Origin of the sequence: Methylacidiphilum sp. Yel (genome assembly GCF_004421185.1) — a bacterium.
GTDB lineage: Bacteria > Verrucomicrobiota > Verrucomicrobiia > Methylacidiphilales > Methylacidiphilaceae > Methylacidiphilum.
Genome location: NZ_LXQB01000088.1, coordinates 1 through 57,671 on the forward strand (window position 1 = coordinate 1; position 57,671 = coordinate 57,671).

At 42.3% G+C, this 57,671-nt stretch carries 51 protein-coding genes, 1 tRNA gene, 1 other RNA gene and 2 pseudogenes (1 of these 55 running past the window's edge); 34 read left to right on the forward strand and 21 right to left on the reverse strand.

Annotated features, from left to right (window positions below):
• The first annotated feature begins 343 nt into the window (after positions 1-343).
• Positions 344-496 carry a hypothetical protein gene (locus tag A7Q09_RS10580; protein WP_166791984.1) on the forward strand — a complete coding sequence of 51 codons (153 nt, stop codon included), beginning with the start codon at positions 344-346 and terminating at the stop codon, positions 494-496.
• 8 nt (positions 497-504) lie between these two features.
• Here the strand turns inward: A7Q09_RS10580 and ribH are convergent, their stop codons facing one another.
• A complete protein-coding gene (gene ribH / locus A7Q09_RS10035; RefSeq protein ID WP_134391301.1) occupies positions 505-939 on the reverse strand; it encodes a 6,7-dimethyl-8-ribityllumazine synthase in 435 nt (144 codons plus the stop codon).
• A gap of 95 nt (positions 940-1,034) precedes the next feature.
• On the opposite strand from ribH, the gene A7Q09_RS10040 reads away from it, so the two are divergent.
• The 3 genes from A7Q09_RS10040 to A7Q09_RS10050 all read left to right on the forward strand — a co-directional run bounded on the left by A7Q09_RS10040 (position 1,035) and on the right by A7Q09_RS10050 (position 3,553).
• Positions 1,035-2,000, forward strand: coding sequence for an acetyl-CoA carboxylase carboxyltransferase subunit alpha (locus A7Q09_RS10040; RefSeq protein WP_134391302.1), 966 nt, complete (start codon positions 1,035-1,037; stop codon positions 1,998-2,000).
• A gap of 69 nt (positions 2,001-2,069) precedes the next feature.
• On the forward strand, positions 2,070-2,921 hold the full coding sequence (locus A7Q09_RS10045) for a type II CAAX prenyl endopeptidase Rce1 family protein (protein WP_134391303.1): 852 nt from the start codon (positions 2,070-2,072) through the stop codon (positions 2,919-2,921).
• Positions 2,858-3,553 carry a ComF family protein gene (locus tag A7Q09_RS10050; RefSeq protein ID WP_134391304.1) on the forward strand — a complete coding sequence of 232 codons (696 nt, stop codon included), beginning with the start codon at positions 2,858-2,860 and terminating at the stop codon, positions 3,551-3,553. Before A7Q09_RS10045 ends, A7Q09_RS10050 begins: the two co-directional genes overlap by 64 nt.
• 203 nt (positions 3,554-3,756) lie before the next feature.
• Here A7Q09_RS10050 and A7Q09_RS10055 read toward each other — a convergent pair whose 3' ends face one another.
• The 4 genes and pseudogenes from A7Q09_RS10055 to A7Q09_RS11565 form a co-directional block, all read right to left on the reverse strand.
• Complete coding sequence (locus tag A7Q09_RS10055) at positions 3,757-4,344, reverse strand: hypothetical protein (protein WP_134391305.1); 588 nt, start codon at positions 4,342-4,344, stop codon at positions 3,757-3,759.
• A 17-nt stretch (positions 4,345-4,361) separates the two neighbouring features.
• Positions 4,362-7,055 carry a TonB-dependent receptor plug domain-containing protein gene (locus A7Q09_RS10060; protein WP_244228649.1) on the reverse strand — a complete coding sequence of 898 codons (2,694 nt, stop codon included), beginning with the start codon at positions 7,053-7,055 and terminating at the stop codon, positions 4,362-4,364.
• Positions 7,056-8,901: 1,846 nt separating this feature from the next.
• On the reverse strand, positions 8,902-9,237 hold the full coding sequence (locus tag A7Q09_RS11560) for a helix-turn-helix domain-containing protein (protein ID WP_394346633.1): 336 nt from the start codon (positions 9,235-9,237) through the stop codon (positions 8,902-8,904).
• A gap of 24 nt (positions 9,238-9,261) precedes the next feature.
• A pseudogene (locus A7Q09_RS11565) lies at positions 9,262-9,865 on the reverse strand (IS607 family transposase); the annotation flags it as partial.
• A 366-nt stretch (positions 9,866-10,231) separates the two neighbouring features.
• Between A7Q09_RS11565 and accD the strand changes: the two are divergent.
• From accD to A7Q09_RS10115, 8 genes are all read left to right on the forward strand, one after another.
• The gene (accD, locus tag A7Q09_RS10080; protein WP_134391306.1) at positions 10,232-11,065 is read left to right on the forward strand and encodes an acetyl-CoA carboxylase, carboxyltransferase subunit beta; all 834 of its coding nucleotides are present in this window, start codon (positions 10,232-10,234) and stop codon (positions 11,063-11,065) included.
• Between the two features lie 396 nt (positions 11,066-11,461).
• Positions 11,462-13,672, forward strand: coding sequence for a serine hydroxymethyltransferase (locus A7Q09_RS11170; RefSeq protein WP_134391307.1), 2,211 nt, complete (start codon positions 11,462-11,464; stop codon positions 13,670-13,672).
• A 93-nt stretch (positions 13,673-13,765) separates the two neighbouring features.
• Positions 13,766-14,215 carry a hypothetical protein gene (locus A7Q09_RS10090; RefSeq protein WP_134391308.1) on the forward strand — a complete coding sequence of 150 codons (450 nt, stop codon included), beginning with the start codon at positions 13,766-13,768 and terminating at the stop codon, positions 14,213-14,215.
• A gap of 145 nt (positions 14,216-14,360) precedes the next feature.
• Positions 14,361-14,455, forward strand: an RNA gene (ffs, locus tag A7Q09_RS10095) — signal recognition particle sRNA small type.
• A 7-nt stretch (positions 14,456-14,462) separates the two neighbouring features.
• Positions 14,463-16,241, forward strand: coding sequence for a DNA polymerase III subunit gamma/tau (dnaX, locus tag A7Q09_RS10100; protein ID WP_134391309.1), 1,779 nt, complete (start codon positions 14,463-14,465; stop codon positions 16,239-16,241).
• Positions 16,238-16,546, forward strand: a complete 309-nt coding sequence (locus tag A7Q09_RS10105; protein ID WP_134391310.1) for a YbaB/EbfC family nucleoid-associated protein — start codon at positions 16,238-16,240, stop codon at positions 16,544-16,546. Before dnaX ends, A7Q09_RS10105 begins: the two co-directional genes overlap by 4 nt.
• An 18-nt stretch (positions 16,547-16,564) precedes the next feature.
• Positions 16,565-17,164: a recombination mediator RecR gene (gene recR, locus A7Q09_RS10110; protein ID WP_134391311.1), complete on the forward strand. Its 600-nt coding sequence runs from the start codon at positions 16,565-16,567 to the stop codon at positions 17,162-17,164.
• 91 nt (positions 17,165-17,255) lie between these two features.
• Complete coding sequence (locus A7Q09_RS10115) at positions 17,256-17,588, forward strand: hypothetical protein (RefSeq protein WP_134391312.1); 333 nt, start codon at positions 17,256-17,258, stop codon at positions 17,586-17,588.
• A 40-nt stretch (positions 17,589-17,628) separates the two neighbouring features.
• Here A7Q09_RS10115 and A7Q09_RS10120 read toward each other — a convergent pair whose 3' ends face one another.
• A complete protein-coding gene (locus A7Q09_RS10120) occupies positions 17,629-18,210 on the reverse strand; it encodes a thioredoxin family protein (RefSeq protein WP_134391313.1) in 582 nt (193 codons plus the stop codon).
• A gap of 78 nt (positions 18,211-18,288) precedes the next feature.
• On the opposite strand from A7Q09_RS10120, the gene A7Q09_RS10125 reads away from it, so the two are divergent.
• On the forward strand, positions 18,289-18,732 hold the full coding sequence (locus tag A7Q09_RS10125) for a universal stress protein (RefSeq protein ID WP_134391314.1): 444 nt from the start codon (positions 18,289-18,291) through the stop codon (positions 18,730-18,732).
• 5 nt (positions 18,733-18,737) lie between these two features.
• Here the strand turns inward: A7Q09_RS10125 and A7Q09_RS11175 are convergent, their stop codons facing one another.
• Complete coding sequence (locus A7Q09_RS11175; RefSeq protein ID WP_279636295.1) at positions 18,738-18,863, reverse strand: hypothetical protein; 126 nt, start codon at positions 18,861-18,863, stop codon at positions 18,738-18,740.
• Between the two features lie 366 nt (positions 18,864-19,229).
• Here A7Q09_RS11175 and A7Q09_RS10130 point away from each other — a divergent pair, with 366 nt between their 5' ends.
• Positions 19,230-20,957 carry an NADPH-dependent assimilatory sulfite reductase hemoprotein subunit gene (locus A7Q09_RS10130; protein ID WP_134391315.1) on the forward strand — a complete coding sequence of 576 codons (1,728 nt, stop codon included), beginning with the start codon at positions 19,230-19,232 and terminating at the stop codon, positions 20,955-20,957.
• Positions 20,958-21,023: 66 nt separating this feature from the next.
• Here the strand turns inward: A7Q09_RS10130 and A7Q09_RS10135 are convergent, their stop codons facing one another.
• Complete coding sequence (locus tag A7Q09_RS10135) at positions 21,024-21,854, reverse strand: GntR family transcriptional regulator (protein ID WP_134391316.1); 831 nt, start codon at positions 21,852-21,854, stop codon at positions 21,024-21,026.
• Between the two features lie 145 nt (positions 21,855-21,999).
• On the opposite strand from A7Q09_RS10135, the gene queA reads away from it, so the two are divergent.
• The 4 genes from queA to A7Q09_RS10155 all read left to right on the forward strand — a co-directional run bounded on the left by queA (position 22,000) and on the right by A7Q09_RS10155 (position 24,999).
• Positions 22,000-23,004, forward strand: a complete 1,005-nt coding sequence (gene queA / locus A7Q09_RS10140; protein WP_134391317.1) for a tRNA preQ1(34) S-adenosylmethionine ribosyltransferase-isomerase QueA — start codon at positions 22,000-22,002, stop codon at positions 23,002-23,004.
• 120 nt (positions 23,005-23,124) lie between these two features.
• A tRNA-Arg gene (locus tag A7Q09_RS10145) sits at positions 23,125-23,198 on the forward strand.
• 389 nt (positions 23,199-23,587) lie between these two features.
• On the forward strand, positions 23,588-24,613 hold the full coding sequence (locus A7Q09_RS10150; RefSeq protein ID WP_134391318.1) for a hypothetical protein: 1,026 nt from the start codon (positions 23,588-23,590) through the stop codon (positions 24,611-24,613).
• Between the two features lie 131 nt (positions 24,614-24,744).
• Positions 24,745-24,999, forward strand: a complete 255-nt coding sequence (locus A7Q09_RS10155) for a hypothetical protein (RefSeq protein WP_208526749.1) — start codon at positions 24,745-24,747, stop codon at positions 24,997-24,999.
• Between the two features lie 1,084 nt (positions 25,000-26,083).
• Here the strand turns inward: A7Q09_RS10155 and A7Q09_RS10165 are convergent.
• From A7Q09_RS10165 to A7Q09_RS10190, 6 genes are all read right to left on the reverse strand, one after another.
• Positions 26,084-26,809 (reverse strand): hypothetical protein, encoded by a 726-nt coding sequence (locus A7Q09_RS10165; protein ID WP_134391321.1) that lies wholly within the window; start codon positions 26,807-26,809, stop codon positions 26,084-26,086.
• On the reverse strand, positions 26,806-30,081 hold the full coding sequence (locus A7Q09_RS10170) for a DUF3854 domain-containing protein (RefSeq protein ID WP_134391322.1): 3,276 nt from the start codon (positions 30,079-30,081) through the stop codon (positions 26,806-26,808). Before A7Q09_RS10170 ends, A7Q09_RS10165 begins: the two co-directional genes overlap by 4 nt.
• 4 nt (positions 30,082-30,085) lie before the next feature.
• On the reverse strand, positions 30,086-30,391 hold the full coding sequence (locus A7Q09_RS10175; protein WP_134391323.1) for a helix-turn-helix domain-containing protein: 306 nt from the start codon (positions 30,389-30,391) through the stop codon (positions 30,086-30,088).
• On the reverse strand, positions 30,384-30,707 hold the full coding sequence (locus tag A7Q09_RS10180) for a hypothetical protein (RefSeq protein WP_134391324.1): 324 nt from the start codon (positions 30,705-30,707) through the stop codon (positions 30,384-30,386). Before A7Q09_RS10180 ends, A7Q09_RS10175 begins: the two co-directional genes overlap by 8 nt.
• Before the next feature lie 52 nt (positions 30,708-30,759).
• Positions 30,760-31,653 carry a hypothetical protein gene (locus A7Q09_RS10185; RefSeq protein ID WP_134391325.1) on the reverse strand — a complete coding sequence of 298 codons (894 nt, stop codon included), beginning with the start codon at positions 31,651-31,653 and terminating at the stop codon, positions 30,760-30,762.
• A gap of 80 nt (positions 31,654-31,733) precedes the next feature.
• Positions 31,734-32,879 carry a tyrosine-type recombinase/integrase gene (locus A7Q09_RS10190; RefSeq protein ID WP_134391326.1) on the reverse strand — a complete coding sequence of 382 codons (1,146 nt, stop codon included), beginning with the start codon at positions 32,877-32,879 and terminating at the stop codon, positions 31,734-31,736.
• 899 nt (positions 32,880-33,778) lie between these two features.
• On the opposite strand from A7Q09_RS10190, the gene A7Q09_RS11570 reads away from it, so the two are divergent.
• The 9 genes and pseudogenes from A7Q09_RS11570 (at position 33,779) to A7Q09_RS10225 (ending at position 39,473) form a co-directional block, all read left to right on the forward strand.
• Positions 33,779-34,000: a zinc ribbon domain-containing protein gene (locus tag A7Q09_RS11570; protein WP_394346634.1), complete on the forward strand. Its 222-nt coding sequence runs from the start codon at positions 33,779-33,781 to the stop codon at positions 33,998-34,000.
• Between the two features lie 815 nt (positions 34,001-34,815).
• The gene (gene dinB / locus A7Q09_RS10200) at positions 34,816-35,925 is read left to right on the forward strand and encodes a DNA polymerase IV (RefSeq protein WP_134391327.1); all 1,110 of its coding nucleotides are present in this window, start codon (positions 34,816-34,818) and stop codon (positions 35,923-35,925) included.
• Between the two features lie 97 nt (positions 35,926-36,022).
• Positions 36,023-36,343 (forward strand): hypothetical protein, encoded by a 321-nt coding sequence (locus tag A7Q09_RS10205; RefSeq protein WP_134391328.1) that lies wholly within the window; start codon positions 36,023-36,025, stop codon positions 36,341-36,343.
• 79 nt (positions 36,344-36,422) lie between these two features.
• Positions 36,423-37,832 carry an alkaline phosphatase gene (locus A7Q09_RS10210; protein WP_244228651.1) on the forward strand — a complete coding sequence of 470 codons (1,410 nt, stop codon included), beginning with the start codon at positions 36,423-36,425 and terminating at the stop codon, positions 37,830-37,832.
• Between the two features lie 82 nt (positions 37,833-37,914).
• A pseudogene (locus A7Q09_RS11575) lies at positions 37,915-38,110 on the forward strand (aquaporin); the annotation flags it as partial.
• 105 nt (positions 38,111-38,215) lie between these two features.
• Positions 38,216-38,551 (forward strand): hypothetical protein, encoded by a 336-nt coding sequence (locus A7Q09_RS10805; RefSeq protein ID WP_208526751.1) that lies wholly within the window; start codon positions 38,216-38,218, stop codon positions 38,549-38,551.
• Between the two features lie 92 nt (positions 38,552-38,643).
• Positions 38,644-38,934, forward strand: a complete 291-nt coding sequence (locus A7Q09_RS11105) for a hypothetical protein (protein WP_244228653.1) — start codon at positions 38,644-38,646, stop codon at positions 38,932-38,934.
• Positions 38,852-39,040 carry a zinc ribbon domain-containing protein gene (locus A7Q09_RS11370; RefSeq protein WP_347877507.1) on the forward strand — a complete coding sequence of 63 codons (189 nt, stop codon included), beginning with the start codon at positions 38,852-38,854 and terminating at the stop codon, positions 39,038-39,040. Before A7Q09_RS11105 ends, A7Q09_RS11370 begins: the two co-directional genes overlap by 83 nt.
• A 148-nt stretch (positions 39,041-39,188) precedes the next feature.
• A complete protein-coding gene (locus tag A7Q09_RS10225) occupies positions 39,189-39,473 on the forward strand; it encodes a hypothetical protein (protein ID WP_244228654.1) in 285 nt (94 codons plus the stop codon).
• 1,750 nt (positions 39,474-41,223) lie between these two features.
• Here A7Q09_RS10225 and A7Q09_RS10230 read toward each other — a convergent pair.
• From A7Q09_RS10230 to A7Q09_RS10255, 6 genes are all read right to left on the reverse strand, one after another.
• Positions 41,224-41,841: a hypothetical protein gene (locus tag A7Q09_RS10230; protein ID WP_134391330.1), complete on the reverse strand. Its 618-nt coding sequence runs from the start codon at positions 41,839-41,841 to the stop codon at positions 41,224-41,226.
• Positions 41,838-43,244 carry a selenium-binding protein SBP56-related protein gene (locus tag A7Q09_RS10235; RefSeq protein ID WP_166791989.1) on the reverse strand — a complete coding sequence of 469 codons (1,407 nt, stop codon included), beginning with the start codon at positions 43,242-43,244 and terminating at the stop codon, positions 41,838-41,840. The genes A7Q09_RS10230 and A7Q09_RS10235 overlap by 4 nt, the downstream gene beginning before the upstream one ends.
• A gap of 336 nt (positions 43,245-43,580) precedes the next feature.
• Positions 43,581-44,984 (reverse strand): bifunctional 2-methylcitrate dehydratase/aconitate hydratase, encoded by a 1,404-nt coding sequence (locus A7Q09_RS10240; RefSeq protein ID WP_134391332.1) that lies wholly within the window; start codon positions 44,982-44,984, stop codon positions 43,581-43,583.
• Between the two features lie 62 nt (positions 44,985-45,046).
• Positions 45,047-45,736, reverse strand: a complete 690-nt coding sequence (rpe, locus tag A7Q09_RS10245; RefSeq protein ID WP_134391333.1) for a ribulose-phosphate 3-epimerase — start codon at positions 45,734-45,736, stop codon at positions 45,047-45,049.
• Positions 45,737-45,803: 67 nt separating this feature from the next.
• Positions 45,804-46,868, reverse strand: coding sequence for an NADH:flavin oxidoreductase/NADH oxidase (locus tag A7Q09_RS10250; RefSeq protein WP_134391334.1), 1,065 nt, complete (start codon positions 46,866-46,868; stop codon positions 45,804-45,806).
• A 30-nt stretch (positions 46,869-46,898) separates the two neighbouring features.
• Positions 46,899-47,696 (reverse strand): hypothetical protein, encoded by a 798-nt coding sequence (locus A7Q09_RS10255; protein WP_134391335.1) that lies wholly within the window; start codon positions 47,694-47,696, stop codon positions 46,899-46,901.
• 20 nt (positions 47,697-47,716) lie between these two features.
• Between A7Q09_RS10255 and A7Q09_RS10260 the strand changes: the two genes are divergently transcribed.
• The 3 genes from A7Q09_RS10260 to A7Q09_RS10270 all read left to right on the forward strand — a co-directional run bounded on the left by A7Q09_RS10260 (position 47,717) and on the right by A7Q09_RS10270 (position 51,165).
• On the forward strand, positions 47,717-48,805 hold the full coding sequence (locus tag A7Q09_RS10260) for an alanine--glyoxylate aminotransferase family protein (RefSeq protein WP_134391336.1): 1,089 nt from the start codon (positions 47,717-47,719) through the stop codon (positions 48,803-48,805).
• A gap of 270 nt (positions 48,806-49,075) precedes the next feature.
• Positions 49,076-49,747 carry a response regulator transcription factor gene (locus A7Q09_RS10265; protein ID WP_134391337.1) on the forward strand — a complete coding sequence of 224 codons (672 nt, stop codon included), beginning with the start codon at positions 49,076-49,078 and terminating at the stop codon, positions 49,745-49,747.
• Between the two features lie 11 nt (positions 49,748-49,758).
• On the forward strand, positions 49,759-51,165 hold the full coding sequence (locus A7Q09_RS10270) for an ATP-binding protein (RefSeq protein WP_134391338.1): 1,407 nt from the start codon (positions 49,759-49,761) through the stop codon (positions 51,163-51,165).
• Positions 51,166-51,172: 7 nt separating this feature from the next.
• On the opposite strand, the gene gpmA is transcribed toward A7Q09_RS10270, so the two are convergent.
• Entirely contained in the window at positions 51,173-51,922 is a 750-nt protein-coding gene (gene gpmA, locus A7Q09_RS10275) for a 2,3-diphosphoglycerate-dependent phosphoglycerate mutase (RefSeq protein WP_134391339.1), read from the reverse strand.
• Between the two features lie 138 nt (positions 51,923-52,060).
• Here gpmA and A7Q09_RS10280 point away from each other — a divergent pair, with 138 nt between their 5' ends.
• The 4 genes from A7Q09_RS10280 to A7Q09_RS10295 all read left to right on the forward strand — a co-directional run.
• Entirely contained in the window at positions 52,061-53,404 is a 1,344-nt protein-coding gene (locus A7Q09_RS10280; protein WP_134391340.1) for a TolC family protein, read from the forward strand.
• A 1-nt stretch (position 53,405) separates the two neighbouring features.
• Positions 53,406-54,719, forward strand: a complete 1,314-nt coding sequence (locus A7Q09_RS10285; protein ID WP_134391341.1) for a TolC family protein — start codon at positions 53,406-53,408, stop codon at positions 54,717-54,719.
• Positions 54,720-54,877: 158 nt separating this feature from the next.
• On the forward strand, positions 54,878-55,615 hold the full coding sequence (locus A7Q09_RS10290; protein ID WP_244228656.1) for a hypothetical protein: 738 nt from the start codon (positions 54,878-54,880) through the stop codon (positions 55,613-55,615).
• 9 nt (positions 55,616-55,624) lie between these two features.
• Positions 55,625-57,671 carry the 5' portion of an efflux RND transporter permease subunit gene (locus A7Q09_RS10295; protein WP_134391343.1) on the forward strand. The gene runs 1,133 nt beyond the window's last position, so the window shows 2,047 of its 3,180 coding nt (coding positions 1-2,047); it begins with the start codon at positions 55,625-55,627; its stop codon lies beyond the right edge, outside the window.

The following is a 57,671-nucleotide window of genomic DNA, read 5'->3' on the forward strand; positions in this document are numbered from 1 at the left end:
TATTTTTATTGGATTTCAATTGTTCTTTTCTGTTCATACATAATTATACTACACATAGCTATAATTTATCGCCTTATATCCCCATGCCTGAAGGCAGGGGCATTACGGCGATGGATGGTAAAAAAGATAGCAGAAGCTTGCCAGAAGAGGGATCATAATATGCTATTTAATTCCAATAAAAACAATATAATCCTCCTTCGGCCGACATAAAAAAACATGGGAGAATAAAATGGAAATGTTAGAATGCTTCTAAAAGAAGAAAAGTAAAACTGAAAAAGAAAGAAAAAAAATAAACAGAAAATGGAAGCAAAAATAAAGGAGATAAAAAAGGAAGTTGAGGGCAATGAGGAGGCTATCTCTTCAAGAAAAAAGAAAAGGGTTGGTATTAGACAACCCTTCTATCCATTGGTTATGCCATCCTCATGTAGAAATGAGTAAGTCTGACAGAACAGTTGGTTATTTAAGCAGACCCGATCGTGACTTTCAATATCTTTAAACCTCTAACTAGGCTTCAGTGTTGTCAAACCTCAGTGACAACAGTTCCAAGGCCGTTTTTGCTCCTTCTATTCCTCGGTTGAGTTTGCCCATTGTCCGTGCTTTAGCCTGGGATTGAGTACGTATCGAAAGCACTTCGTGAATGACTGGAAGATCGTTTTCAAGCCCTATCCTCATCAACGCATCAGTACAAGCTCGCAGGATTTCAGCCGCATGTGCCGTCTTTCCTTGCCAGACGATCCCAAAACAGAGAATGCAGTCATAAATTTTTTTGCGGGCAAGTCTTTGGGTCTGCAGGGGAATTTCGAATGCCCCCGGCACCCAAAAGACATCGACTTTGTGTCCTTGAAGTATATCCAAGGCTGACTCGACAAGCCGACTGGTATATTCCTTGTGATAAGAACTAACCACTATAGCAAAACGAAACAGTGCCTTCTGTTCCATATATTGTTCTAGATTCTCTGAAAAGACATGATAAAATATACATACATTTGAAATTTTTTAACTGTTTGCTTCCAACAATATAAATCTATCCTTCTATGCATTCTAACGGCTATTTGGATTTCGAAAAGCCCATTGTTGAAGTAATAGAACAAATAGAACGGTTAAAGACCAACAATGGTTTATCCGCTGAAGAACTAGAAAAACAAAGAAACATGCTAAAGAGCAAACTCGAAGAACTAAAAAAAACGATTTATTCTAGTCTTAGCCCATGGCAAAGGGTTCAAATTGCTCGCCATCCTAAAAGACCCTATTTTCTAGATTACATCAAAAGGTTATCCTCCGATTTTTTTGATCTCAATGGAGACAGACTCTTTGGTAACGATTTGTCTATCGTCGGGGGCTTATTGACCATTGATGGCATAAAAGCAATGGCAATAGGGCAGATGAAGGGAAGAACCCTCAAAGAAAACCTAGCCAGGAATTTCGGTTGTCCTCTTCCCGAAGGCTATAGAAAGGCCTTAAGACTGATGAAACTAGCCAATAAATTTCATCTTCCTATTATTACATTCATTGACACGGCTGGAGCTTACCCTGGAATTGGATCAGAAGAAAGGCATGTTGGAGCGGCCATAGCTACCAATCTTATGGAGATGTCAGGCTTCACTGTGCCAATTGTTTCAGTTGTCATTGGCGAGGGAGGAAGCGGTGGGGCTTTAGGAATAGGGGTTGCTGACAGAATTTTGATGATGGAAAATGCCTATTATTCGGTGATCTCCCCTGAAGGCTGTGCAGCTATTCTATGGAAAGATAAAAAGCATGCGCCACAAGCCGCAAAATTACTTAAACTGACTGCTCAAGAGCTTCTTGAACTTGGGATTATAGACCAGATCATTCCTGAGCCTCAAGGAGCTGCTCATTGGGACTGGGATCAAGCCACCGAAATCCTTAAGGAGTATATTCTTTCAAATATAAAAGCTTTAAAAGCCCTAAGCCCAAAGGAACTCTTAGAAAAAAGATACCTCCGTTATAGGAAAATAGGCCAGTGGATAGAAAAGCCTTAGAAAAAAGGGGAAACGTTTCCTATCTCTTTTTTCTTTAAAGTCCTTTCGTTTTTCTTTTACCTTATCGAAGTGGTTTTTTTATTGGTTCTTATTTTTTTTTCTTTTCTCTTAGCATCGGCCATAAGTCCTTTTGCCTATCATCTTTTTTTGTCGATAAGCGGCCCTCTTTCTTTTATCCGTTTTTATCACAGACTCCTTGAAATCATTTTGCTGGCAGTGGTTTTTCTTTTTCGAAAGCATCTTGGCCTTTACCACTGGGCAGATATAGGTTTTAAAAGACCAGTTTTTAGGCCCCTTTTGTATGGCATAGGATGGGCCATAGGGATAGTAGGCTTTTCTTTTGTTATAGAACCAGAAATCCTTGGCAAAATCATTCGGTTTCCACAAGCCACAGGCTCAATAGAAGATAGTCTAAAAATTTTCTCCAAAGCGGCTGCAGTAGCCATTATCGAAGAGGTAATGATGAGAGGAATACTGCTTGGAGTTTTTCTAAGATCCATTGGAGAGCTGCCTGCTCTTGTTGCTAGTGCTGGAGTTTTTTCCCTTTCCCATTTTTTGAATAATCAACCGCAAAATTATTCTGATTTCCATCCTACCCTAGGGAGTGGTTTCCGAGTCCTCCTAGAGATGTTTCAACCAGTCCTACGCCTAGAATGGATTTCTATCCAAGGACTCATTTTATTTTTGCTCGGCATCCTTTTGGGAGTAGCCTATATAAACGGGAAAAACATATGGCAGCCAATTGGTATCCATGGGGGTATTGTTTTTTTGGTACATTCCCAAAGCTGGATAGAACCTGAAAGGCTACTTTCTAATAGTAAAGAAAGTGTCATACTGTCAATTTTTTCTGCTGTCTTATGGATCTTTTACAGAAAATACTATGGGAAATCCAAAGGGAAGCTCAATGTTTTCTTTCTTTAATTTATCCGCCTCCCAAGCTTCCCAACCTGCCTATCTACCCTCTGGATCCTCCTTTTTGTTATCGCTGCTGCCAACCCTTTCCTAAAGAATTACCCTATTTTAAAAACTGCAAAATTTGCTCAGTCCAGCCTAGGTCTTTTCTTTTTGCAAGAGCAGGATTTGTCTTCAGTGGACTTGTCCAAGAAGTGATTCAGCGGGTAAAATACCGCAACGAATACCACCTTATTGGTATCCTTGAAGAATGGCTAGAAAAAGGCTACAAAAAGTACATTGGTGGCTGGCGTTGTCATGGGGTTGTTCCAGTTCCTTTGCATCCGAAGAAATTCAGAAAAAGAGGCTTTAATTTGGCTGAAGAACTTGCACTGTCTCTTTGCCGCCGTCAACAATTAGAGTACTTACCAGCTTTGAAAAGAGTCAAGTTTAGTCAACAAAGGGGCCTTTCTTTACTAGAAAAAAGCACTAACATAAGAGATAGCTTTAGACTGAAAAGAGGCTTTGACCTATCGGCTAAGAACTTATTGATTGTTGACGATATAATGTTTACAGGGGCAACGGTGGAAGCATGCGCGGAAGTCTTGAAAAAAGAGGGAAGAGCTAAGGAAATAGCAGTTTTGACCCTCGCTAGAAACTAAGGAGCTTGAAAAACTGTGATCAACAAAGACAAACCATAAATTCCGTCGGGTGAGAAAGTGCTTGATATACCAGAAGGGCTATGGCCAAAGGGCCTTTTTTGTTGTCATTTTCTTTTACAGATCCAGCTGTTGGCATTCAGTAGATTCAGAAGGAAGAAGAGCCACCCATAGGCATTTCCGATACAGTTAGAATCTGAATGAAACTAGCGATCGGAAGCTGGAAGCGGTAAGTCAGGATCGAGCTTATGTGCCTGATGCTCTAGAGATATTGCCTCAGCTATTTTTCCTTCCATCCGAAATGTAGCAGCATTATTCATAAGACAGAGAGCAAGTAATTTCTTTTGCACCACAACCCCTTTGCCTCCACCGGCTCCCGCTTGGCGGTAAGTAGAACCCACGCTATATCCACTGGACATCTCCCCCTGGCTTACCGCAGCACGACCAAGACCAATAGCCCGAGCAAACATCTTATGAGCTTCGGAGTATTTGCCTTCGGTCGCATAGACCACTCCAAGATTATTATAGGGAAGGAGAAGACTGAATGAGCCAAAGCTAGCTTTGGCCATCATCGTATGAAGATCAGCTTCAGCTTGTTTCTCGGCATCTGCTGCATGGCCAGAATTCAAAAGAACCTGGGCCTGTTTACCTTCTCCATTAGCTCCAAGGATGAATTGTAGCTGCCATCCAATGGAAGTGGGCTTCGTTGCTTGCCTGGGGAATAATACACCAAGAGGCATAGCAAAGAGAAAAAATTGAACCAACCATCGAATTAGGAATCTGTATGAAAGCATTGTACACCTTTTTCAGACTAAAATTGGTAACTCACTTGACCTTGGATCCAAAATGGCCAAGAAACCATGAGCTCGTCATAATTGGCAAAGGAAGTAGCAAATCCACTTCCGAGTGTTATCCAGTTGTGCTGATCAGTGACGTTCCAAAACCATACACGGGCTGTCCAATGTTTATCCGGACTCGTGTAATTAATGCCAAGGTTAAGCGTATACTGCCAAGGAATCCTAACTTGGTAATCATAGGCGAGATATTGGGGGCTTGTTGCGTTAAATGATGCAAAAAAACCGATACCACAATCCAATGTATAGGTCGCCATGAACGAGGTTTGGAAATTAGGCCAGCCAACATAGTTATATGTCCCAAATGGAAAATATCCAAAACGGTCGAATGGATATTTCTCTGGATTGAGCAGAACATAATTGCTTGGATAAGGCTGATCCATGCTCGGACCTGTGGTAAGGGGTGGACCGTAGTCGAAGGTTCCCAGAATGTACGAAGCATTGGCTACAAGCCATAAATGACGATCCGGCTGATAGACAACTTGCATTGTTGCCCCAACCACATCAATTGGTACCGGAACAAGAAGGACCTTCTTGAAAGATTCTAATTCCTGAAATACCTGATCGAAGGCTGCGGTCAAAATGTTCAGCTTGCCGTTGAGCAGGCTAAAGTTAATTCCTCCGCTGTAGAGCCGCTGATGGAGATGAAGATCGAAGTTGCTTGTCAAGGGTGAAAGGCCGTAAAAGGCTCCAGTTTCAGCTAAATAGGCCTGTTGAAAATCAAAATAGACAGTTGTCCACTCATTAGGCTTCCAACGAGGGCTGAAGTCAAAATTAGGGATAACAGTAGAAAAGTAGTTTCCGGTAGGATGAAGCGCCTGGCCGAAGTCATAGTAGGTGCTGGGTGTCCCCACTGGATTCTGAGCCGTGCCCATAAGGCTCAAAACACTTGCTCCCATGAAAATAGAAAAGTGTTCACCGAAGTCTATCTGATGCTGCCAATAAGGTCGCAAGTACCAGGTCTCGGAATCAGTCGAACTAAAATTGCCTGGATTAAACACTTGCCCGGGACGTCCAGGAATAGGAACGTCCTGATAGAGGTATTTGGAAAACCAAGGCCTACCAGGCAAATTATACTGAAAATAGGAAGGGTAGACCGCATCCGCCAATGGACCCATATTCCATGGATTAAAAGTCTGTTCGAAGTCACCCTCGTAGACAATCATATTGGCATAATCGACTTCAAATCCTGTATTAACGGTATGATGGATCCGGAACGGTTGCTTCTTCTTTAGGGGAAGATTTTTTGGGTCGCTCTGATCCCCTTTTTCTTCTGCTAGTGTTTCTCTGTCTCCTCCAATAGGAGTGTCGAAGTTAAAGAGGAATGACGTGTTGTTTTGTCCTACCCAAGAGCCAGGGGTATAAATATTATAAGGGGTAAAATTTTGGTAGTTATAGGTGAACCACTCAAAGTTGCTATTGTTGATGATCTGAAATCCATCGTCGACGTTAATTCTCTGGATAATCTGGCCTCTCTCACTGACTACAAATCCTCCAGAGCCAGGATTTAAAAGATTTGCCCGATAGCCACCAATTGCTGATAAAGGAACATAGTGAATTGTGTTATAATACTTTGGTAGGACAGAAACCCCATAGTTATACAATTCCGGTCCGATATTATAGTTGACCTTATGGTGATCAACCAATACTGGTGGGCCTAAAAATACGTTCGGTATAAAAGCAGAAAGATATTCATGGTTGGAAATAAGCTGCTGAGTAGGTCGGTTAATTCCACCAATCTCGTTATAGCCCTCTGTGTAGAACGAATTATTGAAGAAGATCTCGTAGTTGTCGTAAGGACGGAAGCTTAATGCCCCATAAAAGGCCTGATTGTGAAGATAATCATTATAATAGTAGTTACCTGAGTAATTACCCAGATAGCTGAACCGAAAGGCGAGCTTGTCATTGATGGGGCCTCCCACATCGGCCTGCCAAAGATTTTGATCATACATGCCCTCCATAACGGTCGCATAACCGTGGAATCCATCCCAGTAGGGCCGTTTGGTCTGAATATCGAGATAGCCTCCAGCAGCTCTGATAGAGAGAAGGCTCGGCATGGTCGGTCCCTGAACGATGTTGATCTGATCAAAGTCGTTCATATTCATAGGGCCTCCTTCATATCCGGTTCCAGGCAAGAAGGAGAGCATACCGTTGATATATTTGTTGGCTGGCATTCCTCGGATGTTGGGAACAGAGAACTCTCCAAAGGTTGTTCCCATATAGAGTCCAGGAGCCATATACATGAGAGACATGACATTTTGGGAAATGAAAGCTGATTGCTGGATTTCCTGCTGAGTAATCACCTGAACACTTCTCGGAGTGTCGATAATGTTCAGTGGCATACCATATACTGAGTTGATCTCGTAGTTGGACGGCAGAACCGAATTGTTCGTCGTCGATACAATAGTTTCGGGCATAGTGACGCTTTGACCTGCGGAGGAGGATGTTGGGGAAGAAGATGGAGGTGTAGTTGATGAAGGTGCAGTTGATTGGTTTTGCGCAAGTAGTGGTTGGAGATTTCCTAAATCCCCTCCCCTCCGATTCATGTCTCCATAGGGTGAAGATGTCAACAGTGGATCTTCTGGAACACTATCCCAACTCCCAGGACCACCACCTAGCATCGAAGTAGGATTCGGAACTTCCTCGTTCAATAATGAAGATTATCTGCTTTTCTCTGTCTCAGGGGCAACGACACAATAAGTAGTACTGTCAAGTAGGATAATAAGGATAATAGTAAGATACATCTTATATATGTGCATGAAATGCTAATACTACTGCATAATACGATATTTCAAGTTCTCTTATGTTAAATTTATATGTCATTATTATTACATATATGTGTCAGTGGTATGGCATATATATTACATAAATATTAATACTTTGTTGCGTATATGTCATAATCGGATACAGTACTATCTATCTAACATAGAAATGTCCTATGTAAGGAAAATGGAATATCCTAAAAGACTAGGAAGGGTTGAATAGTCAGATTTGAGCTATGGAAAGCCAATGGCTCCCAAAAGTCAATGCCCTATTCGGTCATAAATCTAAAAGATAGATATTTTATGAAAAAGCTTGAAAGTGTCTAACGATCTAACCAGACTTATCGAAGCCATTCGGCTTCTAAGTATGCTTTCTTATTCTTTTCAAAAAGCATCATACTGGATTATCTTACGAAAGTTATCACCTTTGCCTTCTGAAAATGATTCATAACACCATTTGGAATAGTAATTGGATTAGATACAAAAAAATCTTTCATTTTCTCTTTGACTTCTATTTCTCATATAAGTATAAGTCATCGCAAAGATTATTCCTTTACCTCAGTCTCATACGCTCTTCTTCTGTTTATTTAAGATAATCTGTCCTTTGATTCTCTTCTCTATACAAGAAAGTGTAATCCGCATTCCTTTTAAAACGATAATAAATCGATCATACTCGTCCGAAAATGATTGTCTATTACAGTAATTAATTAAAATACAATTCTCATTTCTAAACTCTACCTCATCATCTGCTTTGTAATCAGATTTGCATACATTAGCCTTATTGAATAAACAACACTGCTTACGTGGTACGTTATTTATATTTTCGTAATATTATTCAATTGTTCCGTCAGCCTTACTCATTTCTACTAACATAGGTTCGAAGTTGACTTCCTGCTTCACCGAGGATGGTTTCACTCGGGCCAGAGCCTTCCTCTCCACAGGCTTCACATCCTGTCGGTCCTCGCCGTAAGACCGCTTAGGACGGCCAATCCATACGCCAGGAGATTCATGGCCGCTTTCATATCCTGGTCCTGAAGGGTGCCACAGTCCGGACATCGCCACTCGCAAACTGCCAGCGGCATTTTTTTCCTGCACCGTCCTGCCAGTCGAACAGCTCTTGCTGGACAGAAATCAGCGGTCGGGCATCACCACAAACCCACCACACCCCTTTGCCTTGTATTTCAGTTACAGCCGAAATTCGAAGAATCCCATGTCGGATAGGGAACAGGCAAGATTACCGGTTCTTCTCCATGCCGCCCACTTTCAGCTCTTCGACAACCACGCGGTGAAATCATCGCCTGAGCCGTGAGGTGAGCTTGTGTAAGCCCTCCTGCCGGATATTGGCAATCCTGGCATGCAGCCTTGCAAATCCAAGCCTTGGCTTTGGTCGATCCCTTTTTCTTGCGCAAGAGATTTCTAGAGAGTCTCCGCAATCGCGTGAGCAAGTTCTTGTGCGGCTTGGGACCGATGAGCTTTTCTCCGGTGGAGACGTTGCCATGGCAGATACCCCTAAATCTACCCCAGTTGGGCCTTGGTTTTCTGCAGGATACAGGGGGATAGCGTCGGCAGTGACGGTGATGCTGACAAACCCCACCGGTCCGCCACCCGGGAGACGGTAGCGGAGATGAGCTTGCCTGTAAAACGCAACGCCTCCCGCATCCGTACCTAACTCAGTTTTGGAATGCGAATGCGTCGGCCATCGTGGGAAAACTGGTCGTTGGTCAGAGTAAAACGATCAGGCACGCCTTTCTCTCTGAACTTTGGATACTTGGCATGCCCCGCCAAGAAGTTCTTGAAGGCCTCTCCCAGCTGGATGATGGCCATCTGTGGCGCGTTCTTGCTGCCTTTGAGCATCCACGGGAAATGCTTGCCTTTCATGGCGTTGAACTGACGGCGCAAAGAGCACCGCGAGGGCTTGTGTAGACAGGCGTCGGCATCCCATGGCCTTATATGGCCTCTGCCACTGGGCCAGCGACCAGTTGTAGGCAAACCACGCGGTCCTCGCCGTTTTGGCAAAGTAGGTGGCCTGCTTATGGTTTGGGTCAAGCGCGATTTTGTGGGCAACGATCATAGCTAGGATTCCTCCATGGTTTTTTTCTACGCCAGTAAGCAGCTTCTGGGTCTTGCCTGAGCGGCTGTACTTCAGCCGGGCGCTGAACACAAAGATGCTCTCCAGCACCACCTTGGCCAAATCTTCCTCGAAGGTCGTCTCCTCATCCTGGGTGAGGATCACAACCTCGACACCCTTGGCCTCGCAAATAACAAACTCCAGTTCCGCGCCAAAGTCCTTCAGCTGGTCTTTGTGGGGAATGACCAAGCGGCCGACCTGCCTGTTGATGATCACATCCAGCAGCCGCTTTAAGCCTTTCTTGTGGTAGTTCTTCCTAGAGCCCAGGTCGGCAATGACTTCGAACATACAACCTTGTCGGGCGCAGTAGAGTGCAAGAAGCTGCTTTTGCAGCTCCAGCTCATCTTTCTACTCGATGCTGAACACACTGACGTAGGCGATGGTGCGAGGTGCTGCCTCCGGCGCGTAAAATTGATCTAACCGAAGTTGCGCAAGGGCGTAGCGACACTGTCTCCCCCAGCTGTGCGTTCATCAGAACAAACTTGCCCTCGCGCTCGCATCACCGCAGCACTTGAGGCGCAACCTCCAGGAACTCGGCGGCCTCTTGAATGCTGACAAGCTTGCAAGACATGCTCAAAATATATATCTTTGCCTAAGAAAGTGCGACTTAAATTGAAACTGTTCAAGCACCTAGTCAATAAGAACAAATAAAATCCTATTCACTTACATCGATATTTAAGAGAGAGTAGGTTGATTGAGCATAAGAAAGAAGAAGAAACAAGAAAGAAAAAAAGTAGAGAAAAGTGCCAACACAAGGGATAGCTTTAGACTGAAAAGGGGCTTTGACTTATCGGCTAAGAACTTGTTAATTTAGACGTAATAATGCCCACAGGAGCAACCGTTGAAATATGTGCTGAAGTCTTGATAAAAGAGGCAGAGCTAAGGAAATAGCAGTTTTGACCCTCTCGCTAGAAACTAAGAAGGAGCTTGAAAAACTGTGATCAACAAAGACAAACCACAAATTCCGTCGGGAGACAAAGTGCTTGATATACCAGAAGGGCTATGGACAAAGTGCCCTTCTTGTTCCCGTTTCCTTTATAATAAGGAACTTCAGTTGAACCAATCAGTCTGTCAGTATTGTCAGCATCATTTTCCTCTTCAAGCCATGGAACGTATCTCCTTCCTTGCTGATCCACAAAGCTTTGTTGAATATGATCACAATCTCCTTTCTGTTGATGTCCTTGGATTCAGCGGTGAAAAAAGCTACGAAGAAAGACTCCGTTACTATCAGGAAAAAACGGGTCTTAACGAAGCGGTGGTTTGCGGAAAGTGCACCATCGGCTCTATTCCAGTTTTTATAAGTGTGATGGATTTTAACTTCCTTGGTGGAAGTATGGGCAGTGTGGTAGGGGAAAAAATAACCCGAACGATTGAAAGATCCCTGTCAGAAAGAATACCTCTTATTATCATATCCGCATCAGGTGGGGCCCGAATGTATGAGGGAATGATAAGCCTTATGCAGATGGCTAAGACCTCTGCGGCTCTTCAAAGGCTTTCTCAGGCGGGCATTCCCTACATCTCCATATTGACCAATCCTACAATGGCCGGAGTTACTGCTAGTTTCGCTTCCCTAGGAGATATTATTATTGCTGAACCCAAAGCAATGATCGGTTTTGCAGGCAGTAGAGTGATCAAAGAGACAACGCAGCAGGAGCTGCCGCAGGGTTTTCAAACATCTGAATTCCTGTTGGAAAAAGGCCTCATCGATAAAATAATCCACAGAAAAGATCTTAGATCTTCTCTAAAAGAGCTGCTTTATTTTTTGGTCTGATTGCCATGGTTCCTTTTCAAAAGAAGAAGATATTATTAAATGGACTAGACTACTGAACCTGGTGCAATCCATAGCAAACTTCTTCGCTCATAATGGAAAAGGAACATAAATTTCATTCTTTCCAAGAATTGTTCTTTTGAAGCTTATTTTTCATTTTTCTCAAAAGAAAGTTTCTTGAAATTTTTAATTATCAGTGTTTCTTTGATTGAAAGTGAAATTTTCGTTTCATCAAAGAGTAAGGGAGATTCTTCTATACATTGTCTATTTCTGAAAAATACTCTCCGCTTTTCCATTCCGCTTTTTCCATGTTGTCAAAGCGATGAAAATTTTTTTTGGCTAAAAAATCTAAACATGTAAAAAAGATATTAAAGAAAGAGGCTTAGAAAAGATCGTGGGATGAAAAATATTTTGTTTGTTTGTACTGGTAATATTTGCAGAAGCCCAATGGCTAAAGGCCTTTTTGAATCTTTGATCCGTGGAAATAAGGACATTCAAGTGGATTCCGCAGGCATAGGAGCCATTAGCGGACTGCCGCCAAGTGCTCATGCTATAGAGGTCATGGCCGAAATAGGCATCGACATTTCTCATATTCGAAGTAAGCCAGTCAACTCAGAATTAATTAGAAAGGCAGATTTTATTTTCTGCATGAGCTATTCTCATCTAGACTCTCTACTACTTCTCTATCCAGAGGCTGGGGAAAAAACATTTCTTCTTTTGGAATTTGCAAACGATCTCCCCATAATGGCCAGGGAAATTCCTGATCCTATAGGTGGTTCCATTGAACTATATAAACTCTGTCGGGACCAAATGAGGCAGGTTATGCCAAAAATTCTGTCTTTTGTTTTGAGCGAAGCTTCTTCCTCCAATGCCTCTGGTTCCGCCACCGAAACCAAAGATAAAAGCAGGCTTCGTGTCCTTCTCGGCTCCAATTTTTATGGGGTTGAACTCAAAAATGCTGCCAAGGAAATTCTTGAAAAGTGGCAGATCCCCTTTGAAGAGATTGTCCCTACTGATCCTCTCGACATAGTAGAAATGGTTGAGAGGATAGCTGTGGAGCTCTTAGAAGGAAACTTTGATACCAGCATTCTTTTTTCAAAAAATGGAATTGATGTAGAGATTGCAGCCAACAAATTTCCTCAGCTCCGAGCTGTCCGAGCCACTGCCCTTTCGGATATTCTGGTGGCAAAAAAAGAATTAAATTGTAACGTATTGTGTCTGGGAAGTCAGTATGTCAAAATAGCCGATCTTCCCCAAATTTTAAAAACTTGGATAGATGGCTTTATTGAAAAGCCAGCTAACCATGAACGTTATGAACCTTTAGAATCTTCCCTACAACAGCCTATGCATAGTCAACATCCCCATTTCGAATCAGCCTTAGCTCAAAATGATCCAAAAATTTACTTCCTTATAAAAAAGGAAGCACAAAGACAAAAGCAAAACCTCGAACTCATTGCTTCTGAAAACTTTACAAGTCCTGCCGTCATGGAAGCTCAAGGCAGCTGCCTCACGAACAAGTATGCCGAAGGCTATCCAGGAAGAAGATGGTATGGCGGCTGTGAAAATGTTGATGAAATTGAATCCCTTGCTATAGAAAGAGCTAAGGAGCTTTTCAAAGCCGAATACGTCAATGTTCAGCCCCATTCAGGGTCTCAAGCAAACATGGCTGTCTATTTTGCTATGCTTAAACCCTTTGATACCATCATGAGCATGGATCTTAGCCACGGTGGACATTTGACACATGGGTTTAAGATGAATTTTTCAGGGAAATTTTTCCACGTTTTCCATTACGGTGTTAGTCCAAAAGATGAAAGAATCGATTATGATAGCCTGGAAGCTGCCGTTAGAGAACACAAGCCAAAGATGCTCATCGCTGGAGCTTCCGCTTATCCGGTGATAATAGATTTTCTAAGGCTTAAAAGTATTGCAGACAGCGTTGGAGCTTACCTCATGGTTGATATGGCGCATATAGCAGGGCTTGTGGCCACTGGACTACATCCTTCCCCGATACCTTATGCAGACTTTGTCACTACGACCACGCATAAAACTTTGCGAGGGCCACGAGGTGGAGTTATCTTTGCCAAAGCCCAGTATGGGAAAGAAATTGACAGCCAAGTCTTTCCAGGTATTCAAGGTGGTCCTTTAGTTCATGTGATCGCTGCAAAAGCCGTTTGCTTTCATGAAGCTTTGCAAGAGTCTTTTATCGAATATCAAAAACAGGTGATCAAAAATGCAAAAGCCTTAGCCGAGGGGTTGAAAAAAAATGGATACCGGCTTGTCTCTGGCGGAACAGAAAACCATCTTATTCTTGTAGATCTTAGACCTGTTGGTATCACTGGAAAAGAGGCTCAGGATATTCTAGATTCCGTCGGGATTACAGTGAACAAAAACACAATTCCTTTTGATACGGTTCCTCCCTACCAGGGAGGAGGGATCCGCATAGGTTCGCCCGCGGTCACTACACGTGGAATGAAGGAAAATGAGATGTTTGATATTGCTGAATGGATTCATCAGGCGCTAACGTATAGAAAAGATCCTAAGAGGCTAGAAAAAATAAGACAATCGGTCTTAGAACTAACCAGTAGGTTCCCATTGCCATTTGATAAATAACATTTTTTTTCCAATGCATTCCTCTTGAGTTGACATCTTAATAACAAGTTTTGTTTAATGTATGCCAAATTTAACCCGAAAATAGGTTTTCACATGCATAAATTGAAAAATTATTCGAAATGTTATGGTTATATTTCAAACTGGAAAAAACTCTTCTTTCCCTTCCTATTGTTTTCTTTTTTAATCGGCTGCAACCCTTCTCCTAAAAGCGGAGATGCAAACCCCGAGAAAAAAAAGGAAGAAGCCACCGCCTCACAAGAATCCTCTTCTCAGGAGCCAGCACTGCCTTCTCCAGAGTTTTCTGCACCAAAGCAGAAGGAAGAAAGTAGTCCAGCAGCTTCTTCTAAGCCTGGAGAACAAGAACAAACAAAAGCTCCTGCTCCCGAACAGGCTATACAGCAGGAAGTAAAAAAAGAGGCAGACGCTATTGAAAAAGAAGCAAAACAGAAAGCTGAAAGTCTAGAAAATAATCTAGAACAACAAGCTCAGCCTCAGGCTCCAGCCAGTCAGCCTCAAACTCCAGCTCCTGAAAAAGAGCCATAAAGGTAGAGGAGAGAAGAATTGAAAAAACGAGTTCTTTAGACTCCCTCATTCTTTTAACGGAGTCTTGGATTGTCCTTATAGCTACTATTTTTTTTATTTGTATTTTGTTCTTTTACACGAAGAGAAAGTTCGATTACTATTTATTTACCAAGGACAGTAAAGATACAGGCAGGCTAACCCCGCCAGGTCCGAAAGGAAGCAACGGTAACTTGACCTTATCTGTTACTGTCCTTGGCCTTTTGGATGCATGTACCAAGTTTTTAGTAGAAAATACCGGCCTAAAGTTTTTTCAGAAGTCGTTGGCCAGGATCATGTGGTTAGGACATTGAAAAATGCGATTCGACTACAACGAGTCGCTCATGCTTATCTTTTTTCTGGGCCGAGAGGCACTGGGAAAACCACCCTTGCAAGAATCCTTGCTAAATCACTGAATTGTACAGATGGACCAAACGCTGATTTCGATCCCAATGACCCGATTTGCCTCGACATTGATGCGGGTAGATCCTTTGATTGCATTGAAATTGATGGGGCTTCCAATAACGGGGTTGAGCAGGTAAGAGATCTGCGGGAAGCGGCTAAAACACTGCCTGTTCAATCACGCTATAAAATATATATCATAGACGAAGTGCATATGCTGACTCAAGCGGCCTTCAATGCCCTTTTAAAGATTCTAGAAGAGCCACCACAGCATGTAAAATTTATTTTCGCAACAACCGAACCCCATAAAATCCCCACAACGGTTATTTCTCGATGCCAGCGCTTTCATTTTAAACGTATTCCCCGAAAGCTTATAGCCGATCATCTCCAAAAAATCTGTTCCTATGAACATATCGATGCCGATCGCAAAGCTCTTGAAATCATTGCTGATATCAGCGAAGGAGCACTACGCGATGCAGAAGTAGCTTTAGATCAGCTTATAAGTTTTTATGGAGAACGAATTGACCTCGCTTCTGTTCAGGAAATGTTTGGCATCGTTGGATTGGAGCCATTGTGTGGAATACTTAGGGATATAGCTAGTGGGCAGTCTCTAGAAGCATTGAAAAAAGTGCATATGCTTTTGGAATCTGGCAAAGATCCAATATTGTTGGCTCGTGAATTCCGTAATCTTTTACATCACGTCGCTCTTTTTAAGGCTTCGATTACGACTCTTAAAGGCCAGCTTGACGCTGAGGAGTTAGAATTGATTAGAGAAGCATCAAACCATCTTTCTCTTTCCTTGGTAATCGATCTTCTTGAAGCGATGGACAGTTGGGAAAACAAGCTGCGTTATGCACTCCATAAAGAAGTCCTTTTTGAAATTGCCATCCTCGAACTCTCCCAGCTAAAAGAAAAAGTAGAGCTAGAAGAACTCTTAGCCAGATTGTCTCGAAGCGAAGGGAACCTCTCCGAAGAAAAGATCTTCCCCTTGCCTTCTGCCAAAAAAGAAGACAAACCGATTGAAGAGACCTCCTTCGAAGCTATCTCCTCTTTACCTAAAGAAAAGGCTTCAGAAAGTGCAAAAAGCCAAGCCGATAATACCTCTTTAATTTCTGTAGCGGATAAAAAAGAAGATCCTAGAGAACCCCTTCCATCTAGTGATTCATTCGCCCAAAAATGGGCTTTTGTTGTCGAATCATTCTCCACATCTAATCCGGCATTCAAGGAGATTGCAAAGCATCTTCACTTTTACGAACTTGGCGCCGAAGAGCTCAGGATCAACCATTCTATGGAACCAACTGAATTCGTAAAGCGGATTGCTCCTTTTTACCCATCACTTAATCTGGAAGTCAAAAAAGTGTTTGATAAAAAACTTGTTTTTCTCCCACTTCATATCAAAGCTACAACAGCACTGACCAAATCTGAATCATCTTCCAAAAACAAAAATAAGGGCTATGCCAATAATACCCATGAAGAAAAAAAACAGACAGATAATTTCTCGATTGACGAATCAAGTCTCAAAAATGATCCTTTAATAAAAGAAGCCTTAGAGCTTTTTAAAGGGAAGATCCTGAGAATAGAAAAACGAAATAAAGAAGAGGGACCGTGAATATTAATAAGATAGTGAAACAAGCCCAAAAGCTGCAGGAAGAAGCAAAAAAAATTCAGGAACAATTGGCCTCTCTGAGTTTTGAAGGAGAAAGTGGAGGGTCCAAAGTCAAAGCAACCGTCAATGGCGAAGGGGTTCTGGTCAAAATTGCCATCGATCCTAGCCTGTTAGAAACGAAAGATAGTGAAATGATCGAAGATCTCATCGTTGTCGCTGTTCAGGCTGCTCAAGAAAAGGCCAAAGAAGCTTCTCAAGCACAATTTCAAAAGTTAGGGAGTGGCTTGGGCATTCCTGGGATGTTCTAAGACCAAGAACTAAAAGAGATGATCGACTTTCCTCCTGTAATTCGAAACCTTATTGAAGCCTTAAAGGAGTTGCCTGCTGTTGGTCCACGCTCAGCTGAAAGAATTATCCTTTATCTTCTAGAAGAAAATAAAGGAACAAAACAAAGGCTTGTTGCTTCTTTAAAGGAGCTCGAAACAAAAATCACACTCTGTTCTCGATGCGGTTTTTATAGTGAAGAGCCTCTTTGCCAAATCTGCCAGGATCCATCCAGGGATCTTCTATATTATTGCGTTGTCATTCATCCTGTCGATGTTTTAAAAATAGAAAGAACAGGAGCCTTTCGCGGAGTTTACCATGTGTTAGGCAAAAAAATCTCCCCCTTAGAAGGGCATACCCCTGAAGACCTTCCTATCGCCCATCTCATTCAGAGGATAGACAAAGAAAAACCTAGAGAAGTCATTCTAGCTTTTGGAACAGATGCGGAAGCCGAAGCAACAGCTTTATTCGTTAGTCAGATTTTGAAGAAGAGAGCCATTAAGGTCTCCTCCCTGGCTATGGGACTTCCTGCTGGTAGCGGACTTGAATACGCAGACAGCGTTACCTTAAGTTATGCCTTATCAGGAAGAAGAGAACTTTAAATCCTTCTCAAAAAATATTTTATTAGTGGAGATTGCCTACTATTTGTTGCTTTCCAAAATTTTTTTTCTCTATTAAGATTTTCCTTATAGGATGAAATTTGTAACATTCTTTTTTTTGAGCTTTCTTCTTCTTCCTCATCTATCCTATGCCCTTATGATGGGGACATCCAAAGGAGTGCGAATTACTATTCTCAATCCTCACGGTGCAGAGAACATGGAAAAAAACAAAATAGTGAGAATTCCCAAAGGAAAAGTGTACATTCAGTCTCTCAAAACTGTTGATTCAAAAAAGAAAGATCCTGTGGTTCAGACCCAATCAGTCAATAAAAAGCCAAAAATTTCTTTTGCAGAAATAAAAGGAAAAGCACTGCAGGAAAAGAAAAAAAATCGAAACAACCTCACACATAAAGGAAAGACCCTTTAAATAAAAGAAGCTTGAGTGGAAGTATGCGTACTAGAAAGTATTAGAAATTCCACCACGGAGGTTCATTTCCAATTTTCCATTTAAGACTGCAGCCAATACTGGGTTTTTGATCAGGATCGACTGGTTCTCCTTTAAGGGTAGCTTCAATGGCTTTTGAGAGATCTGCACCAGTAACAGCCACTCCACTATTTGGTCTACTATCGTCGTAGCGCCCCCTATAAACTAATTTCCTCTCCTTATCGAAAAGGAAAAAATCTGGTGTACAGACTGCTTTATACGCTTTTGCCGTTTTCTGAGTTTCATCGAAAAGATAAGGAAAAGTGTAGCCTACTTGAAGAGCTACTTCTTTCATCTTCTCTGGACTATCATCGGGATACCTTGACACATCGTTAGAATTAATTGCCACCGCTGCCAATCCCTCTTTTTGATATTTAGCAATCGTTTGCGCCAAATGATGCTGGATATGTTTTACATAAGGGCAGTGGTTACATATAAACATCACTAATAAGGCTGGGAAACTATCAAAATCAGATAAAGAAAAGATTTTTCCGCTTACTGCATCTGGTAAAGAAAATTCAGGAGCCTTTGTTCCCAAAGGCAGCATAAGAGAGCTAACAGCCATAACAAAATTTTTTTCCCAATTTTCTTTTTTAACCAATAAAAGTCAAATAAAAATAAAAAGGAGAAAAGAAAAAAGGATATGTATACAAAAATACTACTTGCCTACGACAGGTCCAAAGGTGGGAAAATGGCTATCGATGAAGGTTTTTGTTTAGCCAAAACTTTGGGATGTCAATTAGGTGTTATTTGGGTTGTTCCTCCAATTCCTTACTATGCCATTAGTCTTGTGATTGAACACGAAGAAGAAGAAAAAGGAGAGAAGTCATTTTTTTCGGAAATAAGAAAAGACATCCAAGAAGCGGAAAATAAATGGGGAATAAAAGTAAGGGAATTTTACAAAAAATATGGTCATCCTGCATTAGAAATTGTTAACTGCGCAAATGAAAATGGCTATGATCTGATTGTCCTTGGACATAGTGGTTATTCAGGTGCTTTGGGCAGGGCCTTAGGAAGTACAGCGGCACGTGTTAGCGAGGAGGCAAGATGTTCTGTCTTGATCGCGCGCCATCCTCCTGCTGAATAATAAGATTAAACTCCAGATCCTTCATCCTTACAAGCTACATCGAAAGCCCTCTCAACCATTCCCTCAAACTTACTCATTTCTACTAACACAGGCTCAAAGCGGACTTCCTGCTTCATAGATGCTGGTTTCACTCGGTTCTTACGGCTCGAGCCAGAGCCCTCCTCTCCACAGGCTTCACATCCGGTCGGCTCTCGCCGTAGAGCGCTTATAGCGGCCAATCCATCTGCCAGAAGATTGCTAGCCGCATTCACCAGTCCTGAGGGGTTCCACAGTCCGGACAGGTCCAATGCTGACTAACTTGCGATACATCCTCAAAATATATATCTTTGTGAAAAAAAGCCACTTAAATTGAAACTGTTCAAGCCCTTTTTCTTCTCATTGGAATCCCCAAAAGGCGTTAGACAAAAAATTAGTTTTATAAAGTAAAATATCTTTTTTTTCTTTCATTTTTTAAAAAACAGTATATTTTCCTATTATATCTATAGAGATATATAATTATGCCATCACCCGTAGAGTCCATTAAGGAAAAGAGTCGGAATCTTCGTGGGGCGATTTTAGAAACACTAAAAAAGGCTTCAGCAACGCATTTTTCCGAAGAAGATTACCAGATTCTTAAATTTCACGGTTGCTACCAACAAGATGACAGGGATCTAAGGAATGAACGAAAAAAGCTTGGACTAGATAAAGCCTGGATTTTTATGGTTCGAACCAAATGTCCTGGAGGAGCTTTGACAGCCTCTCAATACCTTTCTTTAGACAAACTGAGCGATTCGGTTGGTAATGGAACCCTTCGGATTACGACTAGGCAAGGCATTCAACTCCATGGGGTTGTTTTTGGAGGGCTCCATCGCTGCATTTCTTCCATCATTGCCTCTGGCATCCATACCTGGGGTGCCTGCGGGGATATCGTCAGGAATGTAGTGGCTCCGCCTTCTCCTATAAAAGATGGCCCGCATGATGAACTTCAAAAACTTGCCCTTTCTATCAGCAATACTTTTCTTTCGAAAAGCAAAGCCTATGCTGAAATTTGGATTAATAACATTCCAGTGGAATATGTATCGGCGCAAGAAAGTTCAGTGGAGGAAGAACCGATCTATGGGAAGGTGTATCTGCCTCGGAAATTTAAAATCGGCTTTGCTATTCCTCCAAGAAATGATGTCGATATTTATTCACAGGACCTTGGCTTCGTTGCCCATGTTTCAGGCACTACAATAGAGGGGTTTACCGTTTTGGTTGGTGGCAGTCATGGGATGACTCATGGCGTTGTTAAGACTTACCCTAAACTAGCTGTTCCTTTGTTTTATATTCCAAAAGAAAAGCTTACGGAAACAGCCATTGCTATTGTTACAATGCATCGAGATTTTGGTAATAGGGAAGATCGCAAAAGAGCAAGACTGAAATATCTCATTGATGAAAAAGGCATCGATTGGTTCCGTTTAGAGGTAGTCCAGCGGCTTTCTTTTTCTCCAGAAGCCCCAAAACATTTTTCATTTACCACCGTATCGGATAACCTAGGATGGCATCCTCAAGGCGATGGGAAGTACTTTCTTGGAATCAGAATAGAAAATGGACGAATAGCTGATTTTCCTTCCCTTCCCTTACGAAGTATCCTCCGCTCTATTATAGAAGATTATCAACCCTCTATCCGTCTGACACCTAATGCCAATATTCTTCTATGCGATATTGACGAGGAGAAAAAAGAAAAAATAGGAAAGATTCTTTTAGAAAATCGTATTTTCCCCCTCTCTACTAAGACTGCAGCTAGGAATCTGGCACATGCCTGCGTTGCTCTTCCAACATGCGGGCTAGCCCTTGCAGAAAGTGAAAGAGTCTTTTCCAAAATCATGGATCAGCTAGAAGATATTCTAAAAGAACTAGGATTAGAAAAAGAAGAAATTCTTTTCCGGATGAGTGGTTGTCCCAACGGTTGTTCTCGGCCCTATAATGCTGATATATCTTTTGTGGGAAGGGCTCCCAACCGCTATGCCCTTTTTGTAGGTGGATCTACCGCAGGGGATAGACTAGCCAGTCTACAGAAAAGAGTGGTTGATATCAACGACATCCCAGCGGTAGTCCGTGAATATCTGGAGGATTTCGTTCGTAACAGAAGACACGAAGAATCATTCAGTCAATACTGGCAGAGGATTAACCCTAATTGCGAGCAATCTTTTCCCCAAAACTTCCACATGGAAATGTCTTCTTTACAAACAAAAAATATTTCCTAAAAAAACTTCTTAGGATTTACTTCCTGCAAGGAAGCTGACTCTCACATAGAGATCAGCATCACTCACTTAGCTATGGCTCTGCCCATTTTTAATTGGTTGTACGAACAACGGAGAAAATTGGCGTAGAGGCAATGCCGAAGGAATATGAAAATTTTTAAAAGGATCTCTTTCTAACTCCAGTTCGTAAATCACGCGATCACACCGGTAAAATCGTTTCTGGAAATAAATGGGTTGATCTGAAACGGTAAAGGAAGTCCGATGAATCGCTAGAACAGCCTGGTTTTCTTTTATTTCTAAATAGCTTGCCAGTTCGCTATCCGCATTCACAGCTTCAATCAAATATCGACCACGGATTACAGGAATCTTGTATTCACGTTGTAATATCTGATATATAGTTTCTCTTTCTAAATCCCGACCATCCAAAAGCCGGGCATAATAAAGAGGAAGCCAGGTTCTATCAAAAGCGATAGGTTTTCCATTACCAAGCCGTAACCGATCAAGCCGAACGCAAACACTCCGTTCTTCAATACCTAACTCTTTGGCAACATCCTTTGAAGCATTTTCTTGGGCATAAAATAACACTTTGGATGAAGGCTCAATACCAGCGCTCGAAATATCCTCAGAAAAATCAGTCAGTCTGACCAATCCATGACGTAACCTAAAATCTGCAACAAAAGACCCAAGCCCTTGTTTTCGATAAATCAACCCCTCTGATTCCAAAGTTTGAAGCGCCCTTCTGACCGTAATACGGCTTATGTTAAAGGTCTTTTGAAGCTCTTTCTCCGAAGGTAGCTGCGCCCCAATCCCCAGACGACCAGAATCAATTTCGTTTCTAATCCACTGGCTAACTACCTCATGTCGTGGTAACCGTTGATAGCGAGAAATACTTGATTGCATTTATTTCTCTATAGATATACTATATTTGAAAACTATACAAGAATAATCTCCTAAACTTGATCAATTGAAATATCAACTAATAACATTATATAAAAACACCTTTTTTTCAACCTTTTTCATTTTGTCTCACTGATATACTAAAGCAATGGAAGAGTATTCATTTTCATTACCCAAGGAACTGATTGCCCTTGATCCAACGCCTCAAAGGGATCATTGCAAACTAATGGTAGTCGACAGAAAAACTGGTCGTTTTTATCACTGCCAATTTTCTGATCTTCCCCAATTTCTTTCAAAAGAAGACCTCCTGGTCTTGAATAATTCGAAGGTATTGCCCGCTTTTTTCAAATCAATGGATGAAAAGACAACCTTTCTTTTTGTAGAGGCTCTAACCCCCTACCAATGGAAAGTCATGGCCTCCCCCTCCAAACATCTAAAGAATGGTTTAATCGTTTGGCTAAAAAAGTCGCAAAAAGATGGCTATTGTGAGCTTGAGGCAAAAATCGTTTCTAAACTTTCCGGTGGCTATTATATTCTGGAATTTGATAAAGAACCCAATCTTGAAAGCCTTGGACTTCCTCCCCTTCCTCCTTATATCCGAAAGTTGAGAAGAAAGAATAACAGACCCGAAATAGAACAGCAGGATATGGAATACTATCAGACCGTCTTTGCCCAATGCCCTGGATCGATTGCGGCGCCCACAGCTGGACTCCATTTTTCAAAGGGGTTACTGAGCAAGTTTAAAACCGCTTTTATTACTCTTCATATTGGTCCTGGCACTTTTCGTCCCCTTACCTCTGAACAGCTAAAGACAGCGAAATTAGAACCAGAATATTTTATCATCAATGCCAACCTAAAAAAAATGTATAAAGAGGGGCAACGAATTGTTGCCATTGGCACCACTGTAGTGCGTGTTTTAGAAACGATAAAAAACCTAGAACCTCAAGAGGGATGGACTGATCTTTTTATTTTTCCACCCTTCCAATTCCAACGGACAGGGGCTTTAATCACCAATTTTCATTTACCAAAATCTAGCTTGTTTCTTTTAACCTGTGCCTTTGCAGGGACCGATCTTCTTAAAGCAGCCTATGAAGAAGCAATCAAAAAAGGCTATAGGTTTTATAGCTATGGCGATGCTATGCTGATTCTTTAAAAGAATGAAACAGTTTTCCTTTCTAAAGAAAATAGAAAAAAATAGCCATCACCGAACAATTGTTCTATGCTAGAGGACAATTCATAATCGTTTTTAAAAGCAGTTTCCATTTTAGAGAGTGGTCCCGTAGCTCAGAAGGATAGAGCAGCGCTTTCCTAAAGCGCGGGTCGGGAGTTCGAATCTCCCCGGGACCGGGAAATTTTCCTCTGGTGACAAGCCCATTCCCGGCATTTTATATGGATACACAGGATTTTTCCTCTGGAAGGCATTGCATTTACATTAGCATATGTGTGCATAAATGCGCAACGAAGTTAACGAAAAATTTACGACACTTAGAATGAAGATTGGATGGGCAAAGTGCACCCAATCCAGACAGAGTTTTCCTCGCCCATTCTTGATCTGCATTAGGCAGACGATACAAAAATGGCCGAAAACCGTAGGCTTTTTCGCCTTTTGAAAGGCGCACCATGTCTTGTTTTTTTTAAAAAATTTTCTTGCCACAAGACCTTTTTTTTTCCCAGAATAGCGAGATAAAAGATGCTCCCGATCAACAGCGAGCCGCTTCCTCTTGGCCACCTCAACATTGAACGAGGAGAAGGAGAATGGGGGGTGCAAAAAACAAAGGGAAAACATGCACATCCGAAATGGATTGCTTAAAACGCTAGCGCTTCTTTTTGCCTTCTTGCCCTTACTTTCGGCTTGGGGCGAAGACGAATACTTCGCGGAAAAGCGGAAGATCCTACAGGGTCTCGGCGTACCGCAGGGGGAACCAATGCAAGTTAAGGACGTCGAGGATGCCGATTGGGCAAAACAGGCGTTGTCCTATTGGGAGGGCCTCCCTAATTGGAGGCAAATTCTTCTTTACCATTACAATTGCTACCAGGATCTGCGTACTAAAGTTACCGATGAATTCAATGTTTCTGCCCTCCAGCATATTAATCAACGCTCGTGGACTGGGGGTAGCTTGGTTCTCCACGCCGGAGAGTCTGAAAGAAACATCCGTTTTAAGGACGTTGACTGGAGGGATGCCCGGATTTGGCACGGGGCCGTCTCTGGTGTAAGATACAGGGCCATCGTGGAGGGTGGTGATTCTGATATTCAGTATAGAATCCAATTCTTTCCGAGAGAAGACAAGGTAAAAGGACTCCAAAAGGAGTACATTTGCACCAGTATATCGAAATTGTTCATTGCAAGCATAACAGCGGAATCGGACGACGAAATCATCCTCGTAGTACACAGGATGACCAATCTACCGGCAGGTACTATTAACACAAAAACGCTTCTCGCAGACAAGAGAGGGGAACGAAGCGTTTGCTGCAGTTCTGTAACAGCTCCGCGTCCGGGCCACTGCTACACAGTTATTCTCGTGGATGATGACGAAGATGAGTTTGTGGGAACGTTGGATGCTTCAAAGAACTGGATCTTTTACAACTTTAAAGACGGAAAGTTGTCGGTAGTGAAGCCTCGTCCGTCTTCTCCGGATAGGCAACCTGAGCCTCAGACGCCCTCCCAGGGCACAATAAAGCAGTGGCTTGCTATGGCTGCAGCCCTAAGCAAGGCCATGACAGGACATAACAAGACAAGACAGGCTGGGGCAGATAAGAGATGATTTGTTCTTGTGCTTTTCAAGGGAATGAAGTTATCATTGATCATATGAAAAAACTAATGCTGTCAATTCTTCTGTGCGTCATGTGTTCCACCACATATGCTAGTGGGATGTTTCTGAACCAAGTGGGAACAATGACATTCGGCCAGGCTGATGGCCAAAACATCTGGCTCAACAGAATCGGTCCAATCACAATGGGATATGTGGGCAGGGAGAACGTCTGGCTATATGATTCTACCTATGGGAGCACTATGACATTCGGACACGTCGGGAGTGAACCTGTGTGGATAAACAATGGGAATGCATGGATGAGCTCATATTTTGGTGATGAAAATGTGGAAGATTCTGATGTGTGGATGAATGTCGATGGTTCAGAAAATGATGAATAGCTTCGGCAATTCTCATAGGGGACAGAAAAACAAAGACAGATCATGACAGGACATAACAAAACAAGACAAGACAAGACAAGAAAAAATCCAATCCAATCCCAGCCAATCCAAGACAATCTAAGACAAGAAAAGAAAGGACAAAAAAGGAAAGATAATAACATGTCATGACATGGAGAAGAGATGATTTGTTCTTGCGTTTTGCCAGTAAAGTAGGTTAATTGCACAAGGAGCGCTCGATCTCTGAATGCTCCAGGCTTTTTTCTTTTTTGCTGAGCATGTAGTGTGCATACCGGTATAACCGGATCCAGTAGGTTGCTCACGCAGGGAAAGAGTCCTGGAGCAATTTTTTTTCTCACACCTAATACTCTACTAAATTAGTAGAGAAATCTCACCTCTATAGGTACCCCTAGAGTGCAAATGTTTATCAGCGTCAGCGCTCTATAAAAGCGGTGCTCCAGATAAGAGATAATTTGTCGTTAAGTTTTTTTTCCCAGTTTTTTCACCACCTTGTTTATAAGTCTTTGTATAGCAGGGACATACACATAGCTATGTCTGTAATTCCTTATGGGTAGAGGAAACAGGTCATGCAGGAACTCTAATTATTGATCATATCTTGCTTTTCTCTGGTATTCCTGCATGCGCCTGCATAGGGTGTCGTTATGCAGGAAGCGAAAATCAAGATTTGGAGAGGCTTCTCAGCATACTTTCTGCATACCCTGCATGTTTTATATATTTTGAAAAAAAAAAAAGAAAAAAAAAAAAAAAAAAAAAAAAAAAAAAAAGAAAAAAAAAATAAAAAAAAAAAAAAGAAAAAGTATGCAAAACTTGCAGGGTATGCAGGGTATGCAGGAAACCCGCTCCAGATCTTGATTCCCAGCCCCTACATGATTTTTTCATGCAGGATTCATGCAGGCTATGCAGGAACCAGCTCCAGATCTTGATTCCCAGCCCCTGCATGATTAGAGTTAGCCATGCCATAATCCAATACCCCCCTTCCCTTCCAAGATCAATCATGGCAAAGAGTTCATCCCCACTGAAGCTTTTTCTCCAATGGGGGATTTTTCATCGACATTCCCTCTATGCCTTATGGGGAAGAAGTGGGGAACTCTGAAGAAGCTAGTTGAGCCATACAAGCTGGATAATCTTCTATGAGGGATTTCACCCAAGCAACCGAGAATAGCCATCTCCTCGAATGGTCGATTTTATAATGCTTGAAATACTTCTGTATATATTTGATGACTTTCTTAGCTCCTTCTTTGTACTTGTCAGGAGGAAGTTTGTTTTTCAGGTATTTTAATAAGATTTGGTTTTGAATTTCTGGGGACAGCTTATCAACATCCTGGATTTCTCGTTTTCCTTGGTTTTTCTCCTCCCAAATCCTCTTCAATTCATTGGAAAGTTCTTGGATGGAAAGATCTTTCTCTGGTTGAGATGGGGATGGTTGAAACACCATAGAGTTATGTTTACAGGAGGATTCTTCTTCTATAGCCTTCTCTACCAAGCAGGACCATGTGTCTTTTGTGTGACTTGGAATGTTGCTGCAGATAAACTCAGTTTTTTCTCTACATTGGGGAGGTGGGAGGGGAAGTCTGCTTTTGAAGTGCATATACACTAACATACCTTGAACTTGTAGAGGGAGTTTAGAAGCGATCTCTTTGTTAACGTCCCGGATATGAAGTGTCCCTCGGTTTAATCCCTGAATGCTATTGTTCAAGACATCGCATTCTATAGAGGTGAAGTTGTTGTGTAACTCTTCTTCTTTACCAAGGATCAGGAAAAGTTCTTGGATTGTTGGTGATTCGGGTTTCATTTTGTTTTTTCTTTCTTTTGCTCCCGAAGATTGTTCACCAAGTCTACAACTTTGTTCGCCCAATCGAAATAACTCCATTCCGGATCTTGTAAATCTTTTTGTATGGCGTTGATAACTTCTTTTTGTTGTTTAAGGGGAAGGTTGGCGGCTTCTATGTATGTTAATAACAATTTGTATTGAGTTTTTTTAGTAAGCTGATTAATGAGCTCTGGCGAAATATCTCGTGGGTCTTTTCCCTCCTGTATCTCCTCCATTTCTATTTCTGTAAGATCCTTAATAATCTCATCCTCTATTTCTGTTTCTTCTGCATTGGAAGGGTTTTGTCTTGTTGATAAGAGCTTACCATTTGTCTGTTCTGGTGTGATTTGTGATGAAAATTCTTGGGTGAAATCTGGTTGCCCATTTGAGGACTCTGATGTGATTTGTGATTCTTCTGGCTGGAAAAGTTCTTGGATGGAAAGATCTTCCTTTGGGTGACCATTCATTGGTGATGATTCTGGTGTGATTTGTGGTTCATCTCCATTTTTTTCATTGAGCAGGGAGGCTATCCATCCTGAATTTGTACTTTCGTAAATTCGGAGTGGGTTCCCCTTCTTGTCCTTGCCATATTTGACAATACGAATGCCAATCTTTGGATTTTTCTCCAGTTTGTTCCGGACAATACGGACAGAATAAAAGTTTATCTCCTTTATGTTCTTTTCGCTCCACCCAAGCTCCTCGGCTTTCTTTTTCATTTTCTCAGATAGTTCTGTGTCTGCAATCGGTCCAAGTTTTCCGTCTTTCTGTTCATCTTTAAAGACATTTGCAAATAGTGTAAGATGAAAATGTGGATCTTCTTCAATATATTGTTCAAAGGTTTCCTGGGTGTTCTTTCTATAGATGTCATCAAATGTTCCAGGCTTCCCTAACAATCCTCCTTCTTCTAGAAGTCTTATCGCTCGATGTATTTCTACAAAGCACACGCCCGGCGAGGTAGACTTTATGCGCTCTTCTGGAGGCAAATCTTGCCAAGGTTTCATTATATATCCTAAGGCTTTTAGCCACCATCCCCAAAGGCGAGGACGCAGATTTTTAGCATCATCTATTAAAAATCTCGAAGAAATGTTATATTCACCCTCTCCCCTCCCAGGAAATTCTACAACCCAAAGTCGGCGTTCAAGGTCAGCTGCAGCGGAGTTTTGGATAAGTTGAGAGGGTTGGTAAATGCTTGTGATAATAAGATTGGGATGAAGTACATATTTGTTTATATCGTGATTAGTCCAATTCTGTCGTTGGAAATGCCCCCCTACTGTTGAAGAAGAGCATAAGAGTTGATGTGTTTGAGGATCTATACTTTTTGGTTCGGCATTATCCCAAATAACTATATCCTGCTGACTGAATAGAAGTGGTAGATCTTCTTTACCTTTCCCTAGAGTATTTATAACGCTATCATCACCGGTAAGTGCGGCTTTAAGCTGTTTAGCTATCGTGCTTTTCCCAGATCCAGGGGGTCCAATGAGATAGAGGATATAGCGAGGTACTTCTCCAAGGAAGGTTTGAAGGTGAGATGCTATAAATATGTAGGCCTTTTCGGTATCGACTTGAAAAATTTTTTTATAGAATTGAAGCAAAGGTCCTTCTTCTTTCAACTCTTCAGGATTAGGAAACTCGATCTTGGGCAAAGGAGTGGTGTCTTTAGGAAGGACCCAGCGATGAGATGGAAAGCGCTCAATTAGTTTGTGATAGGTAAGCTGCCATATTTTATACTGCTGAGTTTCCTTATCAACTTCCCCAATCAAGAAGGCCCCCTGTTGAGGGTTCTCCACCATCACGAATGCGATCGGAGCGTGGTTTTCGTAAATAGTATAATACCTCTCCGTATGTATTTTTACCTGACCGTCATATAAGTTAGATTTACGTTCTCCTCGCTGTGTATCTTTCGCTCGTTTTTCAAGTATAGTAAGAACTTTTTCCTCATTTATAGGCGGAATTTTAAGATCATCCGCCAGGCCCACGATAGCTTTGACGGCTTCATCAGAGTTCACAGGGATCGTTTCTAGAATTTTCCCTTCACTGTTCTTTATATCTATATACCAATCACCGTTCGTGTTTTGGATGAAAGAGAGGCGATTGGATTTTTCGATTTCATTAGCTAGAATTTTCTTTTCCAGGCCAAGCAGAGTAGATAAAGAGATTTTTCCGTTCTTTTCGCTAGCCTGCCTAGAATACAGTTCTGCCTTTTGGATTAGCTCTCGTTGAATATTGACAAGCTTCTTTGCTCTTAAATCCCAACAACCCGGCACCAGGGGTTTCCACTTTTTAACAGCATCTTTGAGGGAGGTTTCGTCTGTGTCGCAAGTGGAAGCTAGCGCCTTGAAGAAGATGCCGCAATTGTCCTCGGAGGGGTTGGCGTTGCTCCAGTTTTTAACCCATTGATCAAATGGGATTCTTTGGAGCTTCTCTTGCAGAACCTTTTTGCGCTCCTCAGGGTTGTTGATTGTTTCCCTCAAGTGTTTAGAGAAGTCGTCGTACCCTTTAAAATTACTTGGCCAGGTTAGAAGAAAAACCTCAACTCCTTTTTTGAGCATCAAGAATCCGAACCTAAGAACAGCGCCCAGGACATCGCTGTTATTTCTCCAATCCCCATCTGGCGCCCAGTACACCTGCTCATAATTCCCCTCCTCTAGAAACCGCTCGAGTGCCGGTTGTAATCTGTGCTGGTAAGAGGGCGTCCCATCTTGCAGTTTAGAAGTTGTGAGCCAGCAGCCGTTCGTCCCTACGACGTCTGCATCAAAGTCCATATCCTGAGCGGCAGCCAAAGCTTTGGCGGGGCCCTCGACAATGTAGAGCACTCCCCCTTCTTCCCTGTGGGAGCTATTAGATATCGGAAAGAGCGGCCATGCGCCTGTTTGCGCCAGGAACTTGCCTGAGGGGTGTCCTGTTTCTTCCTCATACGAGGTAAACCATTTGTCCTGGTCTTTATCACTCTTCCAGACAGGCCGAAGAAGGAAGACGTGCTCCAGCCACTTGTCCTCCTTCCAAGCTATACCACGGAACCATACCAGTTCGACTAAGTTATTTTGGTGTTGCTCCAAGGTAACTGCTGCTGCAGGGTTCCGAAGCCTTTCTTCAACTTCACTCCAACACCCCTCCCCAAAAGGAGGTTTGATCACTTCAACCAAACCCTCAGGAACGTTTACAATCCCCCGTTGGTTGAAATACTCGCTAGTTGAAAAATTTTCCTTTTCTTGTTCAAAAGAATTTGTTATGTTAATATCATCAGTAGGGTTCATAGCATTAATCCTGTTTTCGCCGAAAGGCAATGGAGACAGATTCAGTAGGATTCATATCATTGAGCCCTATGTGGGAATGGCCGCATAGGGCTTTGTTTTTAGACGCAGTGCGTTTTCTCCTCTTCCCCAATCCTTCCTGGGCAATCCTGGCAAGCTCCTCCTCAGGAATGCGGACAAGCTTCCCTAGCCTACGGAATTGAATTTGACCGCTTACGATCCACCTTCGTACAGTGGCTGGATGCACTGAGAGGATTTGAGCAGCCTCGCTCACAGTGAAAAACCTCCAGGGGACAGGTCCAGGCTTAGGCATACACCACCTCCTCTGGCCGGTCTTCCTTAGTGCTAGCTGCCACCTTTTCTGGTGAAATAGCTTGGATAATTTGAGAAGCGTTATGTTCCCCGACTTTTTGTTTCTCTTCCTTACAAATCTCTAACCATACTTTCCGAAGCTGATCAGAAGGCACCCAGGCTTCATCCCATATGCGATAAACGGTCAACCTGTCCTCTAGAATAGCTTGCTGAAGAGCTGGTAAACGTGATTTAGGTTGCTTAGAGAGGAACTCTCCAAGATTGGTTAAACGAATAAGTTCTCTGCCAGAAACAAGAAAGATAAATTCTCTTACCATACCACAAGGTGGCTTGTGGGATGGTTTGTAGAAAGCCTTCCTACAAAAAAAATTAAAGAAGAGGAAGTGGTTTGCCTAATTGAGAAAACATTTCTTTTTTTGCCAGTAATTTTTGTCGGATGCACCCGGCCAGCAGGTCTACGGCTTTGGCCCACTTGTTGGATTTGATGTGTATATTTTTTTTCTCAAGAATCTTATATATTATATCCGGGTCTTCTTTCTGCTTTTCTTTTAAGGCCTGTTTGGCCACTTCTTTGCATGCTGTGTTTACCTTATAACCTTGCTGTATTAGCTTGTAGGCTTGATACGCAAGGTTATCGATATTGATATCAGAAGTCCATGCATCAGGATTCTTAGGTTTATACTCAGTGAGTATTTTATGGTTTATAAGCTCATCCACTTCTAATAACTCATAAGCTTTGAGTTGCTCATCCCTCCACGTATTTTCTATAAACTCCTCAACTCGCCTAATAGCCTCTTTTCCTGAGTTGACCTTAGGGGGACAATAACAGAATTCAGCGCATGCCGCATAAATTCTCTGTGGCACCAGGATAGCGGCTCTGAAATCCTTGGCTAAAGTTTTAGACCCCGTTCTCCAGACAATAGATTTTACAGCCAGATCCTCTGCTATTTTTAAAATACTAGCCAATTCGTCAAAGAAAATTCCTGCAAGCCGTAAGGCTTCTAAATTTTTTGAGAAGAGGGCCCAAAAGATAAAAATCTTAATCCGACCTAGGACAACGTCTCCCTCGCTCTGTTTCAGCGGGAAAGGGACGATTGGTTGTCTCAAGAGCTCCTGAGCAAGACACACTGGATGAAACTCAAGCGGGATTTCTACATTGGGGTTCGGCCGTGGTGGTCCCCAATAGCCTTGAAGAGCCTGGATTGAATAAAACTTGTAATTCTCAGTATCTTGTGGTATATTTTTTTCGTTTAGAGTGTTCATAATATAGATGGGCCGGGCCTAGTCCGTCCGGCCTTTCCCATTTCTATTTAATAAATACATTTCATTCTCCATGACAAATTTTATAATCTAAAAGGAAGTTCCTCAGGTAATGTAATTGGAGGTTTGATTAGAAAATATTCTTTTGCCTCTTCTTTGGTTCTCAATGCACAATAATGCCTATAAGTGACCGATGGGTTTGTGTGTCCTAGAATGGCTGCTGTTTTTCCTGCATTCTCATACAAAGCCAAGTGATAGCTAGCAAAGCTATGCCGCATCCCGTTAGGCACCCACTTGACTCCTGCTTTGTCAGCCAGTTTCCGGAGTCTTTTGTTTAGATTTGAAGGAGACACTGGTTGTGATGGGTCGTCTTTTTGACAGGCATCAAGCCATAAGCTTAAGGGTTCTGTGATATCAATAATCCTGGTGGAAGCTGTTTTTGCTTTGCCTGCCTGGATCCGAATCTGCTTGTCTGTGATATCCTTCCACGTTAAACGACATAGCTCAGCAGTCCTGATTCCTGCAAAGAATCCTAGGACCAAAGGGGGAAGGCATTTAGGATCGTGCTCCAGGGAATATAAGAGAAGTTTCTGCACATCGACTGGAGAGAAAGTTTGAGGTTCAGTGGGTTTGGGCCTTGGAACAGGGATTTCGGCGATAGGGTTGTTTAAAATCCATTGGCGCATACGGGAGTAGTTAAAGAAGACAGAGAGCACGCGATGTACGTTCCGAGCCGTCCAGACGCTAGGCTGCTTTCCTAAATAATCTAAAAGTTCTGTGCGGGAAATGCCGCCAAGCTTTCTTCCACCAAAGAATCTGGTAGCATGCCAAAGATAGCGCCTAAGATCAGAAAAACGACGAGGTCTAACCTCTCGAGATTTTGCTTCAAGAAAAGCTCCAACCGCTTCCTCCCAAACTGGACTGAATCGCTCGGCTTGGATTTGCTTTCGGCCTCGATCCAAAGCTTCCTCCAGTGAGGAACCAAGTTGCCGCAGCTCTTCTTGTACCTTTTCTACTTTTTTGAGCAAAGCCAATCGTTGTGGAGAAAGAGACAAAGCTTCTTTCCCTGCCGCCTCTAATGCCTGCTTTAGTTCTCTAGCCCTTGACTTTGCTTGAGCTTCGGAATTAAAGTATTCTCTATGAGATTTCCCATCCTCTCCCCAGTAACTCACAAGCCATTTGTATCTGGGAACGTCCGACTTTCTTATTTTTGGGATTCGTTTTAGCATAATGATAAATATAACGACGCTTCAACGACAACACAAGAAAAAAATTCTTCTACCAGATTAACATATAACGCTTTCCTAAAGCGCGGGTCGGGAGTTCGAATCTCCCCGGGACCGCCAGTTTTTTCCCCTCCTTCTTTCCCTTCCTATCGATCAACGAGCACACACGTTTTCTTCTATAGTTTTGGTCTACCTTTCAACAAATTTGCGCAGGAGACCCCGCCTTTCAAGGCGGGGAGAGATAGCGCCACCGCGCAGCGGCGATGCTTTACAAGTGAAACATAAATTTCTTTAATCGTGAACATGAATGAATTGCCAGCCACCCAATCGCAGAGGTGCAAACTGAAGCTCCTGCTCACTAAAGAGCAGGAGGAGGCGGTTCGGCGCACGGCGTTGGCTTACCGTAACCCCCCCTGAATCACGCATCCACTGTCGCTTTTTTGGGCGGGAAGATATCGCAAGGCATGAAACTGCAAAGGCTGGTGTCCCAGGATTTGCGCGAGAGGTTAGGGCTGCCAGCTCAAATGGCATGCAACGTGCCCAGGCAAGCGGCTGCGGCCTACAAAATCCTCTGGGAACGCGACAAAGTGGGCGCGGCCCATAAAGCGAAAGGCTGGATCGGCCCGGCGCTATAAGGGTCTCGACAAGGCCGTCGAAAAGGCTTTGGACCGGAACCCGCAGGCCTCCATCACCACGGTCAAGGGGGTGGACATGAACCGCCGGAACATCGCGGTGAAATCCAATACCCAAGGCAAATGTCGTTTTTATCCTAGTGGACACCGAAGGCACCTGGCCAAGCGCGTGCCGCCAGTAGACGAAGTGCGCTGCAAGCGAAGGGCATTCGCGGAGCCACACGCGATGGTAGTCATGGAGTGGCTAAAGGCTATCCGTCATCGAACCGAGTGCAGACACTCGGAGAAGGTTTCCGTCAAACGCCGCAAGGTCAACCGCAAGGGGAGCACCCGGTTTGCGGGCATGTTGGGCGGGAGAATCGGCCCAATAAGGGACTGCTGTTTGTATGCGCCCATTGTGGGTATACGCTCCAGGCCGATTTAGTGGCTGCCAGGAACATCAGCATGCGAACGCTTTTCATCTGGCAAGACTGGGTGAGGACGGGGCGATAGTCAGCCGTCCCTGAAGCATCGGGCGATGAAGCCAAAGCCGCGCGTCTTTCTAGATACGCGCAAGCCAAAGGTGGAGCCTGGATGCAAGCTCCATCTTTTAGGACAGAGTAGTTGACCTATTTGATATGCCTTTTTTTATGCCCAAAGGAGGTTGCATTGAGTGGTTAAAAAAAGAGGAGAAAATTGAAAACTTTAATGGCTCATTGAGCATAAATCACAGATATTTTTGTCCGTAACGGAGAGGGCTGCAATTTATAAATTAAAAACCCTTTTCTTTGGATTGGGAAAAACTACTATTATAACCTTCCTATTAGGCAAAATACCAATAAAAACTTATTGGCTTAGATAACTTTTCGTCCCTTAGATCGATATCCACCTTCTTTTGATTCACCCCAAACATAGGATAGGAGAAAAATCTATAATTTTGGGATAAAATGCCTTAACTACTAGAAAGTGCACTATTTTTATAAAAACTTAGGGACAAATAAGAAAAAAAAATCCGCTAAATTTTTGCTAACATTTCCGAAATAGAACAAAATTGAAACATAATAATTTTTTATAAAACTATGAAATTTCCTGTTTTTATTTTTGTATTTATTCTTCTTTTTGTCATTGTCTGGGGGTTTGCTTTTTATTATATCTCCACAAGATTTTGAATCCTTTTATCAACAGATTAATTAACATCTCAGGACTGAAGTCTAAGCTTGCTTGGGTCTTTTATATAAGGCATAACGCTATTTTTTTTTCTTCTTGTAGGAGGAATCTAAAAGAATCAAAAACTGCTTAATATCCCTCTTTTGTGCTATTTTTTAGTTGTGATCATTGCAAATGCTTCTTATGAAGAGCCATCTGTCATAAGCAAGGAAAGAGGTTGGTTTATATTCATCGATCTCGATGCATTCTATGCTTCCGTGGAAATACTTCAGCATCCTGAATTAAAGGGAACTCCAATGGTAGTATGTATGGGAAGCCTACAAGGCAGAGGAGTAGTATCTACCGCCTCTTACGAGGCAAGAAAGTATGGGGTGCACAGCGGGATGCCACTGCGAAGAGCTATTTCCCTTTGCCCTGGCCTTATCCTTGTGCCCGCACATCATGCTCTTTACGAGGAATATTCGGCAAGAGTTTATGCTCTTTTAAAAACCTTTTCAGAGCGAATCCAAAAAGTATCAATTGACGAGGCTTGCTTGGAGTTGGACCCACATAGCGAACCTGAAAAGATGGCATTGGCAATTCAAAGCGCTATTAAAGAAAAACTTGGTCTACCCAGCACCATTGGAGTAGCCTCCAATAAACTTGTGGCAAAGATCGCTTGTGACCTTGCAAAACCCAACGGGGTCAAGGTCGTCCCCAAGGGCACTGAAAAAACTTTTTTAGCACCCCTACCTGTAGAAAAAATTCCAGAAGTCGGTCCTGCAACTGTTAAAAAATTGCATACCATGGGGGTAATCACTATTGATGATCTAGCAAAGATACCAGAAGAACAATTAATAGAAAGGTTCGGGAAACGAGGCCGATATTTTCACCTGGCCTCTTTGGGCATAGATCTTAGTCCTTTAGAGCTAGAAACCAGACCTCGGTCTATGAGTCGGGAAGTAACCTTCAATAAGGATACTAAAAATCTGGAGCTGCTTAGAAAAGAGCTTTACAGCATGAGTCAAAAACTGGCCGAAGATCTCAAAATACAAGGACTTGTCGCAAAAACAGTCTTTATTAAGTTAAGATACTCTGATTTTTCTACCCTTTTACGCCAGCTCACTTTGACATCCCCAACACATAATCCCCTCGAGATCGCTTCCTGTGGGATTTTACTGCTAAAGGCAAACTTACAAAAGAATCGAGCCGTTAGGCTAATTGGTCTTGGAGTGCGTAATCTTATTGCAAGAAATAAAACTAAGAAAGAGGAGAAAGAAGAGAAAAATTAGAAAAAAGCTCCTTCTCTATTATATGCTTTACTTATAAGCTTTTATAAGATATTATAATCGAAAACCCTAAGAAAGGGTTAAAACTTCGAGAATACAAATGAAACATTTAAAGACAGTCTTTATCCTAACATTAAGCCTTTTCTTTGGCATACCGATTATTAGTGGGAAAGCACAAAGTACTCAACCAGCCACACAAACCCAGAACAACCCACAGGGAATTACAAAGGAAGACAAAAACACCAGCCAAAATCAATCTAAGGAAGGAAAAACACATCATCACAAAGCCACAACAGGAAAGAAAACGAAGAAAAAAATAAAGAAAGATACAAAAAAATTTGGCCATGATGTGGAAAAGTCATTCAAAGATGTAGGGGGAGAAATGGAAAAAGGCTTTACTGGGAAAAGAACCATTAAATAGATTGTGTGTTTTTAACGATTGACCTTTAGAAAGAAAAGAAAAATTATATTGCTCTTTTTCTTTTCTTTCTATGAGGTCGATGTTTTATAAAGTCCTTTTTCTATTTTGTCTTTTTAATTGTGTTTCTCTTTCTGTATTTGGAGAAAAAACAGAAGGCAATTTTTTCCCTTATGGAGTTGCCAGTGGGGATCCCACCACAAACTCCGTTATCCTTTGGAGCCGGATTGAAAGTTCGATGCCTGCAATTAATGTTCAATATGAAGTCGCACTGGATCCGGAATTTAAAAAACCTGTAGCCAGTGGCATTGTTTCAACCTCTCCTGAAATCGATTATACCTTAAAAAAAGAGGTGGAAGGCCTCCAACCTGCAAAGATCTATTATTACCGTTGGTCTTGGAATGGGCATTTTAGTCCGATAGGACGAACAAAAACATTGCCGCTAAAAGCTGAAAAGATTCGAATAGCTATAGCCAGCTGTCAGCATTACGGAGCGGGATTTTATACAGCCTATAAGTACATGCTACAAGACAACCCTGATTTTATTATTCATCTTGGTGATTGGATCTATGAATTTCCGGTGTATGGAACAGTTTGCGCTAGGCCAGATCTAGTAGGCATAGCTGGTGATCTTGCCACCTACCGAGCAAAACACAGGCTTTATCGAACTGATCCTGATCTTCAGGAAGCCTTAAGAAATTTTCCTCTATTTGCCATATGGGACGACCATGAGGTGCAAAATGATTATGCTGGAAGAGCTCTTTCATTCTATAACCCCGATCGAATGAAAGCAGCTTATCAAGCTTTTTTTGAATATTTGCCTATTCGACAACAAAAAGAATGGAAACTTTACCGGTCTTTTAAAATCGGGAATCTTCTCGAGTGTTTTCTTACAGATGGCAGACAATATCGAGAAGAAGATATTTGGCATCCTGCCGTCCATGCCCCAGTTGAAGCGATGATGCAGGCATCGGCACCTGGAAGATCGATGCTTGGATCCGAACAAAGAAATTGGCTCATTGACTCTTTGAAATCAAGCCATGCCCAATGGAAATTTATTGCCAGTGGGGATATGATGATGGATATCAAACTAGAAGGTAAACCCATAAATTTAGATCAATGGGATGGATTCGCATGGGAAAGGAACGAGATTTTAAAGGCAATACGTGACAATCAGATCCGTAATGTTGTTGTATTAAGTGGGGATACTCATGTTTTCTCTTTTGGCAAACTACTACTTGATGGAGAGCAAATAGCTAGCGAAATCGGAACTGCAGGAATATCTTCCCCGGCTGGCAAAATCGAAGGCAAAGAGAAAATTCTCAAAGAGAACCCTCATATTCTTTTTAACGATACAGAGCATCGCGGGTATGTTTTAATAGACATAAGCCCAAGTGGTTGTAGCGGCTATTTTTATGGAATAAGCACTGTACTACATAAAGAGGGTGAAAGAATACTTCTTAAAGAAATCCACATTCCTAGTCATTTTTAAATAATAGATGAATTATTTTTTTGTGTGTGTTGAACATTAAAGACTTGTATAATTTCCATTTGATCGTTCTTTTTTCTAAATCATGAATAAGTATACCGTTGAATTTATAGGAACCTTTTTCTTGTTCGAACTATTGGGTGCACTGTCTTAGTAAGCGATGGAATTCCACCCTTGGCAATCTGTTCGGCTTTAATGGTTATGATATTTCAGGAGGCCATATTTCTGGAGGCCATTTCAATCCAGCAGTAACTCTTGGCGTATGGTTACGCGTCCGATGCCATTCAACAATTTTGCGCGGGAGTCCCCGCCTTTCAAGGCGGCAGAGGGATAGCGCAGCCTCGCAGCGGCGATGCTTTACAACTGAAACATAAATTTCTTTAATCGTGAACCTGAATGAATTGCCAGCCACCCAATCGCTGAGGTGCAAACTGAAGCTCCTGCTCACTAAAGAGCAGGAGGAGGCGGTGCGGCGTACGGCGTTGGCTTACCGTAATGCCCTGAATCACGCATCCATTGTCGCTTTTGTGGGCGAAAAGATATCGCAAGACATGAAACTGCAAAGGCTGGTGTCCAAGGATTTGCGCGAGAGGTTCGGGCTGCCAGCTCAAATGGCATGCAACGTGCCCAGACAAGTGGCTGCGGTTAACAAAACCCTCTGGGAACGCGCCAAAGCGGGCGCGACCCATAAAGCGAAAGGCTGGACCAGCCCGGCGCTATAATGTTCTTGACAAGGCACCCAGATTCACTGCCATGACCATGACTTTGAACCATCGCCAGGGACTGGTCCTTGGGCAAGGAACAAACGGTCAGCATGGGGACTTTGGGCGGAGGCATCCGGTGCCGATACGAAGGATGGGACCGGCATCTGGAGTGGATCGCTCGGCCCACTGAAGGCTATCCGTCATCGAACCGAGCGCATACAGTCGGAGAAGGTTTCCGTCAAACGCCGCAAGGGGAGCACTTGGGATTTTTCGGAGCTGCAAGCCAAGATGGCTTACAAAATCCGACTGCCGGGCGGGGTGCCGGTTTGGATGGATGCGGATTCCTCCAGCCAGAGACGGGCGGTTTGCGGGCATGTTGGGCTGGAGAATCGGCTCAATAAGGGACTGCTGTTTGTATGCGCCCATTGTGGGTATACGCTCCATGCCGATTTAGTGGCTGCCAGAAACATCAGCATGCGAACGTTTTCATCTAGCAAGACTGGGTGAGGACTGAGCGATTGTCAGCCGCCCCTGAAGCACACCGGGTGATGAAGCCAAAGCCGCGCATCTTTCTAGATACGCGCAAGCTGCGGTGGAGCCTGGATGCAAGCTCCTTCCTTTAGGACGGAGTAGTTGACAAGATGTCCTACCCTATATGTTTTTGCAGATTCTTAGGGCTCTAGCCGCAGCAGAGCTTGTGAGGCTTTTTAGAAAGCCTCCATCAACGCCAATGTCTATCGATTTGCTTCCGGCATTTGCAGCAGAATTTCTTTTTAGTTTTGCCCTAGTATACGTAGTTCTTAATGTTACTACAGCAAAGGGAACGGCAGGAAATTCCTTTTATGGACTTGGCATCGTGACGACCAAATGCGGCCGCCGCAAGCCCCTGGCTTCAGAGAGGGGGATAAGTCGGATTTGGATTTTTCACGTTAGGGGTTGAATTTATGCATTCATCTGTCTTATAACGGCTGAGTGGAGTACTAATCGAACAACAAGGCCCAAAAGAATGTCTGAGAAAAAGCGAGTCTAGGCGCCGTCGTTCGTCTGCGAGCTCTGGCGCAGGAACGTGGTCTTGCCGACCAGCCGCATGCCAAGCACAGTGTGGACCTTGTTCTTGATGATGGAAAGCCGTGCATCCCGTCGAGTCAGGCCTTCTAGCCTAACTGGCTCGAGACCCGCGATGTGCTTTTCTTACAGCACCGCTATGCGAGATAGTTTACTGCATTTATGTCCTTATGATAAGGACATAATACACATATTCTGTCCTTATTGAAAGGAGACCAGCGCCACTGCAACGGCCCAGGCATATATTTTATTTTATACAAATCTATAAAACACTAACACATACCATTCGGAATCCATTATTTATGATTTGTAAATGGGGCATGAAAATGCATACAAACGAAATGCGAAGACACAAGGGAAGAAAAAATAGCGCTAAATATTTGTTTATCAGGTGAATAGACATGTGATCACGCACAACTCATGTTATTTATGTAAAATAGAAGTTTTTCTTATAGGTGAAATAAAAATATTAGATTTTAATGATTAGTCTAACTTTACTTATCTAATGAGGCTACTCATGTCGTAATGGGCAGAGGAGCGAGCGAAAGGCCTCGTCGATGCCGCTGTGCGGTGTGGAGTAAGGAGAATGAGGTGCCGCTTGGGATCCTTGGCGACCTCCTGAAGCAGCGCGTGCCGTTCCTGCTGAGTGCCACCATTCGCCGCAGCGGTACCGCGCACCTCGTCGATGATCATAAGTTACGGACAGAACGGGAAAAACTGGTGCCGGTTACGGTCGGTCTTGACGGAGTCAAGATTTTACTGCCTGCACAGAAAAATGTTCGTAGAGGTTTCGGCCGAGCGGGGTCTGCCGCTCGAGCCGTCCCACTGTCCATGAACGGGTCACCACGGGTTCAAGGTCGAACTTCTCGGCGAGTTTCTCTCATCCGTCTCTGCGGCTAACACGACCCATTGGCAGTTTCGGAAGCGAACGATAGAGCCGGGATTCATATCGCCTTCCTCAAACTGCTTGTGCTTCTCCCCAAGGGAAATAGCTTACTGCCTCTAGAGCAGCTCCCTCCAAAAGCTAAAGGAAACCTAAACTCTTCCCACAAAGCCCTGGCCAATAGTCTTGGCAACCAAATCGCCTCCGATTCCGGCGTAGAGCTCTCCGTCGTCTTGCGAGTCTCTCCAGTTAAAAGACCACAAGCCGGTCCACATGAGGAGTCAAAAGCTCCTTGCGCTAGAAGATTCGCTATCCTTCGGCTCTCTAGAGCTTCACTCGATCGTAGTAGCTCTCCACCAGTCGAACGGACTGGTCACTTTCCCGCTTGAGCCGCCGGATTGGAACGAAACGCAGAAACATAATGAGACATTATCCTACAATGCTGATCTATTTTAGTGTTCCGAATGATTGTGCCAATTTAGTCAATTCAACGAAATGGTTCCGTAATTCCATTGGTTGTAGGCTACCGGCAGTACTGCGAGCAGATGAACTTACCCCCTGCGCTATTAACAGTCGCTCTAATTACAGCTAGGGCAAATTCCAATAGCTAAAAGCCTAAGTTTTTTTTCCTTTTGCAACGTATAGTTGGTTAACAAACCATCTAGAACGAAGTCTTTTTAGACGCGATGCTCTTCCTCTTCAGTGAATCATCAAATCTAAAAAGCTAGTTCTATTGATACTCCTAGTTTAAAGCAATCCAGCTACCGGCTGCAAAGAGAGCAGCCGACCAGAGCAGATCAAAATTAATCCATTTTCTATAAAGTACTTTCAAAAGATCGCTCCTATATACAATGGTGGCAATGACAATCACCGCAAGAAAATAGCCAAGGGTATGCATCGCCGGTGGAATAAAAAGTTGTGCAGTAATACCTGATGGCTGCAGCCAAAAAGCTAAGGAGCGACTGCAGAAAGAGGAACCAACAAGGAGCATCAAACCAGCCCCATGAGCAGAAGCCATCAGGAAAGACCAATAGATCAGATCGGCTACACCAACATTCATCCCAACCCATTTAGGATGCCTTGAACGAATGAGCCAGTAAAATGCAAAACTGAAAAGAGCTATGACGGCCATCCATTTAATCCATTGTAAAGAAACCCATTTTCCCAAAAGCAAGAAGCAGGCAAAATAGGAGCCTACCGACAAAAAATGACCTGTTAATAAGGCTATGGCTGAACGAACGATCCATCGGAAACTATTATGCTGTAGACCAAGAGCAACCGCAAAAAGCCAACCCATTGCTGGATTTAGTCCATGAAAAATACCTATCCCAAGATAGTAGCCGAGGCTTTCAATGCTCATGGAAAACAAAAAGAATCTGTTGAAGAATCCCCTCCTTGCAGTCGCACTTGATGAGGCCTGAATCCAGGGAATTCCACAAAGAAATCCTTTTCTAACTCAAAGCTTTCAGCCTTAATCTTTACTAACCAACCTTCTATTCCAGCTGGATAAAACTGTTCATCCCAAGCCCAGTAAAGAGAATTAGTCAGATAAATTCTTTTGCCATCTCGACTGATTTCTACCATTTGAGGACCACCAAGAAGGGGCTTTTGCGGCATTTTTGGATGCGGTGTTCTACTAACAATCCCTCCAATTTTAATACAACCTTCAAAAACAGGATGAAAGGGATCGCTGACATCGTACTTATGCAGTTCTCCAGTTCCCCAGCAGGAAACATAAAGATATTTATCATCTAAAGATAGATCGATGTCTGTCACCAAAGGAGGTACCATACCAAATGGTTGTAAGAGAGGAGGGAGCGCTTCTGGATTGGCTTTCAAAGCTGGAATTTCAATTACTTTTTGAATCTGCCAATCGTTTTTTTCTTTAAACCATAACCATACTGAAGCGGATAGATCTTTCCTAGAAATTACTACTCCCAAAAATCCATAGAGCCTTCTAGGATCATGTGCAGGCCTTACTTCCAAAGCCATTTGATATTCATTTCCTAGATCCAAAGCTTTTAAATGCTTTCTTTTTCTTAAATCCCAAACATGAAGGCTGTGACCATATTGACCATCCATTAGGAGGCTGCCCACAACCCCATTTTCAATCATTGGTGGAGTGCCCCATTCACTACTCAAAAGAATATCTTGGTTGATATGCCACCAAAAATCATAGGCATAATATTGAGGACCTCTATCTATTTCCCACATCCCTAAAGGCTCAAAAGAAAAATGATCCATAATAAAAATTCCTCCTGGCCCCTCTCCTTCATTGTTGCCTAACGCACTGATGTAAATCCCATCAGGCCCACAATGGACAGTGTGAGGTCGAGAATATCCAGTCCTCTTCATTAATGTTTCTGGCTCTATAATCTTGGAAATCGATGGGAAACTTGGATCAGGTTTTGTGTCGATAATATAAATGCGGGAAGATCTTAATCCAGGCACTATAAGATATCTTCTTTCAAGATGCGGATGCGGAGCATTCGGACAAAGTGCGCTGCTACAAGCATTCCAGCCATAATGATGCAGTTCATCCCCGCTATAAGGCATTTCCAACAAGCTAAGGATTTGAGCATAACTTTTAGAATCAGGATCCACATCGATCACAGCCAATACATCTCCTCTCTTTTTATCCGGATGATCGGAAGAGAGGGCTTTAGGATTAAAAGCAACTACATAAGCAAGTTTTTCTGGCGGAGCATTCATTGCCAACCTTGCAGAGGGATAAAATGTAGGGTCTATAGTCCAATTCATAATGTTCCTAATATGAGAAAATATTGGAAAATATATTCCTTAAAAACAAGATTTAAAGAGATATTTTATGGGTGCTCATTGAAATGATGTTTGTAGGGTACACTACAAGGTCAATGATGTAAGAGCTAACCGAATGAATCACTTTGGTTTCTATGCAATAACCAATCTGGTACTAGCTTAAAGCCAAACCAAAATAAGCAATAGCCCTAAACTTCTAACCCTGCTAGCCACGTTGAGTTAGCTTACCTATAAATGCAACACTGAGTAGGGTGTCCGTGATCGGAAGAAACAACAGGCCATTGAATTGATTTATAATTGCGATTTTCTTAAGAACAAGTGCTAAATATCAGGAACAAATAGAGAAACCAGTTCAGATGAACTTTTGCTAAAAAACTTTTCTTTACTAAGATAAAGATCGAGAATTAGTTTTTTTCTTTCTTCGGAAAAAAGATTATCCAAAGAACTTTCTATCTTCTGCAACAATACCTTTTGAAATTCACTTCTTCTTTTAGGATGTCCAAGGGGATAGAGAATCTCTTTTTTTATCGTTGCAGTGCCATCTTCAAAAAACACTTGTATTGCATTAGGAACAGCCATCTTTTCAGGATCATAATACTCGGAGGTATAGGCCTTATCCTCAATAGTTACCATCCTTTTTCTTAGCGCATCAATCCGGGGATCTCTTGCTACCTCATCTTCGTATAGATCTTGAGTCACCCTACCGTATAACAGAGCTATAGCTACAATGTACTCCAAACAGTGATCACGATCTGCTGGATTATGAAGAGGACCCTGCTTATGAATAATTCTGATCGCCGGCAGCTGTGTATGAATCTCAATTCGACGTATTTTTTCAAGTTTAGGAAGAACTTCTTCTCTAAGTTCCAAAGCTGCTTCTATTGCACTCTGGGAATGATATTCCGCTGGAAAAGGTTTGAAAAGAACATTTTCCATGACAAACTGCGATAGCGATCTCTCCATCACAATTGGTGCTCCTCTTAGGAGAGCATCTGAAAATCCCCATTGAGGAAGAGACAGCACATTGGGATAACCCATTTCCCCTTTGATTGCCATAAACGCTAACCATACCGCTCTTCGGACAGCATCTGCTGCCGCCCAAGACTTTCTCCATCCTGTAGCCGGTGCATGTCGATAAATTCTTAAGGGAGCTCCATCCACAAAACTGTTGCTTAAGGCACTCATTACTTCTCTTTCTCCTCCCCCAAGGATGGATGTTACGATGGCTGCCGAAGCCACACGAACAAAGGCAACATGGTCTAAGCCAAAACGATTCAAAGAGTTTTTTAAGGAAAGGATCCCTTGGATTTCGTGAGCTTTTATCATCCATTCCAGAATTTTCAACCCACTTATCTTTTCCCCTTTAATCCTCTCCATGTACTGTGTGCATGCTAAAATCCCACCCAAATTATCAGAAGGATGCCCCCATTCTTGAGCCAACCAAGCATCATTGTAATCAAGCCAACGGACAGCGCAGCTTATAGCATAGGAAGCATTGAGGGGATCAGCCTTAAGCAAAGTCCCTGGTATGACACAGGTTCCAGGGGAATCAAAAAGTGGGGTCATTCTCCGGCGACATTCTTCAGATTTAACCCCGTGGAACAAGCAAGCTAGAGCATCCCAAAAACAAAGATAGGCATTTTCAATAGCACTAACACTAAAATCCTTGCTATGAAGTGCATAGCTACAAATTTCTTCCAATACCTGATCACCTTCAATGTTCATCAGGATGCATCCTTTCTTTTGTATTGCTTCTCTTTCCTAGTTACACCCATTCTAAACCAATCTCAAGAGAAAGCCTTTTCAATACTTTCCCTTAGTTGTAAAATATTTTCTTTGACATTTCCTTTAAAAACAGCGGAACCAGCAACCAATACATTAGCTCCAGCTCTTACAATTTCAGTAGCATTGGCAGGTTTAACCCCTCCATCAATTTCAAGCCAGGCTTTAGATTTATTCGCATCAAGCATCTGCCTGAGTCGTTCCACTTTCCTTGTACTAGTTGGAATATACTCCTGTCCACCAAATCCAGGATTTACCGACATAATTAGAATCAAATCAGCATAGCAAATAATTTCTTCAAGGCTCACCAATGGAGTTGCTGGATTCAATGTTACTCCTGCCCCAACTCCTAAGTCATGGATCAACTGAACTGTCCGATTCAAATGAGGGCAAGTTTCTACATGAACAGTTATAATGTCAGCACCCGCCTTGACAAAATCAGGAATATAGCGATCAGGATTTTCAATCATCAAATGCACATCCAACGTTGTTCCTGTCGCTTTTTTTAAATTTCTAAGAGCTTCGACAATCAAAGGACCGATGGTAATGTTTGGAACAAAATGACCATCCATTACATCAATATGAAGCCAATCTGCTCCAGCATCTAGTGCTTCTTTGGCATGAGCTTCTAACCGAGAAAAATCAGCAGACAAAATAGAAGGAGCAATTTTAATATCTTTAGGACTCATTTTCATGCTCTATGATTATCTTGGTTCTATATATGCAATGACAAATAAAAATTTCTTTTTTCTAAAAAGAAAATTACGATGGTTTAGCTCGCAAATACTGAGAGGGCCATGAAACTTTGACTCCCAGGGCATCAGCAGCCTTCAAAACCCAGTAAGGCTCTCTGAGTAGCTCTCTAGCTAAAAAAACGCAATCGGCTTTATTTTCAGAAAGAATACCCTCAGCCTGCCAGGGATCGGTGATCATCCCTACAGCACCCGTCATAATGCCTACTTGCTTACGTATCGATTGAGAGAATGGGACTTGATAGTTAGGACCAATCGGTATAGGGACATTAATAAGCCCACCACTAGAACAATCGATCAAATCAATTCCAATCTCTTTAAGCCGATGACAAAAGGAAATCGATTGCTCAAGATCCCAGCCATCTTTATGCCAATCAGATGCCGAAATGCGGACAAAAACAGGGAGTTCTGGAGGCCACAGGGATCGGACAGCCTTCGCAACAATAAGAGGAAATCTCATCCTGTTTTCTAGACTTCCCCCAAATTCATCCGTCCGCTTATTAGACAGCGGGGAAAGAAATTCATGAAGCAAGTAGCCATGAGCCATATGGATTTCCAACACTTGGAATCCAGCTTTTCTTGCCCGTTGTGTCGCGCGGGCAAAATCCTCTTCTACTCTATGGATATCTTTGTGGGTCATCTCCATGGGTATAGGAGAAAGCGCATCAAAAGGGATGGGACTGGGCGCTATAGGAATCCAGCCGTTTCTTTCAGGAGGAACTGGAGCCCCTCCAAACCATGGCTTATCAGTGGAAGCCTTTCTGCCTGCATGGGCAATCTGTATCCCCGCAACCGCGCCTTGTTTGGAAATAAAATTAACAATTGGAATAAAAGGCTCAATATGCCTATCAGACCAAATACCTGAATCAAAAGGGGTAATTCTTCCTTCTGGACTGACTGCTGTCGCTTCAACCATTACTAAACTGACTCCTCCTACAGCTCTTGAACCTAAATGGACAAGATGCCACTCATTTACAAATCCTTCTTCAGCCGAATACATACACATTGGAGAAAGGAAAATCCTGTTTTTAAAACGGACTGAACGGATACAAAAAGGCTCAAAGAGCTTGCTCATAGTTTCTCTTTGTTCTCAGTTAGTTTGTTTTTAGTTGCTGCCAATCTGCCGAGGCAATTTAAAATCTTTCATTGAAATAATCTGTCTGGCATGAGTTTGTCCAAATATATATTTGAGTCGGTATTCTAGATCGAAAAGAGAGGGCATATATCCAAACAGGCCCTTTTCAGCATTGGCTTGATAGTGGATATCAAGCTTATCGACAACCGCAATAAACCATGCCATGGCCACCGGTTTGGGTAGCCTGCCTTCTACATACAGGACTGAAAAATCATCTTTACTAATCCATATTTTACCTTGAACAGAGTTGATTAGCTTTTCTATCTTAGACTGATAGGGTTGGTTCGGTTTTGGCTCAAAACCGATAATATATGAAGCCAGTCCATGCCATTGGTTCATTCCTTCGTAATGTAATTTAAATCGGGGAACAAGGTTCCGAAGCGAAAGATAATCTGAGACTAAGTTAGCCGTCTGAGCTTTTTGAATGTCTTTGGTGCTCATCTTTCGGAAAGACAAAGTTCCGCTATTTGGGTCAGCTGACAAAAGAAAGCCTTCTCCAGGTTTGACTAGAAATTCAAGACAGTCTGTCTTTACAGGCTTTCCAAAAGGGTCTAATTTTTGAAGTTCAATTTTTTCCTGATATTCCAACCCAAGCATAGCTTTGGTCATCAGCTCGTTTTGAGAGATGGCACGGCTGACGATTTCTTCAAGAGTTATGGAAGATTTATTAGTTTGCTGATCTTTATGTTGGCTATTGGCAAAGGACCATCCATACATCAACAAAAGCAAGATTTCAAAAATAACAACTATCATTTGCTTTTTTTTCATAAGAAAGATATTTTGACGGAATGTCGAACCACATAAAACTTTTTATACCTGGTCCTACTGAAGTATCTAAAAAGACTTTCGAAGCTTTTGCAAGTCCAATGATCGGACACAGAAGCAAGGACTTCCAAGCTCTTTATCGTGAAGTCCAATCTGGGCTTCAGAAACTATTCTATACGCAAAGACCTGTGTTTTTCAGTACAAGTTCCGCTTGGGGGGTCATGGAAGCTGCCATACGAAATCTCGTTCAGAAAAAAGTGCTTTGCTGTATGAATGGAGCTTTCTCTGACAAATGGTTTGATGTAGCAATCCGCTGCGGTAAAGAAGCAGATAAGCTCCAGTATCCATGGGGAAAGCCAATTGATCCTAGTGATTTAAAAAACCGTTTAAATTCGAACGCATATGATGCAGTAACTTTCATTCATAATGAAACTTCCACGGGAATGATGAATCCTCTTTTTGAAGTTGCTGCCGTCATGAAAGAGTTCCCAGAGGTTTCTTTTATCGTAGACTGTGTCTCTTCCTTCAGTGTTCTTAAGATTCCTTTTGATGATCTTGGAATAGATGTCATGTTAACGGGTACTCAAAAAGCTTTGGCTTTGCCTCCCGGCGGAGCTCTTTTTGTCGTATCACAAAAAGCAATGGCTAAAGCTGAAAAAACACCTGCAAGAGGATATTACTTTGATTTCCTTGAGTTTCAAAAGAATCACGAAAATTCCATGACTCCCAGTACCCCTTCCATCAGTCTCTTTTATGCATTGAAAAGTAAAATAGCAGAAATCTTCGAAGAAGGACTTGAAAACAGATATCAAAGGCATCTCACCATGGCTTTGATGACAAGGCAATGGGCCAAGAAAAGGGGCTTTGAGCTTTTCCCACAAATTGGATATGAATCGATTTCTTTGAGTTGTATCAAAAACAATCTAGGGATTGATATTCCTCAATGGATTCAACTTCTTAAAAATCGTTATAGCATGATAATTGATGGAGGCTATGGGAAAATAAAAGGACAGACTTTTCGGATTTCTCATATGGGAGATGAGACCCCTAAAACCATTGGCAATCTCTTGGATAATCTGGATGAGTGCTTACAAGAACTTAAGAAAGCTTGATGGTTTAGCTTACTTTATAAAGTAATGCCTCACAAGCGTCGTGTGTGTGGGTGAGTTGCGCCACAAGGGGGGGGTAGGCCAAATCATTGGGTTTTACAAAGAAGAGATTTTTTTCTCCAACTTAGAGGGGGGTGCGGAGAAACCATGTCGGCCCTCCTCACAGCTAACGCTTCAGCCAGTAGGAATACAGCAAGCAGGAATTTTTCTTTTGAACATTGACTCTTTCCAAAGACAGTTTTTAATCCTATCTTTGAGGAAAGAACTATTGGCATGCGTATTCTTGTCGTCGAAGATGAAGGTAAAATCTGCCGATTCATTGCCAAGGGATTGGAAGCAGAGGGTTTTGTTGTCGATACTTGCAACCGAGGTGAGGAGGCCCTACTTCAATTGCTCACAACCCCTTATGATGCAGCGATCTTAGACATTATGCTTCCAGGACCAGATGGGATCAGTGTCCTTAAGGCTGTTAGGGAAAAAGGGGTTCATCTTCCTATTCTTTTATTGAGTGCAAGAAGCCAAACAAGAGACAAAATAGAAGGGTTGAACAGTGGTGCTGACGACTATCTTCCAAAACCTTTTTCTATGGATGAGCTAGTGGCTCGTTTAAGGGCCTTAATCCGAAGAACGGCAGGTGTCGGTCTCTCTGTTTATAAAGTAGGGAATTTGACGCTGAATTTGGTAACAAGAGAAGTGTTCCGCGGTCAAAAGAAAATCGATTTAACGGCAAAGGAATTTTCCCTTCTTGAGCTACTAATGAGAACACCAGGAAGAGTTTTCACGAGGACTCAAATTTGTGAGCATGTTTGGAATTATCATTTTGATCCTGGAACAAACCTTGTGGATGTCTATATCCAAAAGCTGCGCAAAAAGATTGACGAACTGGAAGAACAAAAATTGATACAAACCGTTCGGGGTGTTGGCTACAAGATAGAAGCCGTCTAGGAAACCCTGCTGTGGCCATTTCTATTGTTGCTATGAAAAACCTTCCTCTAGGCTGGAAGATAGCCCTTTGGAGCGCTTTTTTAGTTGGAGTCTCTCTTCTTTCATCTGGAATTGTCGCTGGCTTGGCCCTCTATAGAGAGTTGATTGAAAGTACAGACAAAGAGTTGAAAACCGATTCGATTGAATTGGTCGGTCTTTTAACCGAAAAGCCTGTCTCCTTCTTTTCTTCTAAAGACTCATTTTCTTTGAATATTAATCCCTTCGAAGAAAGCTCCATTCTCGAACTGTCTTATTCTAATCCAGCATTGATCTACAAATCGCCACTCTTAGCTGGTAAAAACCTCTTTGAAGACCATGCAATCAACAGTTTTTTTTATGCACAACTTGGAGATGGCCTCTATCGCGTATTTTATACTGAAAAGAACGGGTATAAGCTTGCTCTTGGGAAAAAGATGCTTTCGATCTATGAAATCCTCACTGAAGCTTCCTACGCCTATCTACTATCTGCCCCCTTCGCTTTGATCCTTTCCACTTTTGGAGGTTGGTGGATCTCTAGAAAGGCTTTGCTGCCCATCCGTCAAATGACCTCTACCCTTGAACAGATCAGAGCTTCGGCTTTGCATCAAAGACTTTCCATTCCAGCACTAGATCCAGATCTTAAAAGGCTTGTAACGATCCTCAATGAAATGCTTGGAAGATTGGAAGAGGCTTTTCAAAGAGAAATTAGACTGACCGCTGATGCCTCCCACGAATTAAAAACACCCCTAACCATTTTAAAAAACGAGTTGGAATCAGCACTCCAAAGAACTGATATAGATAGTCAAACTGAAAAAACGTTTCTGAACTTATACGAACAGGTCCAGTCTTTAAGCTCTATTACGCAAACACTTCTTTTTTTATCTAATTTGGATAGAGACAGTTCTTTTATAAAACCGACTCGTATCGACATATCCCAAATCCTCAACGAAATTTTAGAAGACACCGCTATTCTTGCTGCCTCCAAAGGGATCACTATTGAAAAGCAACTCCCCCAATCGACTCCCATGATTGCCGACGAAGATCTCATACGCCGACTCTTATGGAATATCTTTGACAATGCTATTCAGTACAATATTTCAGGGGGGTACATAGGCGTGAGCTTGCAACTTAAAGGTACTGACCGATGCCTTCTTCAGATAAGTAACAGTGGGCCTGTAGTGCCCGAAGAAGAAAGAAAAAAAATTTTCGAACGCTTTTACAGAGGGAAGAATGCTACTGAACATGGAATTTCTGGACATGGACTAGGTCTTAATTTGTGTAGGGAAATTGTGCTCGCCCATAAAGGAGAAATTACCTACTTGATTGATGAAAAAGGACACAACCAGTTTTCCCTCCTTCTTCCAACAGGTTGTGGTAATGAATCAGAGAAAAAAAACTAGCTGTTCTTTAGCCGGTTGCTTTGCCTTGGTTGGCCACCATTCGTTCGGCTTTCTTAATCTCTTGAATATCTCCAAGGTAATAGGAAGTAAGTTTTCTGCCTTTCTCATCGAGTTCATAAACCAAAGGAAAACCCGTCGGGATATTCAATCCAACGATCTCTTTGTCACTGATACTCTCGATATGCTTTATTAGGGCACGAATACTATTCCCATGGGCAGCAATCAATACCTTTTTTCCAGAGAGAACTTCGGGAAGAATCTTCTCAGTCCAGTAGGGCACAGTTCTCTCTAAGGTGTCTTTTAGACTTTCAGCTGAGGGAATGCTTTCAGGAGGCAGGGATCTATAGCGAGGATCAAACTTAGGATGTCTTGGATCGTTCGAATCTAATACAGGTGGCCTAATGTCATAGCTTCTGCGCCACAACAGTACTTGCTCTTCCCCATATTTTTTTGCCATTTCAGATTTATTGAGTCCTTGCAAAGCCCCATAATGCCTTTCGTTAAGCCGCCAACTTTTCTCCACAGGAATCCACATCAAGTCCATTTTATCCAGGATGATCCAAAGCGTTCGGATTGCTCGTTTTAAAAGGGACGTATAGGCAATATCAAAGACAAAATTCTCTTCTTTTAGTAACCTAGCGGCGTTTTCTGCTTCTTCTATTCCATGGGCAGATAAATCAATGTCTGTCCAGCCCGTAAACCTATTCTCCCTATTCCATAGACTTTCACCATGACGAAGAAAGACAACTTTCATCATTTATTATGAGTCGAAATTGGCAAAAAAGAAAAATTAATTTTTTTTCATTGAAACGATTATTCTTTCTTTACCTTATCGATCCATGTTTTCTCTAAAGAAGATAGTTAAAAAAGCCGGTTATTTTCCAGAACAGTAGACATGAGCTTTCACATCATAGTCATGAAAATAGGTTATGGCATGCAACTGCTTAGTATCTGGATTTTCTGTTTTATCGCCTTTGATTGCATATATGGAGCAGAGAATAAAGAAAGACTTTTAAAAAAGCTGGTTGAACAAGCCCTTACAGTCGATCCCACAGTCCGTTATTTTTATATGGAAATCGAAGCGGCAAAAGGTCAACAAATTCAGGCTAGACTATTTCCTTTCCCTCAGTTCATCGGGTATATTGGACCATGGAATAGCAGTGGCTCTATTAATGCTCCTTCGGCCTTCATTCCCTATGGCTATCAGTTATACCAACTTTACCAACCCCTTCCATTTCCTGGTAAGCTTAAATCTCATAAAGAAATAGCTCATCTAGACCGGGAAATTGCCGAGCTTGTTTTTTTAAGATACAAATTATTTTTAGCCTTCAAAGTCTATTCCCTTCTTTACAGTATAGGACTTACCAACGAAAATCTTCGAGTCACTGAAGAAATCATTGAAAGGCTATCGGCCTTGATTACCTTTTTGTCACAAAGACCTAAGATTGGTATCCAAGGCCTTATTGAACTAAAAGTTCTTCAGGGAAGTTTAATTAGTTTTCTCCAGAGCCAAAGGGATCAGCAACAAAACCTGACCACTCTCAAATCTCAACTCAACGCCCTTTTAAATCAATCTCCTTTAACCCCCTTACCTTCGAACATCCTTCCTGAGAGAACTTTCCCTAAACTAAGTCTGGAATCTCTCCGAGGGTTAGCATTAACTCATAACCCCACAATTCTTATCAATGATCTTTTAATACGCAGGGCTGAAAAAGAGCTCTACTTAGCCAAGCTAAATGCCTATCCAGATTTCACTGCTGGTCCTTTCTGGGAATACAACAAAGGCATTAATACCGATCAGGGAGGTGGGATTACTTTTACTGTAGGAATTCCTTTCAGCGGTTCGAATGTTCCAGGTCAAGCCGGATTTGCATGGACAACGAACAAAGGAAACATTATCAGTGCGCAAGCAAAAGTATCCCAAGCTCATTCCATATACCATGCTACTGTTCAAATGATTGATTCTTTACTTGGCTCCCGATTTGCTGTTTATGAAAAAGCTCGAGAACAACTCCTATCATTGCCTTCGGAAAAAATTTTAGAGAAGCTGAAAGAGGCAGCAGCTATTGCAGAAAGACAGTACCGAGTAGGATCGATTGATATCAACCGGTTTCTAGCAGTCCAAAAACAATACCAAGCGGTTTCTTTATCAATCAGAAATACTGAAATCGATCTGCTCTCATCCTTTTACGAATTAGAGAACATTGCCGGAATAGAACCTAGCCAAACTATATTTTAAAATGAAAACACAGCCCAAAATTAAGCCTTGTTATCCTTTTTTTCTTCTTGAACTCCTGGTCCTTTGTCTCTGTTTTTTTTGTCTTCCTTTTTCTTTGAAAGGCCAATCGGATAAGTTGAACTTTTCTATTACGATTCAAAATCTCATAGAAGAAGCCTACCGGAGGAATCCAGAAATACTCTATTATGAAGCAGGGATCGAAGCGGCTAAAGGTCAATCGATCCAAGCAAAAATTTTACCCTATCCAGAAATTGTTGGCTATGCCGGCCCATGGTTTAGCTCCCCAAGTCAGGGAGAAAAAGCAGGTGGGGCAACGGGTTTTTACCAAGAATACGAAATCGTTCAGCCCTTTTTCTTCCCTGGGAAAATGGACATTCTTAAAGCCATTTCAGACAAAGATGGAGAATTAGCAAGGCTTTGGTTAAATCAATTCAAGTTAAGCTTAAGAGCGCAAGTGGCAAGCCTTGCTTATCAGTTGGCTGTCGCCGATGTGAATGCAAAAGCAACACAAGAAATTGTCAACCAAAGCAAAGAACTAATCGATTTTTTAGCAAAACGCCCAAAAATCGGAATTCAAGGGCTGCTTGATTTGAGGATAATCCAGGGAAGTTTAGTTGATTTTCAGAGAATGTACAGGGAGCAGGAACAACTAAAAAAAACAGTGTTTGCTCAACTCAACGCTATTCTTGGCTATCCTCCAGAGCATCCTCTTCCTCAAAATATTTTACCGCCAGTCCAATGGCCTACTGTTCCTGATCTACAAAAGCTTCTTGATTTGGCAAGCAGACAAAACAATTTCATCAAAATGCGAGTGGTGGAAATCGAACGAGCTGGAAAAGTAATCGATTCGGCAAAGCTGATGAATATGCCAGATTTCGGTCTTGGTCCTTATTTCATTCAGGAAAAAGGGACAAACAACAACATTGGTCCAGGAGTGATTTTTACTAGTGGCGTTCCTCTTTGGAATCAGAACCGTGGAAATATTCTTAGCTCTGAAGCAAGAAAAGAGCAGGCGGTTTCCATGCTCGCTTCAACTTGGAGAATGGTTCAAAGTGCGATCAACTCCAGATTAGAAGTATATAGACAAGCAACCAACTTATTAGCTAAACAGCCACTATCCCTTTTGGAAGAACTTCGTTCGGCCGTCAATCTTGCCGAAAGACAGTATCGGGTTGGAGCCCTGCCTGTTCAAACATTTCTAGAAATGCAAAGACAATATCTCTTCAGTGCGCTTACTTTAAGAACTGCACAGATCGATGCAGCGGTTGCTTTCTATGACCTACAAACCCTTACTGGTGGAGAATGGTCAAAATAACATTAAAATGATAAATGCTACTGACTGCAATGCACTTCTGTTTTTTATTGTGCCCCTTCCTAATAAAGTTTCCAGGCTTTACCTCTTTTTTTATTTTCTTTTTTGTTCTCATAGCTTGGTTGACTTTCTTTTTTTATCCTTCCCTTTATGGAGAAGTTATGAACAATCCTTCTGGAGCTTCTGCGCCGGAGATTGTTTTTGAAGAGTCTCTGCCGCGACTGGACCCCTCCTCTCCGCCGCAATTCATTCCTGGTAAAGGACTTTTCCTTGGTGAAATCACAGAAAAAGAAATGGGGATTCAAAAAGAGGCCGCGGTCGAAAAGGAAATTGCTCCCCTCTACTTTGGAGAAAGTCAAGTTTACAGGGCCTCATGGGAAAAAACTTCCGAGCAGAGTGGTTTGAAAGAAGGTTTTGCCTATTCTACTTCTTTTATTGATGCTAAAGATTCTGAAAAACTTAACGTTGGTCAACGCGTGCTTGTTAAATCCAAACAGGAAAGCTCAGAGGCTAGCTATGAGGGAAAGATTTTTTTTATAGACAAAGAGCTCATTCCAGTCATAGGGAAAGCTGAACTCATTTTACAGATCACTGATCCTAAACAGAGTCTCCAAGCGGGTGATTGGATAAACTTTGAAACTTCCCTGGGGCTGGTTGCAACTTGGGTAACTGTTCCTGAATCGGCAATTTTGTACACCGCCAGTGGCTGCTTCTCCTATCTTTTTTTAGGTCATGGCAGGTATCTACGCAAACCGATTGAAGTCGCCTTTGTCAGTCAAGGAATAGCCGCCATAAAAAAAGGAATCGAAAAAGGACAAGAGGTTGTGACACACGGGGCCAAACAGCTTTGGTTACTCGAACTGTCTCTGTCTCAATCTGGAGGGCCTTCCACCTACTAAAGCAAAGTTATGACAAGAAAGATCATTTTTTTGTCTATCGAAAAGAAAGAAATTGTCCTTGGCTTAGCCATTGTTCTATTCATCGTCGGACTATGGTCTTTTTTCCATCTGCCTATTGATGCTGTTCCAGATCTATCGAATGTTCAAGTTCAAATTAATACCTATGTTCCCGCTTTTGCCCCTGAAGAAGTAGAAAAACTAATCACTTTCCCAATAGAAATCGAAATGGGAGGGATCCCAGGGCTAGAAACGATCCGTTCTCTAAGCAAATTCGGTCTTTCTCAAGTGACATTAATCTTTAGAGACGGGACTGATGTTTATCGCAGTAGGCAACTTGTAGGCGAAAGGCTACTGGTGGCCAGCTCAAAGATTCCACCTAATATTACCCCAACCATGGCACCCATAGCCACAGGACTGGGCGAAATTTTCAATTACATTATCCGCTATAAAGAAGGCGCAGACAAGCCTTCTTCGGAACTGCTTCAATTGATAGAACTACGCCTACTCCAGGAATACACAATTAGACCGATGCTTAGAAGGGTAGCAGGCGTAGCCGATGTAAATACGAGCGGTGGGTATCAAAAGCTGATACTCGTGGAACCTGATCCTAGTCGGCTGACTAATGTGGGGCTGACGATTGGTGAATTTGGGCATATTGTTGGCCAAAATACGGAGATTGCCGGTGGAGGAGTCATCAATAAAGCGGGCGAACAGCTTACAGTAAGATCTTTGGGCAGGGTGAATACGCTTGATGAAATTGCGATAATCCCGATTAAATACGCTGGAGGATCACGGCCAGTATTAGTAAGGGATGTAGCTAAGGTAGAAGTGGGAGGCAACATCCGAGTAGGAGCAGCAACTTACAATGGTGCAGAAGCTGTTCTTGGAACAGTGATGATGCTTATTAAAGAAAATAGTCGGACTGTTTCTGAGAGAGTGAGCAAGCAGTTGGAACTTATCCAGCAAAGAATTCCCTCTTCCTTCGAAATCATTCCCGTTTATAACAGGGCAGATGTAGTTAATGCAACCATCCGAACAGTGACTCATAACTTGACGGAGGGAGCACTATTAGTCACTGCAATCATCTTTGTTTTACTGGGTAACTGGAGAAGTTCATTACTTATCGCCTCAGTCATTCCTATGTCCTTCCTTTTTGCCATCACTCTTATGTGTTGGTTGGGACTTTCCGGAAACCTTATGAGCTTAGGGGCTATTGATTTTGGATTGATCGTTGATGGAGCTGTCGTCGTTACAGAAAATGTTCTTCGAAGGCTCTCTGTAAAAGAGGCTTTACTTGCTCGACCTATCAGTCCAGAAGAAAAAAGAAAAGAAATCTTCGATGCTACTTTACAAGTAATCGGCTCTGTCTTCTTTGGGATTCTAATTATTACAGTCGTCTATCTACCGATTCTCACCCTCTCTGGAATCGAAGGGAAGACCTTTAGACCCATGGCGATAACTGTTATTTTCATTCTTTCTGGCTCTCTACTGTTGAGTTTAACCTATGTCCCAACCGTAGCCGTGCTTGGTTTAAAAGCTCAAAAGGAAATGAAAGAAACTTTTCTGGTCTCTGTGCTTAAAAAGGCCTATCTTTTGGTGTTGCATTGGACACTAGCTTCTGGCAAATGGATAGTTCTTCCTGCTGCTCTGCTCTTAATAGCTGGCGCCTTTATGGCCTTTAGTCGGCTAGGAACCGAATTCATCCCAAGACTTGAAGAAGGATCAATTGCTGCCATGATCTATAGAGCCTGGTCCAGTGATTTGCCTTCCTCGGTAGCTATGGAAAAAAAGACTGAAAAGATGCTTTTAGAAAAATTCCCAGAAATCAAATGCATCTTTTCTAGAGTAGGCACTTCAGAAATTGCTACCGATCCCATGCCCCCAAACGAAAATGACATCTACTTGATGCTAAAACCAAAAGATATTTGGAGAAAGAAAAATGGAAAACCGATTTCCAAAGCAGAGCTTATTGAGTTGATAAACAAAGAAATTTCCTACCGCGTCCCTGGACAAAAAGTCCTTTTTTCCCAACCCATTGAAACACGATTCAATGAAA

What these genes read in the sequence shown, in the direction of transcription:
- A7Q09_RS10185 (WP_134391325.1), bottom strand. Translation starts at nt 31,653, where the DNA reads ATGAACACTCTAAACGAAAAAAATATACCACAAGATACTGAGAATTAC.
- A7Q09_RS10165 (WP_134391321.1), bottom strand. Translation starts at nt 26,809, where the DNA reads ATGAAACCCGAATCACCAACAATCCAAGAACTTTTCCTGATCCTTGGT.
- A7Q09_RS10170 (WP_134391322.1), bottom strand. Translation starts at nt 30,081, where the DNA reads ATGAACCCTACTGATGATATTAACATAACAAATTCTTTTGAACAAGAA.
- A7Q09_RS10115 (WP_134391312.1), top strand. Translation starts at nt 17,256, where the DNA reads ATGAAATTTGTAACATTCTTTTTTTTGAGCTTTCTTCTTCTTCCTCAT.
- A7Q09_RS10125 (WP_134391314.1), top strand. Translation starts at nt 18,289, where the DNA reads ATGTATACAAAAATACTACTTGCCTACGACAGGTCCAAAGGTGGGAAA.
- A7Q09_RS10090 (WP_134391308.1), top strand. Translation starts at nt 13,766, where the DNA reads ATGCATAAATTGAAAAATTATTCGAAATGTTATGGTTATATTTCAAAC.
- A7Q09_RS10040 (WP_134391302.1), top strand. Translation starts at nt 1,035, where the DNA reads ATGCATTCTAACGGCTATTTGGATTTCGAAAAGCCCATTGTTGAAGTA.
- gpmA (WP_134391339.1), bottom strand. Translation starts at nt 51,922, where the DNA reads ATGATGAAAGTTGTCTTTCTTCGTCATGGTGAAAGTCTATGGAATAGG.
- rpe (WP_134391333.1), bottom strand. Translation starts at nt 45,736, where the DNA reads ATGAAAATGAGTCCTAAAGATATTAAAATTGCTCCTTCTATTTTGTCT.
- A7Q09_RS11105 (WP_244228653.1), top strand. Translation starts at nt 38,644, where the DNA reads ATGGGGACTTTGGGCGGAGGCATCCGGTGCCGATACGAAGGATGGGAC.
- A7Q09_RS10175 (WP_134391323.1), bottom strand. Translation starts at nt 30,391, where the DNA reads ATGCCTAAGCCTGGACCTGTCCCCTGGAGGTTTTTCACTGTGAGCGAG.
- A7Q09_RS11560 (WP_394346633.1), bottom strand. Translation starts at nt 9,237, where the DNA reads ATGATCGTTGCCCACAAAATCGCGCTTGACCCAAACCATAAGCAGGCC.
- A7Q09_RS10155 (WP_208526749.1), top strand. Translation starts at nt 24,745, where the DNA reads ATGACATTCGGCCAGGCTGATGGCCAAAACATCTGGCTCAACAGAATC.
- A7Q09_RS10225 (WP_244228654.1), top strand. Translation starts at nt 39,189, where the DNA reads ATGTTTTTGCAGATTCTTAGGGCTCTAGCCGCAGCAGAGCTTGTGAGG.
- A7Q09_RS11170 (WP_134391307.1), top strand. Translation starts at nt 11,462, where the DNA reads ATGAAAAATATTTTGTTTGTTTGTACTGGTAATATTTGCAGAAGCCCA.
- queA (WP_134391317.1), top strand. Translation starts at nt 22,000, where the DNA reads ATGGAAGAGTATTCATTTTCATTACCCAAGGAACTGATTGCCCTTGAT.
- A7Q09_RS10285 (WP_134391341.1), top strand. Translation starts at nt 53,406, where the DNA reads ATGAAAACACAGCCCAAAATTAAGCCTTGTTATCCTTTTTTTCTTCTT.
- A7Q09_RS10280 (WP_134391340.1), top strand. Translation starts at nt 52,061, where the DNA reads ATGAGCTTTCACATCATAGTCATGAAAATAGGTTATGGCATGCAACTG.
- A7Q09_RS10230 (WP_134391330.1), bottom strand. Translation starts at nt 41,841, where the DNA reads ATGAGCATTGAAAGCCTCGGCTACTATCTTGGGATAGGTATTTTTCAT.
- A7Q09_RS10290 (WP_244228656.1), top strand. Translation starts at nt 54,878, where the DNA reads ATGAACAATCCTTCTGGAGCTTCTGCGCCGGAGATTGTTTTTGAAGAG.
- dnaX (WP_134391309.1), top strand. Translation starts at nt 14,463, where the DNA reads ATGTACCAAGTTTTTAGTAGAAAATACCGGCCTAAAGTTTTTTCAGAA.
- A7Q09_RS10580 (WP_166791984.1), top strand. Translation starts at nt 344, where the DNA reads ATGAGGAGGCTATCTCTTCAAGAAAAAAGAAAAGGGTTGGTATTAGAC.
- A7Q09_RS10250 (WP_134391334.1), bottom strand. Translation starts at nt 46,868, where the DNA reads ATGAGCAAGCTCTTTGAGCCTTTTTGTATCCGTTCAGTCCGTTTTAAA.
- recR (WP_134391311.1), top strand. Translation starts at nt 16,565, where the DNA reads ATGATCGACTTTCCTCCTGTAATTCGAAACCTTATTGAAGCCTTAAAG.
- A7Q09_RS10260 (WP_134391336.1), top strand. Translation starts at nt 47,717, where the DNA reads ATGTCGAACCACATAAAACTTTTTATACCTGGTCCTACTGAAGTATCT.
- A7Q09_RS10055 (WP_134391305.1), bottom strand. Translation starts at nt 4,344, where the DNA reads ATGCTTTCATACAGATTCCTAATTCGATGGTTGGTTCAATTTTTTCTC.
- A7Q09_RS10180 (WP_134391324.1), bottom strand. Translation starts at nt 30,707, where the DNA reads ATGGTAAGAGAATTTATCTTTCTTGTTTCTGGCAGAGAACTTATTCGT.
- A7Q09_RS10255 (WP_134391335.1), bottom strand. Translation starts at nt 47,696, where the DNA reads ATGAAAAAAAAGCAAATGATAGTTGTTATTTTTGAAATCTTGCTTTTG.
- A7Q09_RS10135 (WP_134391316.1), bottom strand. Translation starts at nt 21,854, where the DNA reads ATGCAATCAAGTATTTCTCGCTATCAACGGTTACCACGACATGAGGTA.
- A7Q09_RS10130 (WP_134391315.1), top strand. Translation starts at nt 19,230, where the DNA reads ATGCCATCACCCGTAGAGTCCATTAAGGAAAAGAGTCGGAATCTTCGT.
- A7Q09_RS10050 (WP_134391304.1), top strand. Translation starts at nt 2,858, where the DNA reads ATGGATCTTTTACAGAAAATACTATGGGAAATCCAAAGGGAAGCTCAA.
- ribH (WP_134391301.1), bottom strand. Translation starts at nt 939, where the DNA reads ATGGAACAGAAGGCACTGTTTCGTTTTGCTATAGTGGTTAGTTCTTAT.
- A7Q09_RS10265 (WP_134391337.1), top strand. Translation starts at nt 49,076, where the DNA reads ATGCGTATTCTTGTCGTCGAAGATGAAGGTAAAATCTGCCGATTCATT.
- A7Q09_RS10205 (WP_134391328.1), top strand. Translation starts at nt 36,023, where the DNA reads ATGAAACATTTAAAGACAGTCTTTATCCTAACATTAAGCCTTTTCTTT.
- A7Q09_RS10240 (WP_134391332.1), bottom strand. Translation starts at nt 44,984, where the DNA reads ATGAACATTGAAGGTGATCAGGTATTGGAAGAAATTTGTAGCTATGCA.
- A7Q09_RS10190 (WP_134391326.1), bottom strand. Translation starts at nt 32,879, where the DNA reads ATGCTAAAACGAATCCCAAAAATAAGAAAGTCGGACGTTCCCAGATAC.
- A7Q09_RS10120 (WP_134391313.1), bottom strand. Translation starts at nt 18,210, where the DNA reads ATGGCTGTTAGCTCTCTTATGCTGCCTTTGGGAACAAAGGCTCCTGAA.
- A7Q09_RS10210 (WP_244228651.1), top strand. Translation starts at nt 36,423, where the DNA reads ATGTTTTATAAAGTCCTTTTTCTATTTTGTCTTTTTAATTGTGTTTCT.